At 69.6% G+C, this 45638-nt stretch carries 45 protein-coding genes; 23 read left to right on the top strand and 22 right to left on the bottom strand.

Going from position 1 to position 45638, the window contains the following annotated elements; all coding sequences use genetic code 11:
- Nucleotides 1-248: 248 nt before the first annotated feature.
- The 3 genes from ABZZ79_RS22730 to ABZZ79_RS22740 all read left to right on the top strand — a co-directional run bounded on the left by ABZZ79_RS22730 (nucleotide 249) and on the right by ABZZ79_RS22740 (nucleotide 3494).
- Complete coding sequence (locus ABZZ79_RS22730) at nucleotides 249-1940, top strand: DUF4209 domain-containing protein (protein WP_319656791.1); 1692 nt, start codon at nucleotides 249-251, stop codon at nucleotides 1938-1940.
- A gap of 109 nt (nucleotides 1941-2049) precedes the next feature.
- Nucleotides 2050-2634, top strand: a complete 585-nt coding sequence (locus ABZZ79_RS22735; RefSeq protein WP_319656792.1) for a hypothetical protein — start codon at nucleotides 2050-2052, stop codon at nucleotides 2632-2634.
- Between the two features lie 128 nt (nucleotides 2635-2762).
- On the top strand, nucleotides 2763-3494 hold the full coding sequence (locus ABZZ79_RS22740; RefSeq protein WP_319656793.1) for a phosphotransferase: 732 nt from the start codon (nucleotides 2763-2765) through the stop codon (nucleotides 3492-3494).
- Nucleotides 3495-3811: 317 nt separating this feature from the next.
- On the opposite strand, the gene ABZZ79_RS22745 is transcribed toward ABZZ79_RS22740, so the two are convergent.
- The gene (locus ABZZ79_RS22745; RefSeq protein ID WP_319656794.1) at nucleotides 3812-4174 is read right to left on the bottom strand and encodes a hypothetical protein; all 363 of its coding nucleotides are present in this window, start codon (nucleotides 4172-4174) and stop codon (nucleotides 3812-3814) included.
- 631 nt (nucleotides 4175-4805) lie between these two features.
- On the opposite strand from ABZZ79_RS22745, the gene ABZZ79_RS22750 reads away from it, so the two are divergent.
- The 3 genes from ABZZ79_RS22750 (at nucleotide 4806) to ABZZ79_RS22760 (ending at nucleotide 7825) form a co-directional block, all read left to right on the top strand.
- Complete coding sequence (locus ABZZ79_RS22750) at nucleotides 4806-6869, top strand: hypothetical protein (RefSeq protein WP_319656795.1); 2064 nt, start codon at nucleotides 4806-4808, stop codon at nucleotides 6867-6869.
- A gap of 36 nt (nucleotides 6870-6905) precedes the next feature.
- Nucleotides 6906-7364, top strand: coding sequence for a hypothetical protein (locus ABZZ79_RS22755; RefSeq protein WP_319656796.1), 459 nt, complete (start codon nucleotides 6906-6908; stop codon nucleotides 7362-7364).
- Between the two features lie 263 nt (nucleotides 7365-7627).
- Nucleotides 7628-7825 (top strand): hypothetical protein, encoded by a 198-nt coding sequence (locus ABZZ79_RS22760; RefSeq protein WP_319656797.1) that lies wholly within the window; start codon nucleotides 7628-7630, stop codon nucleotides 7823-7825.
- Between the two features lie 63 nt (nucleotides 7826-7888).
- On the opposite strand, the gene ABZZ79_RS22765 is transcribed toward ABZZ79_RS22760, so the two are convergent.
- The 3 genes from ABZZ79_RS22765 to ABZZ79_RS22775 form a co-directional block, all read right to left on the bottom strand.
- Nucleotides 7889-8506 (bottom strand): hypothetical protein, encoded by a 618-nt coding sequence (locus ABZZ79_RS22765; RefSeq protein WP_319656798.1) that lies wholly within the window; start codon nucleotides 8504-8506, stop codon nucleotides 7889-7891.
- Between the two features lie 301 nt (nucleotides 8507-8807).
- Nucleotides 8808-9446, bottom strand: a complete 639-nt coding sequence (locus ABZZ79_RS22770) for a GNAT family N-acetyltransferase (RefSeq protein WP_319656799.1) — start codon at nucleotides 9444-9446, stop codon at nucleotides 8808-8810.
- A 77-nt stretch (nucleotides 9447-9523) separates the two neighbouring features.
- Entirely contained in the window at nucleotides 9524-9910 is a 387-nt protein-coding gene (locus ABZZ79_RS22775) for a hypothetical protein (RefSeq protein ID WP_319656800.1), read from the bottom strand.
- A 233-nt stretch (nucleotides 9911-10143) separates the two neighbouring features.
- Between ABZZ79_RS22775 and ABZZ79_RS22780 the strand changes: the two genes are divergently transcribed.
- Entirely contained in the window at nucleotides 10144-13992 is a 3849-nt protein-coding gene (locus ABZZ79_RS22780; RefSeq protein WP_356691384.1) for an SNF2-related protein, read from the top strand.
- Nucleotides 13989-15191 carry a hypothetical protein gene (locus tag ABZZ79_RS22785; protein ID WP_356691386.1) on the top strand — a complete coding sequence of 401 codons (1203 nt, stop codon included), beginning with the start codon at nucleotides 13989-13991 and terminating at the stop codon, nucleotides 15189-15191. The genes ABZZ79_RS22780 and ABZZ79_RS22785 overlap by 4 nt, the downstream gene beginning before the upstream one ends.
- A gap of 324 nt (nucleotides 15192-15515) precedes the next feature.
- Here ABZZ79_RS22785 and ABZZ79_RS22790 read toward each other — a convergent pair whose 3' ends face one another.
- From ABZZ79_RS22790 to ABZZ79_RS22800, 3 genes are read right to left on the bottom strand one after another with little or no spacing between them, the layout of a single operon-like run.
- Nucleotides 15516-17594 (bottom strand): hypothetical protein, encoded by a 2079-nt coding sequence (locus ABZZ79_RS22790; protein ID WP_356691388.1) that lies wholly within the window; start codon nucleotides 17592-17594, stop codon nucleotides 15516-15518.
- 41 nt (nucleotides 17595-17635) lie between these two features.
- Nucleotides 17636-19645 carry a hypothetical protein gene (locus tag ABZZ79_RS22795; protein ID WP_356691390.1) on the bottom strand — a complete coding sequence of 670 codons (2010 nt, stop codon included), beginning with the start codon at nucleotides 19643-19645 and terminating at the stop codon, nucleotides 17636-17638.
- The gene (locus ABZZ79_RS22800; protein WP_356691392.1) at nucleotides 19642-20289 is read right to left on the bottom strand and encodes a hypothetical protein; all 648 of its coding nucleotides are present in this window, start codon (nucleotides 20287-20289) and stop codon (nucleotides 19642-19644) included. Before ABZZ79_RS22800 ends, ABZZ79_RS22795 begins: the two co-directional genes overlap by 4 nt.
- A gap of 719 nt (nucleotides 20290-21008) precedes the next feature.
- On the opposite strand from ABZZ79_RS22800, the gene ABZZ79_RS22805 reads away from it, so the two are divergent.
- The 5 genes from ABZZ79_RS22805 to ABZZ79_RS22825 all read left to right on the top strand — a co-directional run bounded on the left by ABZZ79_RS22805 (nucleotide 21009) and on the right by ABZZ79_RS22825 (nucleotide 23483).
- The gene (locus ABZZ79_RS22805; RefSeq protein ID WP_356691394.1) at nucleotides 21009-21545 is read left to right on the top strand and encodes a hypothetical protein; all 537 of its coding nucleotides are present in this window, start codon (nucleotides 21009-21011) and stop codon (nucleotides 21543-21545) included.
- On the top strand, nucleotides 21542-22504 hold the full coding sequence (locus tag ABZZ79_RS22810) for a hypothetical protein (protein ID WP_356691396.1): 963 nt from the start codon (nucleotides 21542-21544) through the stop codon (nucleotides 22502-22504). The genes ABZZ79_RS22805 and ABZZ79_RS22810 overlap by 4 nt, the downstream gene beginning before the upstream one ends.
- Nucleotides 22505-22537: 33 nt before the next feature.
- Complete coding sequence (locus ABZZ79_RS22815; protein WP_356691398.1) at nucleotides 22538-22837, top strand: hypothetical protein; 300 nt, start codon at nucleotides 22538-22540, stop codon at nucleotides 22835-22837.
- Between the two features lie 137 nt (nucleotides 22838-22974).
- Nucleotides 22975-23271, top strand: a complete 297-nt coding sequence (locus ABZZ79_RS22820; RefSeq protein ID WP_356691400.1) for a hypothetical protein — start codon at nucleotides 22975-22977, stop codon at nucleotides 23269-23271.
- Nucleotides 23268-23483 carry a hypothetical protein gene (locus ABZZ79_RS22825; protein WP_356691402.1) on the top strand — a complete coding sequence of 72 codons (216 nt, stop codon included), beginning with the start codon at nucleotides 23268-23270 and terminating at the stop codon, nucleotides 23481-23483. Before ABZZ79_RS22820 ends, ABZZ79_RS22825 begins: the two co-directional genes overlap by 4 nt.
- A gap of 32 nt (nucleotides 23484-23515) precedes the next feature.
- Here ABZZ79_RS22825 and ABZZ79_RS22830 read toward each other — a convergent pair whose 3' ends face one another.
- Both ABZZ79_RS22830 and ABZZ79_RS22835 read right to left on the bottom strand, forming a co-directional pair.
- Nucleotides 23516-23881, bottom strand: a complete 366-nt coding sequence (locus ABZZ79_RS22830) for a hypothetical protein (protein ID WP_145830443.1) — start codon at nucleotides 23879-23881, stop codon at nucleotides 23516-23518.
- Entirely contained in the window at nucleotides 23878-24141 is a 264-nt protein-coding gene (locus tag ABZZ79_RS22835; protein WP_356691404.1) for a hypothetical protein, read from the bottom strand. The genes ABZZ79_RS22830 and ABZZ79_RS22835 overlap by 4 nt, the downstream gene beginning before the upstream one ends.
- 125 nt (nucleotides 24142-24266) lie before the next feature.
- Here ABZZ79_RS22835 and ABZZ79_RS22840 point away from each other — a divergent pair, with 125 nt between their 5' ends.
- The 3 genes from ABZZ79_RS22840 (at nucleotide 24267) to ABZZ79_RS22850 (ending at nucleotide 27355) form a co-directional block, all read left to right on the top strand.
- Complete coding sequence (locus ABZZ79_RS22840; protein WP_356691406.1) at nucleotides 24267-25625, top strand: hypothetical protein; 1359 nt, start codon at nucleotides 24267-24269, stop codon at nucleotides 25623-25625.
- A gap of 495 nt (nucleotides 25626-26120) precedes the next feature.
- The gene (locus ABZZ79_RS22845; RefSeq protein WP_356691408.1) at nucleotides 26121-27143 is read left to right on the top strand and encodes a hypothetical protein; all 1023 of its coding nucleotides are present in this window, start codon (nucleotides 26121-26123) and stop codon (nucleotides 27141-27143) included.
- A 20-nt stretch (nucleotides 27144-27163) separates the two neighbouring features.
- Nucleotides 27164-27355, top strand: a complete 192-nt coding sequence (locus ABZZ79_RS22850) for a hypothetical protein (protein ID WP_356691410.1) — start codon at nucleotides 27164-27166, stop codon at nucleotides 27353-27355.
- Nucleotides 27356-27627: 272 nt separating this feature from the next.
- Here the strand turns inward: ABZZ79_RS22850 and ABZZ79_RS22855 are convergent, their stop codons facing one another.
- Nucleotides 27628-27945 (bottom strand): hypothetical protein, encoded by a 318-nt coding sequence (locus ABZZ79_RS22855; protein WP_356691412.1) that lies wholly within the window; start codon nucleotides 27943-27945, stop codon nucleotides 27628-27630.
- Nucleotides 27946-28318: 373 nt separating this feature from the next.
- Complete coding sequence (gene lexA, locus ABZZ79_RS22860; protein WP_024127334.1) at nucleotides 28319-29008, bottom strand: transcriptional repressor LexA; 690 nt, start codon at nucleotides 29006-29008, stop codon at nucleotides 28319-28321.
- A 385-nt stretch (nucleotides 29009-29393) separates the two neighbouring features.
- On the opposite strand from lexA, the gene ABZZ79_RS22865 reads away from it, so the two are divergent.
- The 4 genes from ABZZ79_RS22865 (at nucleotide 29394) to ABZZ79_RS22880 (ending at nucleotide 32476) form a co-directional block, all read left to right on the top strand.
- Complete coding sequence (locus tag ABZZ79_RS22865; protein ID WP_356691414.1) at nucleotides 29394-30401, top strand: hypothetical protein; 1008 nt, start codon at nucleotides 29394-29396, stop codon at nucleotides 30399-30401.
- 162 nt (nucleotides 30402-30563) lie between these two features.
- Nucleotides 30564-30890: a WhiB family transcriptional regulator gene (locus tag ABZZ79_RS22870; RefSeq protein WP_024127336.1), complete on the top strand. Its 327-nt coding sequence runs from the start codon at nucleotides 30564-30566 to the stop codon at nucleotides 30888-30890.
- Between the two features lie 220 nt (nucleotides 30891-31110).
- On the top strand, nucleotides 31111-31935 hold the full coding sequence (locus ABZZ79_RS22875; protein ID WP_356691417.1) for a hypothetical protein: 825 nt from the start codon (nucleotides 31111-31113) through the stop codon (nucleotides 31933-31935).
- A gap of 43 nt (nucleotides 31936-31978) precedes the next feature.
- Nucleotides 31979-32476, top strand: coding sequence for a DUF6420 family protein (locus ABZZ79_RS22880; protein ID WP_356691419.1), 498 nt, complete (start codon nucleotides 31979-31981; stop codon nucleotides 32474-32476).
- Nucleotides 32477-32677: 201 nt separating this feature from the next.
- Here the strand turns inward: ABZZ79_RS22880 and ABZZ79_RS22885 are convergent, their stop codons facing one another.
- Nucleotides 32678-33247 carry a peptide deformylase gene (locus tag ABZZ79_RS22885; RefSeq protein ID WP_356691421.1) on the bottom strand — a complete coding sequence of 190 codons (570 nt, stop codon included), beginning with the start codon at nucleotides 33245-33247 and terminating at the stop codon, nucleotides 32678-32680.
- Nucleotides 33248-33486: 239 nt separating this feature from the next.
- On the bottom strand, nucleotides 33487-34839 hold the full coding sequence (locus tag ABZZ79_RS22890) for a helix-turn-helix transcriptional regulator (protein ID WP_356691423.1): 1353 nt from the start codon (nucleotides 34837-34839) through the stop codon (nucleotides 33487-33489).
- 169 nt (nucleotides 34840-35008) lie between these two features.
- Between ABZZ79_RS22890 and ABZZ79_RS22895 the strand changes: the two genes are divergently transcribed.
- Together ABZZ79_RS22895 and ABZZ79_RS22900 are read left to right on the top strand one after the other, a co-directional pair.
- Complete coding sequence (locus ABZZ79_RS22895) at nucleotides 35009-35554, top strand: hypothetical protein (protein WP_356691425.1); 546 nt, start codon at nucleotides 35009-35011, stop codon at nucleotides 35552-35554.
- Nucleotides 35555-35638: 84 nt separating this feature from the next.
- Nucleotides 35639-36478, top strand: a complete 840-nt coding sequence (locus ABZZ79_RS22900; RefSeq protein ID WP_356691427.1) for an HNH endonuclease — start codon at nucleotides 35639-35641, stop codon at nucleotides 36476-36478.
- Between the two features lie 211 nt (nucleotides 36479-36689).
- Here the strand turns inward: ABZZ79_RS22900 and ABZZ79_RS22905 are convergent, their stop codons facing one another.
- The 6 genes from ABZZ79_RS22905 to ABZZ79_RS22930 all read right to left on the bottom strand — a co-directional run bounded on the left by ABZZ79_RS22905 (nucleotide 36690) and on the right by ABZZ79_RS22930 (nucleotide 39758).
- Nucleotides 36690-37133: a hypothetical protein gene (locus tag ABZZ79_RS22905; RefSeq protein WP_356691429.1), complete on the bottom strand. Its 444-nt coding sequence runs from the start codon at nucleotides 37131-37133 to the stop codon at nucleotides 36690-36692.
- 45 nt (nucleotides 37134-37178) lie between these two features.
- Nucleotides 37179-38288: a DUF4262 domain-containing protein gene (locus ABZZ79_RS22910; protein WP_356691431.1), complete on the bottom strand. Its 1110-nt coding sequence runs from the start codon at nucleotides 38286-38288 to the stop codon at nucleotides 37179-37181.
- A gap of 162 nt (nucleotides 38289-38450) precedes the next feature.
- The gene (locus tag ABZZ79_RS22915) at nucleotides 38451-38924 is read right to left on the bottom strand and encodes a hypothetical protein (protein ID WP_356691433.1); all 474 of its coding nucleotides are present in this window, start codon (nucleotides 38922-38924) and stop codon (nucleotides 38451-38453) included.
- A gap of 205 nt (nucleotides 38925-39129) precedes the next feature.
- Nucleotides 39130-39330, bottom strand: coding sequence for a hypothetical protein (locus ABZZ79_RS22920; RefSeq protein ID WP_356691435.1), 201 nt, complete (start codon nucleotides 39328-39330; stop codon nucleotides 39130-39132).
- Between the two features lie 36 nt (nucleotides 39331-39366).
- Nucleotides 39367-39579, bottom strand: a complete 213-nt coding sequence (locus ABZZ79_RS22925) for a hypothetical protein (RefSeq protein ID WP_356691437.1) — start codon at nucleotides 39577-39579, stop codon at nucleotides 39367-39369.
- Nucleotides 39579-39758: a hypothetical protein gene (locus ABZZ79_RS22930; RefSeq protein ID WP_356691439.1), complete on the bottom strand. Its 180-nt coding sequence runs from the start codon at nucleotides 39756-39758 to the stop codon at nucleotides 39579-39581. Before ABZZ79_RS22930 ends, ABZZ79_RS22925 begins: the two co-directional genes overlap by 1 nt.
- A gap of 814 nt (nucleotides 39759-40572) precedes the next feature.
- Here ABZZ79_RS22930 and ABZZ79_RS22935 point away from each other — a divergent pair.
- On the top strand, nucleotides 40573-41541 hold the full coding sequence (locus ABZZ79_RS22935; RefSeq protein WP_356691441.1) for a transcriptional regulator: 969 nt from the start codon (nucleotides 40573-40575) through the stop codon (nucleotides 41539-41541).
- 335 nt (nucleotides 41542-41876) lie between these two features.
- Here ABZZ79_RS22935 and ABZZ79_RS22940 read toward each other — a convergent pair whose 3' ends face one another.
- The 3 genes from ABZZ79_RS22940 to ABZZ79_RS22950 all read right to left on the bottom strand — a co-directional run bounded on the left by ABZZ79_RS22940 (nucleotide 41877) and on the right by ABZZ79_RS22950 (nucleotide 44670).
- Nucleotides 41877-42416, bottom strand: coding sequence for a hypothetical protein (locus ABZZ79_RS22940; protein WP_356691443.1), 540 nt, complete (start codon nucleotides 42414-42416; stop codon nucleotides 41877-41879).
- Nucleotides 42413-43630 carry a recombinase family protein gene (locus ABZZ79_RS22945; protein ID WP_356691445.1) on the bottom strand — a complete coding sequence of 406 codons (1218 nt, stop codon included), beginning with the start codon at nucleotides 43628-43630 and terminating at the stop codon, nucleotides 42413-42415. The genes ABZZ79_RS22940 and ABZZ79_RS22945 overlap by 4 nt, the downstream gene beginning before the upstream one ends.
- Before the next feature lie 413 nt (nucleotides 43631-44043).
- Complete coding sequence (locus ABZZ79_RS22950) at nucleotides 44044-44670, bottom strand: hypothetical protein (protein WP_356691447.1); 627 nt, start codon at nucleotides 44668-44670, stop codon at nucleotides 44044-44046.
- Between the last annotated feature and the right edge of the window lie 968 nt (nucleotides 44671-45638).

Below are 45638 nucleotides of genomic sequence, written 5' to 3' on the forward strand. Positions count from 1 at the left end.
GCGGCCGCGGGCCGACACATCGGTCCGCGCCACGGTACGTGAACGCCTTCCGACGCCAGCGGCTGAACCTTGGCGTACTTCACACCGGACCGGTCCCACCGCCCGCGGTGGGGGCCTGGCAGCGAAATGCCCGGGCGCGACCGGCAACGCCCGTGAACAGACGCCCCCCCAGCAGACCCAACCGGAGAAAAGCGGTGGGCCCGGTCCCGAGTCGTGCCGATACTGGCGACGAAGGAAGTGAGGCTCCCGTGCGACAGGGCGAACCGAGTGTTCTCGACGCCCTCATGGAAGCGGCGCAGGACGCCGCTTCCTACGAGGCCATCGCCGTCGTGCTCGCGGCCGTCGACCTCGACACGAACGAGACCGCCGCACAGCAGCGCGATGCGTTGCTCGCCGCGCTGCGACTTCGGCTCTCCGGGACCGGCAAGGCTCAGGACTTCGCTGCGCCGCTCCCCGGCCATCCGCTCAGGGGGTGGCTGGCGAGCCTGTCCGAGGCCACCGACGACCAGTTGGAGATCTGGAGCGCATACGCCGAGGCCGTCAGCCACCCCTTCGTCCGGGGCCGCCTCCATCACCTTCTTCTGCTCGCGGGACACGGCCGCAAGCCCGATCACATCCGGGGCGCAGTTACCGGGTACCTGGACGCGGCACCGCTGCTGCTCGCCACCCCCCGACGCTTCGCTGGCCTGGCGGGCGCGACCGAGTGCCTGCGCTGGGCCGGAGACCTCGCCCGGACCTTCAACCAGATCGACCTGTGCAAGCGCGTCACCGACGAAACGGCTGCCCTGGCCGAACGCGTCCTAGCCGCGCCCGAGGACGACTCGGGGATCGTGGCTGGCCTTCTGGACGGACTGCGCGTGCAGAACTACGACATCACGGACCTCGCGGAACGCGCCGCACATCGCTACGCCCGCGATGTGCTCACCCATGTCGACTTCCTCAAGCTGCTGCGGGAGGAGGCGCCCGAGGACCACTGGCCCGGCATCGACACCGCGATCGTCAACGCCCTCCTCGACGCCGCCGACGCCGACACCGGGTTCCGTCGCCACAACCTGCTGACCCGGGCCGCGACCGTAGCCCGCGACCGAGGTCTGTCCGAATTGAGAGTGCGTGCCGAGATGGCCCTGCAACAGACCGATCCGGACTCCCTGGGCTGGAGCCGACTTGGTCGCCCACTCATCCTTCCGCCGGGACTGATCGCCGGGGCGCGAGCACACATCGACGCCGCCGCCGACCTGACAGACGCGCTGTGGCGAACGACGCTGGATGTCCACCCGGCGATGCGCGAGGATAGCGACGACGCGCACTCACTGGACGGTCTGCTCCGGATCCCGCGCACGCGCATCAACACCGCCGGCCCCATCCAGGTAGCCCCGCCCGTCGAAGCCGACGACGACCACGTCGTCGGACTGCAGGTCCTCGCGATGGACGTTGTTGGGCTGCTCGCCGCCGAGCAGCTCGACCGCATCCACGAGCGATTCGAACCGGACGAGGCCGAGCTGATCGGCGCCCTGGTCCACGAAGCCGTCCTGCCGCCGGCGCGCGCCCGGATCCTGGCCGATGCCTTCGGGTACTTCTGGCTGGGGGAACTCGACGCGGCGGTGTGCATCGCGCTGCCCCAGGTCGAGCAGATCCTCAGACAGCTCCTGCGCCCCCGAGTACCGATCGTGTCTGTGGCCAAGGGCCAGTCCCCCGGGACCGTCGACCAGATGGGCGGGCTCATCCGCAGCATGCCGGCCGCCGGCTATCCCCGGGACTGGAGCCGCGCCCTGGAGCTGCTCCTCGTCGACCCCGATCGCGGCATGAACTTGCGCAACGACGTCTGCCACGGCTTGGTCGACACCCCGCCAAAGCACCGCATCGCGCTCATCTTCCAGGCCGCGCTGTACCTGCTCAGCCACGCCCACGGACATCGAACCACTGCGCCACCCACCCCCTGAATGTCCGTCCAATCAGTACGCGACTCGATCCGCTGCAACCAGACAGCCCGATGGGCTCCTTGACCCGTTTGAGCGTACGCGCGCGCCTCCTCAGGGAAGACACGCCGGTATGACCACCATCTTCGTGTCAGTCGTGGGCGTGCTGGGCACGGTCCTGGGAGCCGCCCTCACCGCCTTCGTTGCAGCCCGTACGGAACAGCGCAGAGAAAGATCACAGAACCGGGCGCAGCTGAATGAACTGTGGGTCGAGCATCAGCGATGGCGCCGTGAACGCCGACAAGCTGCCTACCTTGCCTTCCTCGAAGCGCTGGGGACTGCTGACCGAGATAACCAAACCTTCTTCCGAGAGCTGCAGGCCAGACGCTCTCAGGTCCCGCTCGACGAGACACGGATCGCCGCGATCAGGACGAAGTTCAAGGACGCCGAGAGCGCGGGGCTCGTGGTGACCCTGGAAGGTCCCGAGGCTGTAGCAGAGGCAGCCCAGAACCTCGTCGATCAGCTGTCCTCTCTGGTCCAAGACGTTCGGGAGTACGCGGAAACAGCCGCAGCAGACAGCCCCGGCAACGGGGACAACGCCGTGCACGAGGCGGGAATGGGATTCATAGCGGAGCGAAACGCATTTCTCGGCTTGGCCAGGGACGTGCTTGACGAGGTAGCCGAACGCTTCCAGATGCCCCCCGACCTGGTTCGTTGAGAAGACGGCTTGACTGAGCGAGACAGGACACCAACAAGAGCAGCGGGACGTCATTGCCTTCGTCCTGTGACACCGAATCCTGACCTCACTGAGGACTGGTCGATGGCCCGCGCGTGCAGGATGGAGCCATGGAGAACGAAGTGCCCTTATCCGGTGGACGCATCACTTCAGGTGTGGTCAAGGTCGGCGATACCGTCCGCCGGCCAGTCACCGCGTCGTCCGCGTTCATCGCCGAATTGCTCGGTGACCTTCGACGGCAGGGCTTCACTGGCGCTCCGCGTCACCTCGGGTTCGACGAGGCCGACCGCGAGATCCTCAGCTACCTTCCCGGCTGGGTGCCCGCTCGCTTCCAGCGCTGGACAGACCCTCAGGTGGCTGCCGCCGGCTCCCTGCTCCGCGCCTTTCACGACGCCACCCGCGCGAGCCGCCTGGCCGGTCGGCACCCCGTCATCTGCCACCACGACCCGGGGCCGAACAACACGGTCTTCGCAGACGACGTCCCGGTCGCCTTCATCGACTTCGACACCGCCGCCCCCGGTGATCCGCTGGAAGACCTCGGCTATATGGCATGGACCTGGTGCATTTCCTCCAAGCCTGACGCTCCACCCGCCGCCAGTCAGGCCGCACAGGTACGCATCCTCGCTGGCGCGTACGGGCTCGACGACGCCTCCCGCTCACGTCTCATCGATGCCGCGCTCGACCGCCAGGTGCGCAATGCCCGGTGGTGGCGCCACCACCTCATGCGCCCGTCTCCGCACGTCGCTGCCGACCACGAGATCGCCGAGCGCATCCGGTGGTCCGAACGGGAGCACGCCTACACCTTGGCCAACCGCACGACCTTCGACGCAGCCCTGCACTGACATCCGACACGAGTCCGATCCGCCTGCGCGATCAAGGCTCGCACACACTCCCGCGTCCGCCAGCTCGGTGACACTGGGGAGCCTTCTGTCCTGTGACGCTGAATCTGGACCGATTGCCAGGAAAGTTGGACAACCGCTACGTTCCTGCCAAGTCGCTATCGCTCCTCCACGTCAGCAGCCCGCCGACTGTCCGGTCTGCGGAATCCCGCTTCCCGAACAGAGGTCCCAGAGCCGTCTGACGTGCTCGGCTTCCTGCCGGACGAAGCGCTACCGATCACGGAGGAAGGAACGGCTCGGAATATCGCCTGACCAACCCATCAAGCTTCCATCTTCCGCAGAGCATCGACGATGATTGGGTCGAAGCGATCTGGGCTGCGGACAACATCATCCTCACCTTCGCTGAGAACTTGCGTTTCCACCGCCTGTCCAGGCCGACGCCAAATTCCCCGAATCTCCCAGAATGCCGCTTCGCCGTCTGTCATTACGACAGAAACGGACACCTCTTTCACTTCCTCGCCTTGCTCACCTTCTCTAATTACCCATTCCCTAGCTCCATGGCGGAACGCTCCTGCCACATGCACACCCCAGTTCCCCACCCCATGGTTCTTGACCGCGTGCTCCACGGCCTTCGAGACAGCGCTCTGTACTTCATCGTCCTGTGCCCGATAGAGGAGAGTCATCGCACCTCCCACTCGCTTTGGTGTTGCACGGCTCTAGCGGGCACGCCCTCCGAAAGGAGGAATTCGATCCCCCCGGCCTCGTGGAGCCGCGGTCCGCGAATCACGGGAACCTTTCGCGGATCAATTAGTGCCACGTACTTGCGCAGCTTTTTGGGTTGTGGAAGCTGCAGTAGGCGAGCGGCATCCTCTGGACTGTAGGGGGTGATTGTCGCATAAACTTCACCCTCCATACCCTTCCGAAAGTCCCTCTCCTCGCCCGGGAATAGATAGGTGACAAGTAGGCGCCCCCGCAGAGTCTCGGGATCTAGCGGTGGAATATTCCGCAAGTCTTCCCCCTCGTGTCTTATCGCGTCTCGCAGCATGTACTTGTCCAGCCTCGTTGCGAGATGGCCGCACGACCCCATGACGTTCACATCCTCTCGCCACCTCTTCCATGGTGCGGGGACGGAGAGGCACGCGCCATGCGTAGCGGCTGTCCGACTTCCCTGGCAATCGGTCCAAGTTCGGTGTCAGAGGACACCTTCGCCCGGCGTCCGAACGATCCCGGAAACTCGTCCGCTCTGACTGTCACACCGCGCGCCGTCCGCACACCTGTACCAGGTGACAGCGGACCTCACAGCGGGAGCAGCACGTGACCCACACCGACACCCTCACCCCGTACACGCCCCGGCTACAGCAGGGCCTTCGCGCGACCGACGCGGCCGTCTCCCCGGTCGCCCTGCGCCAGATGGCCACGGGCGAAACCGAAGAGACGGCCCGAGCTGAGCTCGCGGACTTCGAGCACCTCATCTCGACGCCCACGCCCGAACAGGCCCGGGGCGAGGCACGGATCTTCCACGCGCTGATCACCGCCTACGGCCGTCACCGCCCCACCCTCACCGGCGGCCCGTTCGGCATCCGCAGCCTCACCCCCCGCCCCGACGAACTGGTGGTGCGGATCGCGCCCGCCCAGCTGGAGCGGTGGATCGACGCCCTCGGCCACCGGCCGGGCGGGACAGGCGTCGCAGGCCTGCGCTGGGCCGGCCTGCGAGAGGGGATTGCCCTGACGCTGCCCGGGATGAGGATGCTCCTCGCCGGCATCAGCGAGACCGACTGGCGTGCTGCACTCGGCCGCCGGTCCGCCGACCAGAGCAGCCTGATGCCGCACTGGATCCCCCAGTTCCGCCGCGAACCCGAGTACGCAGCCGCCCAGGACGCCGAACTCGCGGGCCTCGCCGACCACCTGTGCGCCACCCTGCGCCGGATCCGGCTCCTCGACACCCTCACCCGTATCAGCGGTCACGTTCACCTGTTCACCACCCGCCACCACGGCGTCCTCCACCTGATCGAGGCATGCGAGGCCACCCCCACCGTCCTGCCGCTGTGGACCTCCCGGTCCGTCCCCCTGGCCCTGTGGCCCGCCGGACCGATTCCTGCCCCGGGCCCGGCCGACCCGCGCACAGCTGTCCTCGACCTCCTCACCGAGATCGAACCCGACCGCGCCCCGTCCGGCACCGTCGATCACCCCGCCGCCCGCGCCCTCTGCCACATCGCCGGCCTCAGTGCGGACCCTGTTCTGGTCCAGGCCGCCGAGCACGCTCTCGACGTCGCCACCCGCGTCCTCGCCGACCCCGCCCACGCCAGCGTGTACGCCGCCGGCGGCTGGGCAGGCAGCTGCCGCACATACCTCGAAGGCACGGTCCACGGAAGCGACCCCTGCCTCCCGCCCGGCGCCGAGGCCGTCACCGACCTCCCCGAGGAAGCCGTCCAGCGCCTCGGCCAGCACTTCTCCAGCCGGCCCTCGGATACCTCCCGCGCCGACCTCGTCGGCGCTGGCCGGGAAGAGCTCGTCCACCTTCTTGACTGGGCGCTCGCCGTCGCGACCCGCCCCGCCAACCGGCCGGACTGGACCCGCGACAGGACCGACGGCACGCTTCAGCACACCCAGCCGCTGCCCGACCACGACGGCACCCTGACCCTGACCGCCACCACCACCGGCGTCTACCGCGTCAGACTGGACCCACTGGGACTGCGCGACCTCGCCGACGAGGACGACACCGTGGAATGGGAGCGCGAGGCCGCGCCCTCGCAGAGCGCCGCCGTCCTGCTCGCCGAACACGCCGCGATCGAGGCCGCGGTCTGCCTGCCCTTCCAGCGCGAACACCGCAAGCAGCGCCTCCTGCTGCCCGCGCCGGTGTCGGCCGAGCCGACGATCCGGTCCGTCATCGCCGGAGCCGACTACGTTCTGGGGTTCTTCACCTTCGCCAGCGTCCTCGGCCGCCTCCACGAGCGCGTGGGCTCCACCCAGGGAGCAGCCGACGGCCACTGGCGAACCGACACCCTCTCCGACACCCCGGCCACCCTCACCGCTCTCATCAGCGACTGGTGCGCGCTGCCCTCACCCCACCACGGCGAAGCCGCCAACACCGCCACCGTCGACAGCCCCGACTACCTCCGCCACCTCGCCGCCCACCGCGCTGCGCTCGACCCGTTCGTCACCCGCTACCTCGCCGCCGCCGACACCCTCGCCGGCGCGCGCACCTTCGAAGAGCGTCACCTCGCCGGCTTCGCAGCCCTGCGCACCACCGACCTGTCCGCCCTGGCCCGCACGGAGGTACGCCCCACCCGCGAACGGCTCCTCCGCCTGGTCAGGTCCATCCCACAGGACCCCGCCCAGCTGACCGCCTGGTACGAACACCACCTCGACCAGGCCTGAACCCCGCCGGTCCTTGGAAGAAGGAGCAACCGCACCATGAGCAATCAACTGCCGGACCCGACAACGTTTATAGGCCCCATCGGACGCGGGAAGGCGCCGCTGCCGGGCGACGCCGACGCCGACCAGTACACAGCCGTACTCAGGCGCGCCCTGCACACCGTCGAATGCCGCGAGCTCGGCCCGGAGGCCGCCGGTCAGAAGTTCGGACCGTTCGCGGACACCGCCGACGGCCGTGTGACCGTGCTCGTGGACGAGGACCAGATCCGGCACCGGCACCCCGGCCACGACGAGCTCAACCACCTGACGCGCGCTGTCCGTGAGCGGGGACCGGCGGTGGACGTCATCATGGTGCCGCCCACCATGCTGTTCATGGACGAGATGGCCCACGTCGCCAGCAAGGCGGCCGAGCCCGCCTCCGCGGCGCTGGCTGGTCCCACCCGATGGGTGTATGAGCCGAGTCGGCCACTGCGACCGGTCCGGTGGTACGAGGGATGAGCGTGAAGCGGCGGACGAGCGGTGACGGTTCGGGCCCGGAGGCGGTGGCCGACGCGTTCGCATCGGCGGACGTGGCACGGGCGAGCGTGCGAGGAGGAGCGGCGGGCGGGCGGGCGCGGTCGGGAGCGAGGGAGGCTTGACATGGGAATGCGGCCCGAAGGAAATCTCCTCGGGCCGCAGTTCGGAATCTGTATACGCTTTCGCAGCCGGCCTGCGCGCCGACTTCCAGCCGGGCTCGGCCCGGGACGAATCAGGGGGACGAGATGACCACCACGAAGACCTCAAGCCCGGCAGTATCAGTGCCCGGCTGTACGGACGCCTCTGTCGCTCTCTTCAGCGACGAGGCGTCCGCGGTGACGAGAGCGGTGCCCGGCGCGGCCAGGAACCTGCCGCGGCCACTGGACACCCTGACCTGGCAGGAGCCCCCCGCCCTGGAGGACGCGGACGACGACGCGCGGTGACCGCATGGCCCGGGGCACGTCGCCTCTCGCCGCTCGGCTGATCAGCCCAGGCGCCCACCGCGGTCAGCGGTCGTGCCAAGCAGAGTGGTCCTCGTTCCACTGCTCCCGGGCCCGGGCCCGCTCCACCTCTGCGTCCAGACGCTCGATGGGTGTTCCGTCCTCGATGTGGACATCGGCGTGCGACGAACCAGCGTGGTACCGGTGGCGCTGGCTGACCACGACCACGGTCCGGGCGATACCCACCTGGTTCGGCATCGCCATCACCGTCGACACGAAGGGCCCTGCCAGCCCGCCCGGCACCGAGATCCAGTCGTCCTCGCCGGCCTGCCAGGGGAAGATCAGGTCTCCTCCCTGGGGGCCGGTGCCGGAGGGAAGACCTGCGGGTGCCGGTTCGAGACCGGCGGTCAGCCTGGCGAGCGCCTCCAGTTCGAAGACGGCCACCTGGAAATTGTCGCCGGGGGCGGCCATCTGCCCGAGCAAGGCGAGTTCTGAGGCCACCCGGCGCCAGTCCTCCGCGCGGTCACCGGTGATGCTCCGGTCCGTGCGCAGTGTGGTGAGGGTGCGGGTGACGAAGGCGTGACGGGCACGTTCTCGGCCTGCGTTGCCTCGCATGGCTGGGGGCAGAGGCGGGAGGCGGTCGGCGAGGCGCTGGGCGCTGAGGCGGGTGTCCGGGGCGGGCATCGGGGTCCTCGAAGTCGAAGGGTGTTCGGGTGAGTTCTGGCCTGCTGCTGCGTGCCGGTCTGGTGCCGTCGCGGATAAGTACGACGGCACCAGACCGGGACGGGGAGGGGACTACTCGCCCCGGGTGCACGTGGCCGTCGAAGCAGCCGTCGGCGCGTAGCCGGTCCCGGCCGTCGGAGACCTTCACCTCGGTCACCTTCGACAGGTCCGCGTGGGGGCGGCTCTGGTGCTGTGGCAACGTGGCACCAGAGGCACCCTTTGCCGAGTTCTGCACGTTCACCGGAGCGGGTCCGGTGGGGCATCAGTCGGACAGCGCGCCGGTGATGGTGGGCATCCCCTGGACCGTGGTGATGGCGGCGGTGGGGGAGAGGATCTTGAAGGCGTGCTTCCAGCCCCGGTCCAGGAGGCTGAGGAGTTCGCCCGTGGGCAGTGTCAGCGACAGGCGGTTGTGGCTGGTGTAGCCGAGCCGCCCGTAGAACCTCGTGAGGCTTCGGTCGTGGCGCAGTGTCAGGACCGTGTATCCGGCATCCCGGAACGTTTCCTCGGCGTGGTGGAGGAGGGTGCGGGCGATTCCCTGGTTCCGGTAGGCGGGGACCACGGCGAGGCCGTGCACGGTGGAGATGTGCTCGACCATCTTGCGCCGCATGATCTTGGGTGACCGGTTCGGGTCGGACATCCACTTGGCAGGGCCACACGTGATGGCTCCAACGGGGACTCCCTCGCTGTTCTCTGCGATCAGGAAGTGGTTCCTGCGGTGCGAGAGCGGTCCGTTGTCGCTGTCGGTGAGGGCGTGCCGCATGGGGTCCAGGGCACCGGGCAGGTCCTCGGCTCGCAGCTGGAGGTCGACGAGCGAGATCAGCTCGACGAGGGTGTCGCCGTCCTCCTGGGTCGCGGTCCGGACACGGATGTCGGTGTCGGTGAGGGCAGTGGGGGCGTGCATGGTCGAGTCCTTGGCGCTGGCAGCCGGACCGTCGTGGCGCGGCTGGAGGGAAGTGGGGGCCGGGGTGGGAGAGCGGGTCAGCCGAGCGGGGTGCTCCAGCCGAAGAAGAGCCAGCTCGGCTCTGGCCCGGTGGTTTCGAGCAGCAGCGCTCCGGCGCCGCCGGATCGGACGCACGGGGCGTCGTCCTCGATCAGGCGGTCGGCCAGCCAGTCGGCGTCGTCCTCGTCGAGAGGGGCGCCGTACGGGACGGGCGACGGAACGGATTCGTTGAAGTAGCCCGCGATGACGGGGCCCAGCGCGGAGCGGTCGCGCACGACGGTGACGCGGCCGACCTTCGTCAGGTCTGCGCGCCGGGTGAACGGGTCAACCGGAAGTTCCCGGTCCTTGGCGGCGTGGTTCGTGAATGCGCTCTGGGCGCTGGGGCCGCTGGCAGTGAAGCGGAAGACCATGGGGTCCAGGTGCATGGCGATCCTCGCAAGAGTGGGCGCCGTACAGCCGTCGGCGCACAGGGCAAGCCGACGCGACGCAGGAGAAGTGAGGGGGTGCCGGAACTCGGCGACATGACCAAACTACATATCGAAATTAAAATAAGCAACATTCTTGGTGTGGGGTGCTCGTGTGTACGGCACTGGCCTGACGCGCACGCAGGTCACAATGGGAGTGGTCTCGACGGCGTCCGGCTACTGGGGGAGTGTCTTTGTCCATCGACCGCCTGCAGCCCATCAGTCCCGCAGCGCTGGCCGCCCGTACACCCCGAGTCCAGATCCCGCCCTCCCGCGCCGGCGCCTCGGCCGAGAGCACAGCCTTGGCCCTGATGGACGCGGACGCCTTCCGCGATGCGCTTCAACGCGCCATCGCCCAGGGCGCATCCGCGGCCGAAGTCGCGTCCGAAGCCACCCGCCGGATCGCCCGGGGCCACCTAGACGTCGCCGCCCTGCGGGCCGTGCTGTTCGAGACGGCCGGAACGGACGTCTGGTCGGTCGTACGGCAAGCCGCCATCACCGCCGTCGCCGCCAGCCCGGCCCTGGCGCCGAGCATCATCTCCATGCACGCCCAACTGCTGCGCACGCCGTCCGCGACCGTCCGGGAAGGACAGGGGGACGACGGCCAGCCGTGCTTCGTCGCGCAGGCCGCCTTCGCTCCCGCCGGCCGCGACATCACCGGCAGCATCCAACAAGCCCGCACCCGCAAGGGCGCCCGGCAGCAGGCCATGACCAGCCTCATCGCCGCGCTCGCCGACCTGCCCGACCCCCTCGCCGATCGCGCGGTGCCCGACTGGAACTGGGACACGCCCGCCGCGCCCCAGGCGCCCGCGCCAGCAGGGGAAGCCAACCCCCTCTCGGTCCTGAACGAGTTCCACCAGGCCGGCCACATCACCAGGCCCGACTACCGGACCCCGACACCGACGCCCGCCGGCTTCACGGCCATGGTCACCGCCGTCCACCGCGGCCAGCAGCTCACCGGCGAAGGAACCGGCCCCAGCAAACGCCAAGCCCGGGCCGAAGCAGCCGGCCGCCTCCTGAAGGCCCTGCAAACCGCCCTCGGCGCCGACGCCGACCCCCCGGCCGCGACCGAACCGGCGGCGGCCGCGCCCGTCCAGCCCGCGCTCCCCATGCCGCCCGCGCCGGCAGACCGCCAGGAGCCGCCGCCCGCCCTCCCCGCCGGCCCGGCCGACCTGTTCGCCGCCCGCAGCGTGCTCGAGCAGGCCCTCGCCGACGGCGCCGCCCTGACCCTGCTGCCCGCACGCCATCCCGGCCGGGCCGCGTGGATGCTTTTCCAGCCCGACGGCACACCCCTGCCCACCCCCAGCCAACTGCCGCCGCCACTGCAGCCGGTCACCCGCGACCTCGTCCTCGCCGGCGCCGGCGGCATCATGCCGCGCCGCGCCACCGTGACCGGCATCGCCGTCCCCGTCGGCCTCGCCCTGCCCGCGCTGCTCACCCCCCGGGAAGGCGAACACCCCTCCGCCACCGGGTGGCGGCCCGCTCTCCGCCTGGCCGTGGCGTGCGTGGCCCAGCAGCGCGTCTACCCCGCCCTGACCACCGACGGCCAAGGCTGCTGGCGCATCGGCCCGGTCACCGACCCACTGCGCGCCGCCGTCACCGAGGCCGCGGCCCGGATGGCCCCCGAGGGCCACTGCCTCCTCGCCGGCCACACCCCCCTGCGGGTCCTCGCACCCGAACACGCCCTTTGGCCCCTGCTCGACGCCGTCGCCGACGCGATGGTCCGCACCCCCAGTGCCGCCCCGCTTCTGGGACCCGGCCCGTTCACCAGCACCCCGGCCCACGAGTCCGAGCCCACACCCGAACTGTGGGCCTGGGCCGACGCGATCGAGGACGCCGCCGACCCCTGTCCCGCTCCCCGCCTCACGCTGCGCATCAAGGAGCCCGACGCCGACGAACAAACCCCGACCGCCCAAGCCGTCCTGCACCTGGCCGCCGACGACCAGGACGAACCCGTGCCGGCGAGCAACATCTGGGACGGACAGCACACCCACCCCGCCCTCACGCCTGCCGCGCTGCCCGGCGTACGCCGCGCGCTGCGCCGCGGCGCCCGCCACTTCCCGCCGCTCGGCGACCTCGCCGCACAAGAACGCCCTCGCCGCCTCACCCTGTCCGCCGAGGACCTGGCCCTCCTCCACGACCACGCCGCCGCCCCGCTCGCCGCGGCCGGCTTCGCCATCCACTGGCCGCCCGCTCTCCTCGGCGCACTCACCGCCACTGCCGTCATCGGCAGCCACGACGGCGCCGACGACTTCACCCACGGCAGCGGCTTCCTGGCCCTGAACCGTCTCGTGGACTGCCGCTGGCACATCAGCCTCGACGGCGACCCGCTGACCGAGGACGAGATGACCGCCCTCGCCGACGCCGCCTGGCCGCTGATCCGCATGCGCGGCCGCTGGCTGCTCATCGACCCCGACACCGCCCGCCGCGCCCGACACCGCGACCTCGCACCGCTGCCCTCCCTCGACGCGCTTGCCGCCGCCCTCTCCGGCACCCTCACCCTCGACGGCGAAACCCTCGACGCACGGCCCGCCGGCACCATGGCCACCCTCGTCGACGCCCTGCGCCAGGCTCCCGACGATCCACGGCCCGTGCCACCGCCGACCGGCCTGAACGCGACCCTGCGCCACTACCAGCAACGGGCCCTGACCTGGCTCGCGCACACCCTCGGCCTGGGCTTCGGCGCGCTCCTCGCCGACGACATGGGCCTGGGCAAGACGCTGACGACCATCGCCTTGCACCTCCACCGCGCCGAAACAGATGGCGCAGCCGCCGGCCCGACCCTCGTAGTCTGCCCGGCCTCCCTCATCACGAACTGGCAGCGCGAGATCGCCCGCTTCGCCCCGGACACCACCGTGGTCCGCTACCACGGCACTACCCGGACCCTCGACACCGAGGCGCTCGACCACACCACGGTCGTCATCACCACCTACGGCACGCTGCGCCGCGACCCCGCCGTCGCCGCCACCCAGTGGGGCCTGGTCGTGGCCGACGAGGCCCAGCACATCAAGAACCCCGCCTCCGCCACCGCCAAGGCGCTCCGCGACGTCCCCGCCCTGGCCCGGCTCGCCGTCACCGGCACCCCCGTCGAGAACACCCTCACCGAGCTATGGGCCATCCTCGACTGGACCAACTCGGGCCTCTTCGGCACCCGCACCGCCTTCCGCGCCCGCTACGGCACTGTCGAGAAGGACCCCCACTCGCCTGCAGCCGCAGGGCTCGCCCGGCTCATCGCCCCGTTCATGCTCCGCCGACGCAAGACCGACCCCGGCATCGCCCCCGAACTGCCCGGCAAGATCCACCACCACCGTGTCGTGGCCCTGACCGACGAGCAGACCGGTCTGTACGAGGCGATCGTCCGCGACACCATGCACAAGATCACGATCAGTAGCGGGATCGAACGCCGCGGCCTGGTCCTGAAGCTGCTCCAGGCCCTGCGCCAGATCTGCAACTCCCCCACCCTCTACCTCAAGGAACCCCTGGACGATGCCGAGCCGGCCGGCCTCGCCCGCCGCTCGGGCAAGCTCGCCGCCCTCGACGACCTCACGGCAACCCTCGCCGACCGGGGCGAAGCCGCCCTCGTCTTCACCGGCTACGTCCAGATGGGCCGCATCCTCGAACATCACCTGCGCGCCCGCGGCCGCTCAGTCCGCTTCCTCCACGGCGGCACCCCGCCGGCCCGCCGCCAAGAACTCGTCGACGCCTTCCAGCACGACCCCGACCCCGCCCCGGTGTTCATCCTGTCCGTCAAGGCGGCCGGCACCGGCCTGACCCTCACCCGGGCCGAGCACGTCATCCACTACGACCGGCCCTGGAACCCGGCGGTCGAGGACCAGGCCACCGACCGCGCCCACCGCATCGGACAGCACCGCACCGTCCAGGTCCACCACCTGATCACCGAGGGCACCGTCGAGGACCACATCAACGAACTCCTCGCGCGTAAACGCGCCCTGACCGACGCCGTCCTCACCTCCGGCGAAGGCGCCCTCACCGAACTCGACGACACCGAACTCGCCGCCCTCGTCACCCTGGGAACCCGATGACCGGCACCGCCCGATCCCTCGCGCCCCTGGCCGGAGCGTGGAAACAGGCCTTCCACCTCGCCACCAACGGCTCGGGCTCCTACGGCAAGGGCCTCAACCTGGCGCGCAACGGCGCTGTCGCCCAGATCCACACCCAGCCCGGCCAGATCAACGCAGCCGTCGCCGCGAAGAAGGCCACCCACCAGGCCGTGATCCACCTCCCCGAGCTCACCACCACCCAGTGGGACACGCTGGCCGCCCGGCTCGCCGACGACCCTCAGGCCGTCGCCGACCTCGTCGCCAACCGGATCCCCGCCACGATCGCTGACTCCGGCCACGCCGGCGGCATCTCCATCACCCCGTCCTCCGACGGCATCACCTTCTCCTGCTCCTGCCCCACCGGCCGGACCCACCGCGTCTGCGACCACAGCGCAGCCCTCGGCCACGCCGTCGCCGAACGCCTCACCAACAGCCCCTCCCTGCTGCTCGGCGCCCGCGGCATGACCGCCCGCGCCCTCGCCGCCCACGTACGCGACCTCGTCGACGGCGCCGACCCCGGCCCCCTCCCCGCAGACACCAACGGCACCGTGCGCGCCGCCCAGCTCTACTCGCTGGCCGCCCACCGCCCCCCTCAGACGGCACCGTCCCTCGACCTCGACACCGTCACCACCCTCACCTACACCGACGCACCCCTCCCCGGGCCCCGAGCCCAGGACCTGGCCCGCATGACCGCCGACGCCGCCGCCCGCGCCCGGACCCTCCTGACCGACACCGTCGCTGCCCCGCACGACGAGCTGGCCGACATCCTCCGGATCCTCGCCAGCCCCGACGGCGCGGACTATCTCGCTGCCGCCCAGCGCGCCACCGGCATCCCCGAAGCCACCCTGCGGGCGATGATGATCGGCTACCGCCACGGCGGCCCGGCTGGCGCCCACGCCACCCTCGCCGCCGCCCCAGCAACCACGGACGTCCTGGAGCAGGCGCGAGAGACCCTCCACTCCTCCCGTGCTGTCGGCCTCGGAACCATCACCATCGACGGCAACGCGCTCACCGACACGACCGCGGGCGTCCAGATCCGTCCGGGCCCCGACGGCCGCTGGTACCCCTTCACCCTCTGGCGCGCCAACGAGTGGCGCCCCGCACCCGGAGCCTGCGACGATCCCGCCGAGGCCTTCCGCGCCGCACGACGCGCCCGCGCCGCACGACCACTCAGGCGATAGCCGCACCGGCGACCTGACCAGAACGTCACCGAGCCCGAAGGACCCACCGCATGCCCTTGGATCCGCAGACCGGCGTACGCGTCCCCCAGTTCATCGTCGACCGGCTTGAGGAGGGCGCCGCGAGCAACACATCCGCCCGCGCTTGCGCGAAGACGGCTCGCCTCGCTGGTGACTCAATGGAAGCCGCCGTTGAGGCCGCGCAGACTGCTTCCCACCGGAAGCTGAACGCGGCCCGTCCCATCCACCAGGGTCTCGCCGCTGAGAGCGAGCCGGTGTGGATGATCAGCCGCTATGCCGGGGCCCGTGAGGCACTCACCGACTCGCTTACCCCGCCGAACGTCGTAGGCGCAGGGAGTGCGGGGTCGGACGTGCGGTCGGGAGGACGCCGGCCACGATCAAGCGGGGGATTTCGGTAGCACTGCGGGCGTGCCTGATGATCCAGATGCTGTCTTCGATGTCGCGGTAGCCGCCGGAGTGGTCGCTGGCGTCGCCGACGAGGAGCAGAGCGAAAGGCGGTCCGGTGGCGGTGTAGTTCGCGGCCTGGGCGAGGTAGTCCCGCTCGACGGTTTGCTGGGTCTTCCACGGTGTGGTGCGCCATTTGATCTCGGCGACGAAGCGGCTGCCGGGTTCCGGCGTGTAGATGACGTCGGCGCGCCCGCTGGCGACGTCCCACTTTTCCCGCTCCACGGTGCCCGGTGGGAAGAGGGGGCTGAGGTGCTGGTGGAAGTCGTCCTGGAGGTTCTTCTCATTCCAGGGGACGGCGTTGCCGTCGGCGTCCTTGCGCGCCGGCCCGAGGTAGGCGGTGCGCTCGCCGTAGAGGTTGGCCTGGGCATCGAAGCGGTCGTAGAGGAAACGTAGGAAGTGCTCCAGCAGGGGGGTGAAGTAGTGGCTGTCGCTCGGCTTCCAGGCCGGGCTGGTCTTCAGGATGTCGAGCAGGGTTTCCAGGTGGGTGTCCACGCGGGCGTTGCCGGTGGGGGTGTAGCCCCTGGCGAGCTGGTGCGCGAGCTGCTCGAGCCGGTCGAGCTTGTGCGGGTCGAGGTCATCGCGCAGGCCGGTGGCGTCAGACTGAAAGAGCGCGGCAAGTGCGGGACGGCCCTCCAGCGCTTTTCCCGGCACCGCCTCCTGCCGTGCCGCTTCACCAGCCGACTTCTGGCGCCGTTGGCGTACAGCGTCGTACAGAGTCTGGGCGTCGGGGTGGTCGGTGAACTGGGCGTCGTGGGCGAGGGCTTGCTCGAGCTGGTGCAGCAGGCCTTGGCTGCGCACGAACGGCGCTTCCACGGCCGGGCTGATCAGTGCGGTGAGGCCCGGGGAGTCATGGGCTGGCGCGTGGATGCTGCGGCTGGCGAGGTAGATCTGGAGGAGGTCGCTCAGGGCGTCGGCGGGGCTGTACCAGCTGGGCTGGTCCAGGTGTGTCTGTGCGGCGTTGAGGGTGGTCACGAGCTTCGACCAGGCGCTTTGGGTCAGGCTGCGGGCGCTGAGCCAGTCGAGCTGGTGCATGCGGCCGGTCCAGGCGGCGAGGTGCGCGGCCGTGGTGTCCAGCTGGTCGGCTGCGTCGGTGAGTCGTTGCCGGGCGCTGTTGTCACCCGTCGGGTTCTGTTCGAGGTCGGCGAAGGCGAGGACGGCTTCGATGGCGGCGGCGTGGGCGCGGGCGTCCAGGCGTGCCTCGTGGGTGCGGTCGAGCTCGGTGAACCGCATCAGGGCTCGCCGCAGTTGTTCATCGGCGGTGTTGCGGTCGGCGGCCTCCAGCGCGGTTCGCTCGTCGGCCAGGGCAAGTTCGAAGCTCGCGTCGGCTCGGGTCGCCGGGTTCAGGTCGGGCTGATTCTCCAGTGCGCTGAGGACGTCGAGGAGGTGGTCGGTTTCGGCGAAGTGGTCGCGGGCGATGCCGATCAGGATCGGCAGGCGTTCGAGGGCGTCGGCAGGCTCGCTGCCGGTGATCTCGGTGAGCAGCGCGAGCAGACGGTGCGGGGAGCCTCCGGCTACCGCCAGGCGCAGCAGGCCGGCGATCGCCGGCTGGGCGAGGGCGGCGTCGCAGTCGCCGGCGAGCGCGTCCTCTGCGAGCGTGGCCAGATCTCGTACGGTTCGGTTGCCCAGGCGGTCGGCCAGTTCCGGCTGGGTGCACACGACGTCGAGGGCGTCGGTGAGGACCCACGCCGAGTGAGGGCGGCGCAGGCCCCGGGCCGCGGCCGAGAGCAGGGGAGCAGCCTGGTCGGCCGGGATGGTGTCGAGGCTGCGGGACAGCGCGGTGAGGAGGTAGGGCAGTTGAGGCCCGGCGGCCAGCGTGTCCGCCTCAGCTGCGACGGCGTCTGCTCCGCCGAGGTCCTCCAGGCGGGGTCCGGCGTTCAGTTCGTCATCGCTCGCCCGGCTGGCCCACGCCTGGAGGGCCTGGTCCACGCTCGGAGCCACTGTCCTCTCCTCTCTGCTGGTCCGCGCCGGAAGCGAGCAGCTTAGAACAGGTGTTCACTATCGCGGGTGATGAGGTGGTCGCCAGGCAGATCGTCGACGAGTTCGGGCTGGGCAGTGGTCAGCACGACCTGCAAGTCCGGCAGGTCCTTGGTGATGGCCTGTAGCTCGGCGATCAGGGTTCGGGCCGGTACTTCGGTGACCTCCTCGGCGGCGACGGAATCAATCAGCAGCAGACCAGGATGGGCGGCCACGCCGCGGTCGGCTCCGACACGCAGCAGCGCGATGACCGTGGCGATCCGCATGCGCAGCCGGTCACCGCGGCTGAGACGTTTGAACGAGGTCTTCACCCCGGCCTTGACGGCGTTCACCCGGCCGGAGCGGTCGAGCCGGACGCTGTCGAGATTCTGCACCCCGAAACGGGTCGCCAGCTCAACGATCTGGGTATTCATCGCCGGGAAAAGCCGCTTAGCGGCCGCGTCGACGGCCTCTCGTACGGCCTCGGTCACGGCCTCCAGGACCTGGGCGGACACGGGAACGGGCGGCTCTTCCGGCCCGGAGCCGGTGGCGGCGAGGCGTCCTTCCAAGCCAGCTGCCTGAAGCTCCAGCTGGCGAAGGCGCTCATGGTTCTGCGACGTCGCCAGCGCCGTCTGCAGCGCGGCCGAGGCCGCCTGCTGCTCGATGACCGCGGCGTTCACCGCGGCCGCGGCGGCATCGCGTTGCCGACTCGCCGCGTCCTCCGCCTCCCGCGCGCTCTCGAGCTGCTGCTCCAAGTCCTGCAACAGCACTTCGGCGGTTTCTTCGTCGACCTCGGGCAGCGTCCGGGTGCACACGGCACAGGAGGCGTCCTCGCGCTCCTGCTGGCGGCGGTCACGATCGAGAGGCTCCTCGCATCGCGGACAGCACACCGGATCGAGCCGGCCCAGCACCCGCCGCGCCTGCCAGGTCTCACGGGCGTCCAGCAGCGCCTGGTCGGCGCGCACCCGCGCCGTGTTCGTCTCGGTCAGGCTCTGTTCGGCCTCATGGAGCACACTCTGCGTGTCCCGAAGCCTTGCTGCCGCCTGGTCGGCGGCCTGGAGCAAGGGGGACACATCCCGGCTCGCCACGTCCTGAAGTTCGGCGATCTGCTGGGAGAGCTGCTCCAGTTGCTCCTGCCACGCGGTGCGCTCGGCCCTGCGGGCGTCGGCGTCTCCTTCCGCACGGCGCTTTCCTTGAGCGAGGGTCTTGCGCTCGCGCTTGTCGGCGACCGACAGCTGAGTGAGCACGGTGCTGTAGGGGATGTCGACGAAGAGCTCCATGAGCCGGGCGGACAGGCCCACGGCGTTGACATCGCCGAGGAGGATCTCGTCGCCCCCAGGGTTGAGGTAGCACGCTCCGAAGTACGAGGCCCACCCGTGGACCTGGGGGGCGCCCTCGCCGTCGGCGCCGCCGCCGGCCTGCCACAGGCTGGTGTGCCCCATCCGCAGCGCGTCGAGGAAGAACGCGCCGATGCTGCGGTCCACCTCGTCGGCTCCGGAAGCCTGCTCCAGCAGCCGCAGACCGTCCCCGCCGTCGTCCGTGGCAAGCAGTTGCTCCACGGTGTCCGCGGTGAGGATCCGCCCGGTCAGCGTTGGATGAGCGCCGGGATCGACATCCAGAACAATCCGGATGGGGCGTCCGGCCACAGCGACGTCCATGCTCAGGTGCCGCACCCAGGATCGGACGTCCAAGGGCAGATCGCGAGGTTCTCCACGAAGCGGCCAGACCAGGAATTCCAGGAGGCTCGTCTTCCCCGCGCTGTTGTCGGGGTGGACGATCGCCCACACGCCGGCCGAGAATTCCCGCTCCATACTGAAGGGATCGCCCGAGTGCTTCACCCCGTGGACTCGAAGGCGCAGCATCCGCAGCCGGCGGTCGGCGGCTGCCGGACTCTTCAGGGTGATGTTGGCCTCCGCGAGCGACCGCTCCACCTGCTCCGGGGTCAGTCCCAGCTTCTCGGCGACACTCTGCAGAATGTCGCCGGCCCGCGGAACCTCGGGGACCTCCGGGGTGGGTGTCTCGGGCGACGCGGTCACGAGGCCTCCTGGGCGACGTCGGACTCCGGCATCTGGGCGGCAGCCTTCAGCTGACGCAACCGTGCGCGGGCCTGCTCGGTGATGGGCGAGATGTACTGCCTCCACGGGGTGTCGGCGTAGTCGCTCAACAGGTATTGCCGGTTCTTGATCTGTGTACCGCCGAGCCCGTCGACCAGGGCCACGACCAGCTGGGTGCGCTTGACGTACCACTCCAGCGCTGGGGCGTCCTGCACCAGCGACCGGGCCACCTCGCGGCCGCGTTCGAGGAGGAAGTAGACGTGCTCGACGACGCGCTTCTGGCCGCTCCGGCCAAGACGTTGCGTTTTGCGGATCAGCCCGCGCTCCACCAGCGGCGCCAGCGCGTCATCCAACTCTTCGAAGGCTCCGAACTTGTGACGCAGCATCGGAAAGCGCCTCAAGTCCGGCTCCTCCGAGTCCAGGATGTCCGAGGCGAGGCTGAGCAGTCCCTCTTCGTCCGGCGCCGTCTCGTACTCATTCATGAGCTCGAAGGCCAGATAGTCCGGGTAGCGCACCCAGAAGTCCAGCTTCTGCAGGCGAACCTGTGTGTGGACCACGCCCGCCGTTGCTGCGGGCACATCCTCGTCCTGGGCCGGCGGCTTGGCGGCCGCGTCGATCAGCAGCAACAGCCGGACAGAGTCCTGCCAGCGACTTGCCCTGCGTACCGCTAAGGGTGCGACCATCGTGCTCCTTCACACCAGCCGTCCGCTCCGTCACCAGGTGTCATCCTGGCAGGTGGACGGCCCGGCAGACCAGATGCCGTCAAGGGAATTCACCGTCGCCCGCCGCCCTATGTCGGCCCAGAGTGTCCTCCCGCACACATAGACCCACCCCAGCGGGCCGAGCCCGCACCTACTGACGTCTACCGTGGGGCCGGCGCGCAGACAAGCACGATCACCCGAAGGTGTACCAGTACCTCGGCGAACCGCGCTGCGCCTGCCCCTGCCACAGCCGGGAAGCGACAGTGTCTAAAACCGACTGCACCGAGTCCGCTCCCGGGCTCCGATACAACCCGAGAACCTTCGGGGCCGTGAACATCGCCTGAACCGCAGCGCTGCCCGCCGCGTGCTCTGCCCCCGCTCACAGCCGACACGGTCGCCGACACCGACGTTCGTGCTCCACCACCCACCGTGACCAGCGGCCATCCGCCCGGCGGGCGGACGGCACGCGAGCGCGGCCAGCCGCAGACAGCAGTTCACCAGCCCTTTACGGCAAAGATCACGCCAGCCTGGCCCAACGCTGAATGCCATGACCCCGCGGGGGCGATACTCGGTCTGCCGCCTGACCACACATGATCGCGGCATGAGCGGCGGAGATACCGCGCTGGATAAAGAGGGGGGATCCAGTGGCCGCGACGGAACGCGACCTGCACGAGCAACACCGGGCCATGACCTCGGACCTGGCCGCGCGGCACGCTCGCGTCAAAGAACTCGATTTCGACGACGCGGAGTTCGACGGCCAGTACACCGCCATGGTGCAAAGAGCCGAGGAACTCCTCGCGTTCGAGCAGACGCTGCCGACCCGGCTGGCCGAGCCGCAGCGGCTGCGGAGCGCGAAGATCGTGCGCTGGTCGTGGCGGGCGCAGACCGTAGTGTCCATCACGCTCATCACCGCCGTCCTCGTCCTCGACCGCACTGCCTGGTGGCTTCTGCTGCTCATACCCCACGTGCTGGCCACGCTGCTGGGGTGGTCGATCAAGGTGACGGTCCAGCAGCACAAGCAGCAACGCGGGATCGCCTTCGCTCTGCACGCCCTGTGCGTTCTCGTGATCCTTGTCGCCCTGGGAGTGCTATCCGCCTGGTGGATCATCGCCGTCCTCATCGGCTGGGCCTTGATCGGCGGAGCCTATGCAGATGCTCCGCAGCAGGGGGCGAAGAAGTGACCGAGGACCTCGACCGCCGCCTTCGGGACACCGACCGCCGCCTCCGCGATCTAGACCACCGAATCGACGACCTCGACAGCGAACACCAGAGCCTGAAGAGCAAGTTCGGCTATACCGAGGACCTCGACTACGAGCTACGCGACCTCCGCAGCGACATCTCCGAGTGCGACGACAAGATCGACAAGGTTGAAGAGGAGCTGGGCGACCGCATCGGAGACACAGAGCAGGCCATCAAACGCCTCACGCAGCACGTGCGGCTGCTCGACGGCCAGCTCAAGGTCTCTGGAGGAGTGCCCGCCGCGGACCTGGACACCTACACCAAAGACCAGCACGCCCTCGCCCGCACCATGGTGAAGGGCTGGAACGCCCGTAGCCTGCTCCTGGGCGACCACGACCGCCACACCCACCAGGTGCGCGTCCGGCACCACCGGGAAACAGCCGACAGGCACCGGACAGCGCTCGCAGCAGTCGTCGAGGCTATCGGCGCAGTCACAGCCAGCCGCTACGGCACCACCGGTCATTCCGAGGCTGCGGGTCGGCTCCGCGCCGCAATCGCCGACGAGGCAAGACTTCGCCAGGACCTTGCCCGGCAGGCCCCACATGCAGAGGCGTCCGCGACCGCCCTGGCGGACGACTCCTCGACCCGCGCGGACAAACAGCCGGCGATGTCGGCTGGCGACCGCGCTGAAAAGCGCCTCACGATGGCTTTGCGCAGCCGCCTGGCCGACGCCGTCAGCAGCCGCGCGCTGCTGCCCGCCTGGTTCGTTACCGTCCTCGGAGCAGCACCACCCGCCCGAGCAACGGACCAGTGGCTGGAGACCGCCACCCGCGTCCTGCTCTACCGCCTCACCTACGACATCACCGACCAGGTTGTCGCCCTCGGCCCCGAGCCCTCCGGCGCCGACCGGCATCGCCGCAGCTGGTACGAACAGCTACGCAAAGACCTACGGCGCTGGTGAACAGTTCCTGCCCCCACGCCCCGAAGGGCGACCATGCTCCGCGACGCCACCCATTCCCAGCTCTCCGGCCACTTCGACCGCTGGATTGGCCCGCTGTGCGGCGTTTGGCCCGATGGCCACGACGACTGGTGCACCCTCCTCGGCACTGCGCAAGATCGCCTGCAGCCGGTTCTGCGACCCTTCGAGGCCGACCCCTGCCGACGTGCTGCGCACCTGCTTGCGCGAGCGTCCGCACGCAACGGAGATTCGAAGAATGCCGACTCCGCCCTGGAAACCCTGGGTGCCGCGGAGGCGATCGCCGACCAGGCCCGTATCACGGCCGGCCAGGAGTGACTCGTCGGTCTCCGTTCGGCCAACGCGGCTGCTGGCAGCGAAACCGGTTACGTCGGCTGGCGGTTGGAAGGTGCGATGCCAGGCGTAGAGGAGAATGGGCAAGGCACGGACCGCTCGCGGCGCCGGTGAGGAGAAGAATGTTGGATCTGCAGGCCGGTGTAGGCGTCTACCAGTTCGTTCGCGACCGACAGGACGATCTCCGGGACGAACAACACCCGGATGGCCACGACGCGTACGTCCAGTCCTGGCGCGACGCCCACGAACTCAGCCAGGAGTTCGCTACTGCGGTTCACGCGGGCAACACCGACGAGGCCCGCCGCCTTCTCAACGCGCTCATGGCCATGGCCGACCAGTGGAAGAGCCACCCTGACTTCCCCGCCGCAACCCGCGCCGTCCGCGCTGTGCACGACGCGGACACCCCAGCGGAACGGTGATCATGAAGGGCTCATGGTTTCTCATGTCGGGCGCGGTCGTCGTCATGCTGCTCCTCACGCCCCTTGTGATCCGCCTTCGTATCACTTCGTGGACTGTGGGGTGGCTGGCCATCCTGCTGGGCTCCATCGCCGTGATGGCCCTGCTGGGTCTGACGGCACGCCTCACCGATACGGATGGCCGGCCGACGCTCGTTGATGACCTGGATCCCTGACTCGATACGGACCGCGTGAAGAGCCTGCTCGATCAGCTCGTCCAGGTCTTGATCTGAGCGGCGACCTCCCGCACCGGTAGACCGTCCCGGGCGGCGCGGGCCAGCGGGAGAACGGTGTCCAGGCCAGGGCCCACCGGCATCCCGCACGCAGACAGGTAGGCCGCGGTCACCGTGGCCGCGAACAGCAGATTCCGCATCTCCAGGCTCGGGTTTCTCGCCAGCTCGCACAGCAGCGCCGCAGCCTTGTGATGAGGCTCGGGGTAGACCTCGCGGTCAAGGATCTCCGCCCGGTGACGTGCCTCCGCCGCGACGGGGACGCCGTAGTCGACAACCTGCGGATCCCCCGGAATCTGCTGCGCCACTGCCAGGATCCACGCGAGGTCGATGCGGAGGTTCACGCGGCGTCCCTCGGTGCCGTCTCCGCCGGAGTGTCCGGGAGGCCGGGGTACCGGTCCTCACCGACTTCCGCATCGAACACCTCCGTGTACGCGGCCAGGAACGATGCGGCGCCGGCCATGAAGGCCGCGCGGGACTGATTCACGTCCGCCTCGATCAGGTCGGCCACGTACCCCTGCAAGCTCAGGCCCCGGCGCTTGGCCCGGTCCTCGGCGGCTGCTTTGACCTCTTCATCCAGGCGGATGTTCGTCTGCTTTCCCATGCCAGCAACTGTAGCTATGTGCTGGTACCAGTGCATAGCAAATGGGAACGTCGGCCCGGGACCGGAGCGGTGGTGAGATCATTCCGGGGGGGGGGCAAGTGGGACGGGCGCGCCGGAGGGGCAACATGATCGACCTTGAAGAGCGCGTGAACCGCGTGTTCAATCCGGACCTGCGTCCCCTCGTCAGCGAGGCGTACCGGTGCTACGTCTCCGGCTCGGCCCGCGGCGCGATCGTCCTGACCTGGACAGCTGTCTGCGCCGACCTCATCGCCAAGGCCCAGATCCTCCATGAGGAGGGCGAGAGCCACGCGAAGGACCTGGTTGCCGATGTAGAGCGAGCGCAGGGCAGTGCGGAGTCCGAAGCGATTCCGATCATGCTCGCCCTGGAGAAGACTCTGCTCGACACGGCGGAGAAGCTCGAGCTGATCGACTTCACCCAGCGCAAGCAGCTGGAGCGGATCCGCGACGACCGCCACCTGTGTGCACATCCGTCCATCCGTCCCCTCGGCGAGCTCTACGAGCCGACGATGGAGTACGCCCGCGCCCACCTCGTGGCCGCGCTGGAGGCCGTTCTCATCCATCCTCCGAGCCGGGGCCGCAAGATCGTCGGCAGCTTCCTCAAGCACGTCGTAGACCCCGGTTTCGTCTACGACACTGAGTACCTCACTCACACCTTTTTCGACCGCGTTCGTCCCAGCGCCAGGTCCAAGGTCGTCGAGGCCGCGGCCAAGTTCGCTGTCCTCGCGATCGAAGACCCCGCGATCAAAATCAAACCGGAGAAGTTCGCCGACCGGATGGCCAAGTGCCTGCGCAGCTTCGCCGAACGCGATGCCGACCTCGTCAAGAAGGCCGTCGCCAAGCAAATGGCCCGCCTTGAGACGGCCGAACCCTCCATCCAACTTCAGGCACTCGGTCGGCTCGGCGACCTCCCCGCCTTCTGGGCCTCCCTGGGCACTCCCGTGCGCAATCTCCTGAACGCGAAGATCGAGACGATCGGGAACCGGGCGCCGTACAAAGAGATCACCACCGCCGAGGCCCAGGCCCTGGCCCTGGTCGCCCACCCCGAGCTCCGGGCGACGCTCCCCGCGCTCATCGAAGCGTTCTCCAAGCTCTGGTACATCCCCCGCGCAGACATCATCGCGCAGCGCCCCGACCCCTACTTCACGCCGTTCCTCCCGGCCCTCCTCAAGGACGTGGGCTCCTTTGACCGCGGGCAGGAAGTTGCGGAGAAGGCCGTCCTTCCGTGCGCAGGCTTCCTGACCTTGCCGGAGTTGGAGCAAGTCCTTACGGAGTGGAACGACAACGACCAGTGCTGGGGGCGTGCCATGCCCGGCTACCTCGTCGAGCTCTACACCCTCACGAGTCACCTCGGCGAGGGGCGTAGGCGCCTGTGGACCCCGATTCTGGAAGACGTCCGAGGAGACGAGCGGGTCTTCAACCTCATCGCCTCCGGCATCGGATCGACCGAGGCCTCCAGCACCTGACGGCTGGTCGTGCCGTGCCGGGGGCATGATGATCCCCATGACTGACGAAGACCTCCCTGCGCTGCCCTGACGTCGCGCGCAGTCAGCTATCCGCCGGGCCCGGTGGTCAGCGCTCGCCTGGCCCGTGCTCGCTCTCGCCCTGATGCCGCTTCTCCTGTGATGGCTCGTCGAGATCGGCGCCGGCGACCCGAGCAGAGCAGGGCAGAGTGGGCAGCTGGAGCGCTGCCAGCCGTCGCCGTCGTGGCCTGCCTCGTCTGGCGGCTGCGCCGTGAGTCCGCACGGAGCAGCGGACGGTCGCCGACCGCATGGCCAGTCGTCGAGCCGCCGTCCAAGGCCTTGGAGATGAGGCGCATGTGACGTTTTGGGCAGCGATTCGAGTCCGTGCGCTGCCACGGTCGGCAGGACCCTCAGAAACTCAGGTGCTGGCCGTGTTGCCCGCTCACTACGGTGATGAGTCCTCGGCCGCGAGCCGGGTGGAAAGCGGAAGGCAGGCCGATGAAACGCCTCGAACTGGTAGTCGTGCAATTCGAAGAGGTCAAGCGCCTCATCGAGGTCGGACGGGTCCCACAGCTGCGGCTGGCCCACATCCTGCTCGACAGCGCCGTCGAACTGATCATGCACCGCATGGCCGAAGCCGAACTCGACGGCGAGCGCTACCACTTCGATCAGCTTGAGAACCTCCGTCGGATCGAAGCGATGCGCAAGAGCGACAACCCCCTGCACCGCCGGTTCGCCAGAGGGCCGAGCGACGATCAGCTCAGCTCAGAGATCAAGAAGCTCGAAGCGATGGTGACCTCGAAAAGGAAACGCAAGAAGATCAACGACAACTTCGGAGACAAGATCGACTTCCTCGTCGAGCGGACGAGGCTACCTGGCAGCATCGCGCCGGTGCTGAAGAAGCTGCACGACTACCGGAACGAGACCTACCACCGCGACCAGCACCGCGTTGAAGTGATCCGTCCGGCAGTCCTGATCTACTTCGATGCGGCATGCACCGTGCTCGACCTGTACGAACCGGGAGTGCTGATCGGTGACGGCGCCCTGGGCCCTGAGCTGGCACGCTTCCAGGACACCCGCCCCGGCCACCATGACCCCTTCGAGGTGTCCCACCGGGCAGCGAAACAGCTAAGGGAGGAAGTTGGCCTTGACCTGGTAGCGGTGAGGACAGCGCTGGTCGACCATCTTCTTGGACGCCTCGACGATCTTGAGTCGGGACTCGCCTACGTGGAGGAGAACAGCGTCAATGGCGCGGCCCCGGGCGACGCGATTCGAATCATGCAGATCGAAGACGGAGACATCGAAGCGATCTTCAACAACGAGGTGCTGCGGAGCCGGAAGTATCCCCTCACGATGAAGGACGTGAAGTCCTGGATCGAGCGGGCCACAGCGATGGAAGACATGGACGACAAGCACATGCTCTTCGCCGAGCTCGCGGCACTTGAGGACGAGTTCGAGGATCTCGAATCGAAGGTCCGCGAGGCGGTCTGGCGCATCGACGAGGCAGCGAACATGCGCTGAGCGCCCGCGGCCGGACCGCCGTGGCCGACATGTGGCGCGAGGACCTGGACCGCGAGCGCGCTCACTCCTTCCTGCCCCGCGTCTGGGTGACCACGCGCGGGCTGCGTACCCACCCTCCGCTGCGCCTTCCGATCCCGTGTGTCGAACACGGCCCGTTGTCCGAGAAGCTCGGACAGACCGTGCACTCGCTGCACACTGCGGCCGCGAGCTGACCCGCCCTCCCGCCGGCCAGACGGTACGAGCCCGCGCTGCGCCCGATGCGTGATCTGATTCCCCGATATATGCGATAGGAGGTCGGATGGCGCGGTACGTTGGCGGACAGTCCCCCTGGACGCCGCGTCCCCCGTGCGCTGCGGCCGGGGGGCACACATCACACCGGACCTGGCGTGATCGCGGGCGACGGCCCGAATGACCACAGCGACCCGTAGCCGGACGCGCTCAGACGATGCTGATGCCGTTCGCTCAAGGGGGCCACCCGCCCGGCTTACTCGTCGCGCTGCTGCTGGGGCTCTTCGAAGGCTCGGAGCGCGGCCTGGAGAGCCTGCTCAATGCGACCAGGATCCCGCGGCGTCTGCTCATCCTCGGCCAGCGCGCCGCCCTCAGCCGCCGCCATCATGACGCCGAAGGCCTTCCGTTGCGCATCCTCGTTCAGCGACCGCCGGCCACGCAGTGCCCCGATCGTCATCAAAGTCAGCACGTCATCGCTCGTGGTGGGCCGCATCCGCCCCTCGACCAGGTCGTCCAGCCGCCAGCTGTCCGCGACCTCTTCCCACGTCACGTCAGGCATCGCCTCGTCGCTCACGCGTTCTCCCATGAGACAGGAGTCAACCACGGCACCCGGGGGCACCCCCAGCCGCCAAGCCGGACCTCACGGACACCGGAAAGGAGGCCCTGTCTCACATTCGGTGGTGACAGAAAGTCATTGCCTCGGCGGACAAACCATCGGTCGTGAAGCGGCAGGCCCACGCGCTGTGGCGGTCGCTATCCGGATCGACGGCTGTTCGTCTGGGTCCGGAGCAACAGGGGCGACCGCCCCGACACGCAGGCGACCGCTCCCGAAACCGCAGTTCAGAGCACCAATCGCACTCTCGGTGAAGCTGGGAGGTTCAATGGCCACGATCCGTCACCACCGAATGTGAGACAGGGCCGGAAAGGAGATACTTACATCGGCGTGCTCACAAGCTCCGCATGACAGTGACGACCTTCCCGAGGATGGAGGCCGACTCGCCGGGGATGGGGTCGAAAGCGTCGTTCTCCGGCACCAGCCACACAGCTGCGCCCTCCCGCCTGAGCCGCTTGACCGTCGCCTCCCCGTCAATCATGGCCGCGACGATCTCGCCGTTCTCGGCGTTCGGCTGGGCGCGGACGGCGACTGTGTCGCCGTCCATGATGTGCGCTTTGATCATCGAATTCCCCCTCACAGTGAGCGCGAACACCGTCCCGCTGCCGACGAGTTGCTTCGGCAGCGCCAGCACGTCCTCGACGTGCTCGTCGGCGGTGATCGGAACGCCGGCGGCGATGCGCCCGACGAGCGGGGTATGGACCACCGAGGCGTCGGACGCATCGGGGTTCGCTTCCACGGCAAAGTCGACCTCGGGACCGGCGGTCGCGGTGGGAACGTAAGCGCGGGGACGCTTCGGGTCCTGCCGCAGGACGCCCTTCTTCACCAGGGCGCCGATCTGATGCGCGACGGACGAGGTGCTGGCGAGCCCCGCAGCCTGACCGAGCTCCCGCATCGACGGCGGGTAGCCGCGCTCACTGATGCTGGCCCGGATCGCGTCGACGATGCGGCGTTGCCGGTCGGTCAGCCCGTCCTCCCGGGTCACGATGCCCGGCGGACGCCCGACGTACCGAGTGGCCTCCATAGTGTCCCCCTCCGCGCTCGTACAGGTTCGAACCGTAACCCGAGATTCCAGAAAGGGGCACAGACCTGCGACTTAAATTCCCTGGTCAACGACGGCTGCCTCCGACGTGCCACCAGCGGAATCAGGGAAGGTACAGCGCGCCACCGGCAAGCGCCGATGGGGGCGCGGCGTGGCGCGCTGCCAGCACGGCGCCTCGCCACTACTGTGACACCCTGCGGCATCGGTCTGCTGCTCCTCACGCGAACCTCGGCCCAACGGGTTCAAAGGCGGAGGCGAAGAAGCTCGGCTTCGACCAGTTCCGTCTCATCGACCGCAACGCCGCACCCCAGTACCTGTTCCTCATGCTCCGAGGGCCGACGGAGCGGAGCGAAAGGTGCTTGAAGCCATGTCGGCCACCCAGACCAGCAGCCGCGCCCGGACGTACGCCCTCTACACCGGCACCCCCCGCCAGGTCGCCTGCGACGCCGTCGCTGCCGTGCAGCCCGATGCGCCCCTCATCCCGGCACCGGCCCAGCACGCGCAACTCCTGCTTGAGTCGGAGGTGTTCTACTGGGTCCTCAACACCCAGCGGCACTTCTTCGAGTACCCCTTCGGAATCCGCTACGTACAGCCCACCTCAGAAGGCGTCCGGCTCCACCTAGAGAGCAACACCAGCCTCGACAGCCTGCTGAGCGGACTGCTGCCCTGCCGCTCACCGATGCGCGTAGGACGAGACGAGATCTACGGGCTCAACGGTGTCCGGATCTGCGCACGCACCGATCGCGGCATCGAGCTCCGTCGGCTCGGACAGCCGACCAGGATCCAGCTCACCGGCCCCTCGCGACGAGCCTTCCAGAAGGCCGAGGCAGCCCTTGCGCAGCAGATCCAGAGCAACGGGGGAGAGGCCTGCTGGCTGGCCGGCGACACCTGGACTCCCTACGAGAAGCAGTGGGACACCGAACGGCAGCCGCTCATCTACGAGAAGATCTGGCGGGACGCCGCCTGGCTCCCCAGCGGGCTGCTGCGCCGCCTCGGACTCCTCCACACCGTCGCCGTCCCCCAGGTCGTCACCGGCCACGAGTCGCGGCTGGGGGAGTGGTGGATCCTGCAGCTCGAGCACGATTCCGAGACGGCCCTGCGCCGCGCCGAGCTGGTCCAGGCCCTGACCGACCCGGAGCATGGTCTGCCACTGGAGCTGTGCGGTCACCGCGACCTGACGCCCGGGGGCAGCCTCGGCCTGGTCCTGTTGAAGTCTCCAGATCGCAGCGCCGCTCTCCAACTGCGCTACGACCGGATCGACTACCCGATCAGGAAGCACCGCGCCGAGATGTTCGCGGCGATCCGCCGGCGCACCAGTGCCCTGACGGGCGAGGCATCGTTGCCCGTGATGCCCGGTTGCTCGGGCACCGGCTGAGGGGGGTCACGAGGCGTAGGGGCCTTGGTCAAGGCCCCTACACCCGAAGGGATTCCCGCAATGCGGCGATGGCCCATGCCGTAGGCGTTTGCCGTACCGTTCTCGGACTGCGCCTGCCCAGGGGAGTGCGGCGGGCCGGACCGGGGAGAGGACGGCGTCGGGGTGAACGGGGAAGACCAGGAGAACTGGGGTAAGCGAGCGGTCTGCCGAACCGCTGATCCGGACGAGCTCTTCGTGGACGGCGCGGCCCAGAACAGGGCCAAGGCCCTCTGCACCGGCTGCCCGGTGCGCACCGAGTGCCTGGCCTATGCCCTCGACCATCGCATCGAGCACGGAATCTGGGGCGGTATGACCGAGCGTGAGCGGCGGGCTCTCCTGCGACGGCGCCCCCTGGTCACGTCATGGAGACGCCTGCTCGAAGCCGCCCGATCGGAACACCAACGACTTGCAAGCCCGGACGAAGGACAGGCCTGGGACGTCGCAGGATGAAAGCACGCCGGCCCCCGGACCCCCGCTCCCCGCGGTACCGCCCGGCGCGGACAGGAGGTGTTGGGCCGGGGCCGTGCGCGCCGGACGGCACCGCGGCCTGAGTGGCTGGCCCCGGGCCCGTCAGGGCCTGCGGGCTGGAGCCCGCGGCCGGGGGAAATTGGCGGTGATGCGGCCGCCCGCCCGGCAGAATCGGGTGATCGACACGCCCTTTGGGGGAGCTATGCAGGAACTCCGCTTCGACGACGATATCCGGTTCACCGTGGAAGTCAGCAGCGACCAGACGTGGCTGCACCGCGCACTGGGAGCCCACGAGCTGAGCGTCCAGCTCGCCGTCGGGGTGTCGCCCTTCACCGAGGCCGGGAAGATCCTCGCCCTGGAGGCGGACCTGTTCGGCTTCGAGGCGACGGGGCAGCGCTCCCGGCTCGCCCGGACCACGGCGAACCTGGCGTACACCCCGAAGATCACCGTCCACCGCGTGAACCTGTCGTTCCCGCTGACCTCGTTGCAGGTCCATGCCATCGAGGAGGGCCGCACCGGCGACGTCCGCTTCGAGATCGACCTCAACGCAACCCTGCCGCAGGCACCCGGGTATCCGGGGAGCACCCAGGACACGGCGCACGTCACCATCGCCAAGAGCCGGTGGGAACAGCAGCTCGCGCAGCTGGGGCCGTCCGCGGCCTTCGAGATGGCCGTGCCGTACCCGCTCGGCGACCCGGAACGGGACGAGGTCGGCCGGACGCTGCGGGAGGCACAGCGGTTGCTGACCGCGAACGAGGTGCGGGCGTCGATCCTGGAGGTCAGGCGGGCGCTGGAGTGGGTCCGGGAGAACGTCACCTGGGACAACCCCGGATCGAGGAAGCAGGCCAACCAGTGCAACCAGACCGAGCGGTGGTGGCGGATCCAGGACGCCCTCTACAGCCAGACCTGCGGCGCCCTGCACAACGACGCGGTCACCAAGACCTTCAAGTACGACCGGGCCGAGGCGGAGACGCTCCTGGCGATGACCTCCGCACTGCTGCGGAACGTGCCCACCACCAGCGCGTGACGGGACGGCCCGGCGCCCGCCCCGCGACCGAAACGAGGACCGCATGGCAATCGAGCACAACGGCATTGCAGGCCCCTACTTCGAGTACGACGGACTGCCCGCCCAGCACGTGGTGGACAAGGATCTGCCGCGGATCCATCCGTACGGCCCGGTGACGCCCGGCCGCTACCTCACGCCCGGCGGCGGACGGCTCACCATCCGCCCGGCCGAGAAGCGCGCCCACACCCGGATCACGCTGGACCACCTGGGCTGTCCCGCCCAGGTCACCGACGAGAAGAACGCCGCCTTCAAGCGGCTCGCCCAGGCTGCCGAGGGGTACTGCGTGCAGGCCAGGTGCCGACACCACGCCGCGTACTCGGGCGGGGTATTGCGCATCTTCGAGGTACGCAAGGGGAGCATCGAGCTCACCGCGTTCGTGCGCGCCGCGCTCGCGGTCGAGCTGGGGGACTTCGGTCCCACGGACCGGCTCTTCCAGGAGACCGAAGCACTGGTCGGGCCTGTCCGCCGGGACGGCGAGGGGGACCAGGCCAGCGGCGGCTAGACGCCCGATGTCCGCCTGTCGCGGCGGTACCGGCGGGCCCATGAAAGCGGGGAGGTGCGGCGCCACGGGGGGAGCGCCGCACCTGCAACCAGCGTAGCGATCCACCGCCCGGCCCGGGCTCATTTGCGCGACCGGCACCGGAGAAGGCCCCGGACCTCGGTCCGGGGCCGTCGTCGTGGAAGACCGTCAGCCTGTCCCCGGCTAGGAGTCGTAGGCCCACGACCGGCCGGTCTGCCGGTACTGCTCGACCGGGATCGGCTCGACGCCGGGCCGCATCCGGCTCACGTACAGCATCCCGTTGAGGTGGTCGATCTCGTGGGCGACGAGCCGGGCAAGACCCCGCTCGTACACCGTGGTGACGGTGGCGCCCTCCAGCGTCGTGGTCTCGACGGTGATGCGCAGCGGGCGGGGGACCATCCCGCGGACGTCGAAGAACGACAGGCATCCCTCGTACTGCTCGTCGGCGTCGCCGGAGGCCTCCGTGACCCTGGGGTTGAGCAGGACGATGGCGCCGGCGCCATCGTCGGGCGGCTGGACGGCGGCGGCCGCGCGGCCGATGCCGATCTGCGGGGCCGCCAGTCCCATGCCCTTGGCGAAGGGGTGCACCCGGCCGATCCGCTCCATGGCGGCGAACAGCGCGTCCACGGCCTGCTCGGCGGCATGCTGCTCGGCGGGCAGGTCGAACGGTCGGGCCGTCTCGGTCAGGACCGGGGCGCCGCGCTGGACGACCCCGAGGTCGCGCATCTGCTGACTGGGCCGGACCTCGGTCACTTGAACTCCCCTTGCATCACGTCCTGTTCGGGCCGGGCCCGGAACCTCCATTCCAGAGGAACTGGCCCGGCTGTGCCCCGCCCGCCACGGCGCCTACGGCCGGATCTGCGCCAGCATGGCCGATCACAAGCCTGACCTTCACCTGGGCCGGGCACAGGACGGCGCGTGGATCGCCTGGCTGACGACGGCGGACGTCTCCTGACCGCTCAACCGGTGCGGCCAAGGGGGTTCGTCGGCGCTCAGAACTCGTCGGCGCGCAGGGGGACGAGTTCGGCGACCTCGAACTGGGTCGTATCCGGGTGTAGTTCGAGGAAGCGGGCGATGACCTGGGCGTGCGCCTGACCGGTAAACAGGTCCAGCGCCACGGGGTCGAGGGGACCGTCGTCCAACTGCAGGTACGTCATTGCCAGATGGGCGCCGTGGTGCAGAGCGTCTTTCTCGGTGGGGTAGGTCCAGGTGCTCAGGTAGCGTTCCGGCTCGCTGCGGTGCAGCAGAACCCACGGGCCACCGGCCGCCCCCTTGGGCGCGTCGACCAGGGCCCGGCACGTGCGGCACCACGTCGCGTTCGCGGCAAGCCGCTCCGCCACACCGGCACCCCACACCGGCGTCGGCACGATGACGGGCGTGACATCCGGCCGTACGGGCAGGGCCTGCGGCTCCCGGGTGAGCAGTTCGGGGACCGGGTAGGCGGTGCGGGCGCGGCCCTTCTTGCCGGCCGGAGGCTGCCACAGTGCCCTCGGCCACGGCTCGTCGAGCGTCACCGAGGGGCTGCGGCGGAGGGGATGGCCGAGGTCGACCAGGTCCCCGCCGGACGGTGTCGGCTCCTCCCCGGGAGGCAGCGGCAGCAGCCACCCGGCCGCGTCCTTCACCCATGCCTGCCCGCAGCCGCCGCACCAGTGCACGGCGGCATCCTGCTCGGCGGGGCTGTCGTACCAGTCCGGCTCCTCCCGGCCCAGCCCGAGGCGCGCCATGGCGGTCGGCTTCTCGCACGGGCAGGATGCGAACCGGTAGAACTGCACATCGGGCTGCTCGTCGCGCGCAGCGTGCAGCCACGCCGGATGGACACCCAGCGCCCCCGCCAGTGCCGCCCGCTCTCCATCCCCGGGCCGGGAGCGGCCCGCCGCCCAGTGTCCGATCTGGTGCGCGCCAACGCCGACCTCGCCGCCCAGGCCGGCCGCGGTCTTCGCAGACGCCTCCTGCCACAGCCGCAGACGCCGCGCCAGGGGGGACAGCTCCAGCACCGCCCATACCGGGTGGTCACCCTGCGGCTCGACGTGATCCGGGTCGTCCTCCCACACCTCGTGAAGCTCGTTGTAGGAAAAGGCGTGCTCGGCCAGCGTCTCGGTCACCCACCGGCGCACCGCGGCGTCGTCCGCCCACTGCTCATCGGTGGCCTCCCGAGCCGCGGCGTCCGCGTTCTCCGCCAACACCAGCTCTTCGTGCAGCGGGAACAGCAGCTCCTCGACGGCCAGCAGCGCCCGGGAGGCGACGACACGGCGAGCCGGCTCCGGCGCCGCGCCGCTGAGCACACCCGACAGCACGTCGACGGCCCGCACCACCAGCCGGTCCTCCTGCTTCCCCCACCTGCTCACTTCGATCCCCTCCCACGACCGCCGCAGCCCTGCACGTGCCACATCATCCCGGCCACGACACGGACGCGGGCGACAACGCCCGAAGTTCACTCACACCAGAAGCCAGCCAGCAGCGCCCGGCATCAAACCCAGCACAACCGCCAACTACGCGGCCACCTACGCTGGGCCGATGCCCGTCGTACCCCCGCTCTTCAGCAATGCCGAGACCGACCATCCCGCCATCGCCCAGTGGTGCTCCACCATCCTGGCCGGCGATACCGCCCGCCTGCTTCTCCTGGGGCCGCACTGGTCCGGCAAGTCCCACGCCGCCTACGCCGGGGTGCGCCGTCTCCTCGCCGCCGGCTACCGCGAGGAGAACATCACCGTCCACCGGGCCCACGATCTCGGGCGCAGCTACGAGCCCAGCGTGATCGAGAACACCACGGCCGTCACGGTCATCGACGACGTAACCCTCTCCGTCGACCTGGTGCGCGAGGCCACTGTGCCGCTGAAGCCGGACTCCGCCGACGTCCAGGCCATGATGGCCCTGGAGGCGGGAGCACTCGCGGATGCCGTCGCCCGCCTGAGCCTGCTGCCGCGGCGCTCGTGGCTCCTGATCGCCTCGAACCTCGACTGCCTCGCCGAGGCGGTCGGCCAGGAGACCGCCGACCGCCTGGTCGCCGTCGCCGAGCAGGCCGAACTCACCCCCCGCCCCCGTCCGACCCTGCGCTGGTAGCAGCCGGACAACAAGCACGCCCGCCCCACCTCAACCAGCTGGACTACGCTGCGCGTTGTCGTGAGGGCGAAGGAAGGGCGGGCTGTGGCCAAGCGGACGAACGGCTCCGGGAAGAACCGCAAGGAGCCGCTGTCCGGCGTCGCGCGCCGGCTGTGGGCGTTCTCCGGCAACGAATGCGCCTGGGGCGACCCGCACTGCTCAACGCGGCTGGTCACAGAGGAGGGTGCCTGGGTCGGCAAGATCGCCCACATCATCGGCGCTGAGCCCGGCAGCGCCCGGCACGAGGCGTGGGACGGCAAGGACGTCGACCAGCTGCGGGACTTCGACAACCTGATGCTGCTGTGCGGGGTTCACCATGACCTGATCGACAGCGGCGTCACCCGGGACGACTACACCGTCGAGTACCTGCGGGCAGTCAAACAGAAGCACGAGGCCAGGTACCGGTATACGGTCGATGACATCGAGGCCGAGTTCCGGGACACGGTCAACGGCTCCCGGGTCCGGCCCGCCACCACCATGCTCCGCTTCTTCGCCTGGGAGAACGCCACCCAGGATCCGGAGGACGAACAGGACCTCCTCGAGCTGGTCAACCGCTTCGCGGGGCGCGTCGGCGGTCTCACGCGGATGGCCCGACAGGTCCTCGCCCTCGTGGTGCACGAGGAGACCACAGACTTCGAACTGGTGCTGAGGCGCTTCTCGGCGGACCGTACGACGCTGCTCAGCGTCGTACGCGAACTCCAGAAGGCGGAGATGGTCTACCTCCACGCCGAGGAGTACGACGAGGACCGCGGACGACTGTCTCTTCTCGGTGGCGCTCTGGAGGGCGTCCCCGAAATGTGGGACGAGCTTCGAGGCTTCTGCCGCGACGAGAAGGTGGACCTCACCGAGATCCTGGTGGATCTCGACTTCTCACGCTTGGACTGAGCCGCCGACGGGCGTACGACCTGTGACCGGGGGTGGCGGCCCCGGCCGTACTGCGTCCCGTCACGGGGACCGGGGCCTGTCCCGCACGCTCCATTCCGGCACGGGCCACGGCGAGCCTAACGGGTGATCCGAGAGCCATTGCACGGATTTCCACCGGCCTGGGGGGCGCGGCACCGAGGACCAGCGCTTCGAGGAGACTGCCGCAAGGCACTCACGCCGTCGGCTTCCGCATAGGACAGGCACCGCGAGCGGCGGCACCGACGGCACCGTCCTGAACGCGCTCCATGTCAACCTCGGCGGGGTCGGCCGCAACACCGTAGAAGCCGCCGAAGGCCTCGACCCCGCGCATGCCCTCCAGTTGGGCGAGCAGCGCCGCGGCTGCCACGCCGCGAGCAAGTTCACTCGCGGTCCGGACCACACGATTCCGTGCGCGCCCCGACCGAGGACGACCATCGCTGAACTGCAGCACGTCGCCGTTCTCGCCCAAGCTGCCGCCAGCGCGCTCGGCCTCCCCACGCAGCCAGTTCTTGGCCTGCTCACGAGAATGGCCCCATTGTCGGAGCTTGTACGCAATTTCAGCACCGCACAGTGGAACGGCGAAATCCAGGAAGAGCCGCAGCTCGTCAACAGCATTCAATGGTTCAGGCTGGCGCATAGAAATGTCTCCTAGAACGCAAAGAGTCGGAAGCCCGAGATAGGGCTAAAGAAGTGGCTGGGTTCCAGGGGAAAGCGAGCAAGAGGCGTCGGTCGGAAAGATGCCGTCCCGGTCGGGCCACACGGTCTGCCAGTACGGCACGGTGACCTCCCTGCCGTACACCGCCCTTAGCATCGCGAAAGGCTCCAAGGTCTCCACGGGGCGCATGAGCAGCTGAAATCCGTTCGCAAGGAGCCCGTCCAGAACCTCACCGGCAACCGGACCAGACGATCCGGCGAACCGCTCGACGACGGAATGGAGCACGCCCTGCATCACCCTGACGTCCAGCCCGGCCATCACGAACTCATGCCCCAGAGACTCGTGCAGACCGACGGTGTAGCAATAGGCAGCGGAACTCTCATCTGCAAGAACCGACTGGACGGCGAATCCGTGCTCCGCAATCACGTCCCGGAGTCGAGCAACGTACTCCGTCATGAAATCGGGCGGGCATACGGGGCAATCCGCTTCCCCGCAAGAATCGTGAGGACGGCCCTTCGGCAAGGCATTGGCCGCGACGTCGGGCGTGAAATCCAGATCGCGAGCGACCAGTTGTGAAAGATCACCGTCCGGACGGCACGACTCCAGAGCCGGAAGATCGATAAGACCCCACCGGCCCTGCGACAGGTCACCGCCCAGGCACGACCACCCGTAAGCCTGGCCGCTCGCGTCGTCGACCTCAACGACGTACCACTGGCCCCAGGCCGAGGAGTACCGGAGGCCAACCACCCTGTGCTCATGCGGCTGCAAGGCCGTTGCCCACAGAGCCGGCATCTCGGCCAGCACATCCGGAGCCGGGTAGAAGCCGTGGCCGCGCTCCTCGCGCCACAGCTCGGGCGGCCGTGTCCCGACCGGAGCGCCCCCCTGCGCAGAGCCCTCGGGGTCGGGCTGGGCGCGGAAGATGGCCTGCTCCACATCCGGGTGATAGATCGAGACCTCCTCGCCGTCCCAGCGCACGGTGTACGCCTCCAGGTCACCGGGCAAAGCGAGTAGTTCGGGGACGGTCTCCATCGCCCTGAGGAAGAGGGCGATGAACAGCTCTTCGCGTCCTCCGGCATCGGCAGCGACGGTGGTTCGCTCCCAGGGGTGCCCGAGGACGCGCATGCGGATGTCCGCCATGATCAGTTCTCCAGTGAATCGTGGGGTGGGGAGGCCGGCGAGGGCCTGGCCGAGGGCGTGCGTCGCCGCTCAGGCGATCGCGGAGCGGCGACGCTGCGTCTCCGCGCGCATCACGGGCCAGCCGGCGCCGACGGAGTGAGAAGAGGGAGGAGCGAGCCCGGATCAGGAGGCTGACGACTGCTGTGCCCGGTACTTGCCCACCACGGCGAGCACGGCGATGCCGAGCAGGTCGGCCCCCTCAACCGCCATCCAGTCGCCGAGTGTCGCTTCCGGGCTGCTGCTGAGCCGCTGGATGAGCTCGTGCACGCCGACATGGGGAACGCCCTCGGCATCGCAACCAGCCTCGAAGTGCCCGAAGTCGGGGGCGTACGCGTGGTAGTGCCCGTCGGCGCTCCAGTGAGGGTCCTGCCACAGCTCGAACACGGCGTTCGGGGCGTCCTCCTCCAGCCGCGCGGCGACTTCCTCGCAGAGGCCCAGTGCGGCGTCCCGGGCGCGGTAGACCTGCCCCAGCGTGAGGGCCTCGGAGGGACCAGGCTCATACTCGCCGCGAAGTTTGTGCTCCCGCATGAGGTCGAGAAGCGCGACGATCTCGCCAGCGGGAATCGAATGGATGCGGAGCTGCAGATCAGCAGACACGATTCTTCCTAGGATCGAGCGCCACGACGGGCGCGCATGAAGAGGGGCAGCACCGCGGGCGTTGTCGGCAGCGGTGAAGTAGAGGGGCTTCGGTCACTCGGCCGGCGCCCTCGCACCTGCGGGGGAGTGGGACCTGTCGGCGTTTGGTGTGTGGGTGGCTCTTCGGCCGTCCGGCGTTAGTCGAAGGCCTGGTTGGGGGCAGCCGTCAGAGCCGCGAGGCCTCACGCCGCCAGCTGCGCGTCTCGGCGCGGCGAACCAGACGGCGGAACCAGGGCCCCTTTTCGCCCTCATCGCTGTACCGGCCCGGCAGGATCTTGCTCCCCACGGAGCCGGTCCGCGCGTTCTTGACCTTGGGACGCCTCGCGGGACGCTTCTTCGCCCCGGTTCCCGGGACGGGGGTGCTCATGTTGAGATCAACTCCGCATCTGTTTGCCCCGATGCCTTACGCGGCGTCGTTTTCGGCGCAGTTGGGGCAGTCGTCGGGACAGCGGTCTTGGGTGCCGTAGGTGTGAACCTCACAGCGGACACAGGGGTCGACGGAGGCGACGTAGTCGCCGTCTTCGGTACGGGTTTCTCCGGCCCAGTCGTCCGCCGGGATCCCAGTAGGTTCGTTGCAGTGGCCGCAGTTGACCTCGCCGGGACGGTAGATGGCCATCAGCCCTCACCGACCATCACCGGCACGCCTGACGTCCGGCACTCCTGGCCGCGCACGAAGTGGCGATCCAGTCGGCCGGCGATCAGATCGACAACCGCACCGCACCCGGCGGCCGGGCAGCGGACGGCCATGCCCCGGCCCTCGTCGTCAAGGAGGGGCATTTCGGATGCGATGGCCATCGCGGTCTGCTCGCCCTTCAGGCGTACGGAGAAGGCCACCGCGCCGCCGGCCTCTACGTCATCGAGACACGACTGGCACAGGGGTCGCCTACGCGCTCGGGCCGTGGCCTCCGGCGACGGAGCCACACGGTGACCGTCGGGAGAGATGCCGGGCGGCAGGCCCGTCTCGGGGTCGATCAAGAGGCTCGGGGCGGTGTGTCGTTCCAGTTCGTGAAACATCGTCGAGTGGCCGCAACAGGGGCACATCATCAGATAGAACACGCGAGCTCTCACGATCGTCGGAGTGGTGTAAGTAGGCGCGGACGGCCCCATGGGGAAAGACCGCCTTTGTGGGGCTGCTGCAGGAGATCCAGCCGGTGACCTCGGGCGCTTCGTCTTCCTCGACGAGGCCGCGGGCGGTGGTCTGCTGGGCGGGTGGTTTTCGGCCGGTTCGTCGGCCGGCCTTACGAGAACAACAATACACACTGAAAATGGAATACGCAACAGATTCCGGCATCCATGCACGACGCGGCGCGGTCCGGCCGCCAGCCCGTACGAGAACGAGGACCGTCTGCTTCGGTGCCCCGGGCCAGGTGCCGGAAGGCGCGAGAGGCCCATCCGATCGCCGCCGTCCCTGGACCGCGCTGTCCCCCGGCCGCCGCCGCACAGCCGTCTGCCCGCCCTCGTCCCCGGTCCCGGCGCGCCAGGGCAGAAGGGGGCGCGCGGAGCCGACCGGGTGTGCGCCCTGCCCGAGGCACGGCCGGACCCGTACCGTCGCAAGATCGGGCCGAACCCCGGGGGCGCCCGGGACGCAGCGGCAGGGGAGGACGGTGGCGTGGTTGTGGAGCGCAGGAGGTTACTGGGCACCGGGCTCTGCGCGGCGGTGCTATGGACGGGCGGCACGACACCGGTGCTGGCCGGCGGGCGCGGCCAGCACCTGACCGAGGGGGATCTGTCGGCCGCGCGCAGGCTGTTCGCCGCCGGCAGGTACGACCGGCTCCACCAGGTGCTCCCTGGGATGGTGGCCCGCGCGAGCGAGAGCGAGCGAACGGGCCCGGTCGGCGCCGGCCGGGCGGCGGGGGTATGGGTGATCGTCTCTCAACTGGCGGCGAAGGAAGGCGAGATGGACATGGCGGCCGCCTTCGCGGTCCGGGCTGGGACGGCGGCCCGGCGCTCGGGCCGACCGGTACTCCTCGCGGCCGCCGCGCGCGCGGCCGCGACACCGCTGCGCCGTACGGGCCGCGCAGACACGGCCCTGCAACTGCTCGAGGAAGCGCACGATGCGCTGGACACCGCTCCCCGGCAGTCCCCGGCCGTCCTGGACGCGTCCGGCATGGTGGCCCTGACCGCGGCATACACCGCCGCCCAGGCCCAAATGCCCTCCGCCGCAGAGCAGTTCGCATCTCTGGCCGAACACACCGCGGCCCGCCTCCTCCGCGACCGCGGACGGCTACCGACGGGCGGGGAGTTGTCACCAGCGCAGTGCCTGCTGTACCGGGTCGGGATCCACCAGAAGCTCGGCGACGTCGACCGCGCCCTGGCGTACGCCGCGGCCCTGGAACCGGCCGCGCTGCCCACACCGGAGCGCAGGGCTCGCGCTGCAACCGACACCGCCCGCGCCCTGCTGGCCGCCGGAGACCTGCCGACCGCGTTCCTCCAGCTACAAAACGTCGAGCGAGCCGCGCCGCAGGAGGCCCGCCGCCCCTCCGTACGCGCGCTGACGGCCGACCTCGCCGCGCGTCAGCCAGGCCTGCCCGGAGTTACCGCCTTCGCCCGCCGCACCGTCCCGCGCCCAGCAACCTAACCCCCGCCGGCCGAAACGCGGCCCGGCCACGACATCCCTCCGTGCCGGTGCTGCCGCGCGCCACCACCGTGGCCGTTTGCTGCCCGCCCCGTGTCATGCCGCCGCGCCCCTTATTCTTCCGCGCCCAGGACCCGCTGCCCCAACCACGGGGTTCGCGGGCGTTGCCCACACCCGACGGCTGGCCGGGCCAGGCGGCGCTGGTCCGGCGGCCGTGCGTCAGCCGGGCAGGATCTGCGGGGCGGCGGTGTTCTGGTCGCGTTCGGCGCGCTTGAGCCGCTGCCTTTTCGACCGGCTCGTCCCCTCGGGCTGGTCCCATTCCGTCACGGAGGCCCCGTTCAGCAGCCGCCCGGGGCATCCGAGTGCTCGGGGCACGGCCCGTCGCCGCCCAGACGGCCAGATGCGGCTGGGTGGACGTGCCGCTGCCCGGAAAAGGAGCCGTCCGAGGCGGGGCTTTCGCCGGAGCTGACGTCGCATGTGCGCTCGTCGTTGCCCGGTTCCGCTTCGGAGGCGGAGGCCCCGTCAGCGTCCTTCGTCCACGCTGCCTTGAGAGAGGCAAGGAGCGCCTTGACGTGGGACATCGGGGCGTCGGTGACGGTGGCGATGTCGCGCATCGACGCCCGTCGCAGGGCCAATGCCTCCACTGCCTCGGCCAGTGCCTCCGCGCGGGCGCGGTCTGCCGCGCGCAGCTTTTCCAGCTCCGGCATCACTGGAACGATCGTCACCTCGGCAAAGACCCCGATGACAGCAAGCCCCTCCTCCAGGTTCGCCTTCGCCATCTTGAGCGTGCGGCCGTGCCCGTACACGCCGTGCTCGGGGGAGCTGACCGACCAGGAACGGCCGCGCCTGGTCGCCGGGCACTCGATCGGCTCGTTCACGCCTTGCTCCTCAAGTCCTCGATGATCTGCTGAGCTACGACGTCCGGGATCGGGTGGGGCAGCACGAGCCGCTGCGCTCCGACCCGGTAGGTGGCGTGGTTCGCGTGGGTCTCGACGAGAGTGACCGTGAGCCCCAGCCGGTGGGCCTCGGCGCGGATCCGCTTCAACGGGCCACCAGCGTCCGTGCTGGCACGCAGGCCGTCGGTGATCTCCTGCGTCTCCTTCCAGTGCTCGAGGCTGACGACGGCCTCGTGCACGGGCTGCGGCGACCACACCCACATCGAGATGGGGTTCCACCGGGAGTATCCCGTCCGCCCGGTCCGGGATGCCTTCCGGTTGTACACCTGGTAGCCAGTGAGCTTCGGGTTCGCGAGCAGCCCTTCGACGCGGTTGTGCGTCCACCCGCCCTCGATCGGGTACCGGTCCGGCTCGGCCGACAGAATCGCGATGATGTCGGCCGCTTTGAGATGCTCCTCGCGCCGCAGACGGTGCAGCTCCCGGGCCGCGTCAAAGCGCCGTTCGTCCGGGTGGCGGACCAGCTTCTTCTTTGGCCGCGCCTCTCCGAACCGTCCCCGGGCCGCGGGCGGCGCGTTCTCGTCGACGACCGCGATGTAGGGGTACGGCGGGTAGCCGTGGTTCCAGCCGCCGATGGCGTGTTGAACCTGGCCGCCCATGGACATCTCCAGCATGACGGTGCGGTAGACCTCCGCCTCGACCTGGCCGTAGCGGCGGGTGCGCAGCCGGCCGGATTCGGTGCCGCCGACGGGTTCGTTGGCGTACACCACCTCCACGCCGAGACTCTGGAGCTGGTGCTCCACGGTGAGACTGGTCAGCATGGCCCGCGCGACGCGGTCGGAGCGCTCGGCCAGAACGTGTGTGATGCCCATCAACTCGGCCCGGTCCAGGAGGTCCTGGAGGCCGCCGTCCCGGTGCGTCGGGACGCCCAGCGCGTCGTACATCTCCTGCGGGCCGAGGCCCCGGGACTCTGGCGGGAGCATCCCGGACTCGACGTCCCAGAAGTACCCGACGAACTCCTCGCCGGCTTCGAGGCGCTGGGCGGACAGAGCCACTTGACGGGGGATGGAGCTGCTCGGGTTCTGGTTGTCCTTGGTGGAGACCCTGCCCACGAAGGCGGTCCGACGCGGGCGCGTGTCCGCCTGCGTGAAATTCGACAGACCGCTGAGGTCGATGGGGGGCCCAAAGGGCGTATTCATCGTCTTCCTTCTGACGGGGCCCGGTGGCTGGTCAGCGCCGGGCCGGAGATCTGGATGTCGAGGCGCCCCCTGGCCCTCAGACCGGGAGACACCAGACGAGCGGCGGCGGCCGGGGTCGGTGATGGGTGGCCCGGCCCGGGGCCCCTTGGGCGGAGGGGGATGGTGGGGCCGGGCCGGTGGGTGGGCGCGAACGGGCCCTGGGGGATCCGTCCGCCCTACCCTGGTCTGGGTGTTCCGCCCCTGCGGCGCGGGCGCGGTGCTTGGGGACCGGGGCCCCGTTCCCGGGGGAGGCCGGCCCCCGCCCGGGGCCGCGTTACAGGCTCTTGGGGGCTTCTGGGGGTGTTGGTGTGGGGTGTGGGGGTCCGGCGGCCCCTTGTGGGGGGTTGGGGGGCCGCCGGGCCCGGTTCTGGGGGTTACGCGGTCTTGTAGCCGTTGAGCTTTTCGACCAGCTCGGCGCGGATGAAGGCGAGTGCCTGCGCCTTGTCGTCGAGCTTGTTGATCTCGGCCTGGACGGCTTCGGCGCGCTGGCCGTTGAGGAACGTGGTGTACGTGGCCTCGCGCTCGGGGGTGGCCTTGTCGGCCTGGTAGGTCTTGACCAGGCCGGTGACGAGGTCGCGGACCTTCTCGAAGGTGTCCTGGCTCGCGTTCTCGGCCGGGGAGTTGGTCTCGAAGGCCGAACCGAGCATCCGCTTGCGGAACTTCAGCAGCGGCGCGGCCCCGTTGTCCGTCTCGGCGGTCAGGTCGGCCGGGTTGACCAGGTGGCTGCCGACCACGTACGGCAGCTCCATGTCGCCCAGCTTCGGGGCGTCGGTCCGCTCGTGGCGGTCGGTGGCGCTGCCCTTGCCGAACTGGACGTTCAGCAGACCCTCGGTCTTCGGGAACAGCTCCCAGTTCGGGTGGACCACGACCGTGCCGACCGGGAACACCCCGTCCTGGAGGACGCGGGACAGGTCGTAGACCGCCTCGCCGTTCTCGCCCGTCTCGACCGAGTACGAGTAGGTGGCACCGGCCGGGGTGGTGAACGTCTGGGTACCGGACATGAAGATCCCCTCCAACAGGGTCAGTAGGTGGTTTCTCGGCCGGTTCTTCGTTCCCCCGACCTCGTGATAACTACAGTACACACCGAATCATGAATACGCAACACCGGAACGGGATCACCCCCACACGCTCAACCAAACCCACCACCAACTAGGAACCTCACCCCACCTACCCCACCCCGACGACCACCCGCACCCCCGCCCGAGCCCACACCGCCACCCCACCCCGAACCCGCCGAAGCCACCCGGCCCCACCCCCACGCAACCCCGGATCTAACACCCCACCCGACCCCCCGCACGCGAATCTAACGCCACCCGGAAACGCCAAACGGACCCAACCCGCGAATCTAACGTCCGCCCCTCGTGCGACGATTGGAGCGGCCCCGGATCTAACACCCGCGATCCGCTGAATCTAACAGCCCGCCAATTCCCGAACCGCGAATCTAACGCCACCCCCACACGCGCCCCGGATCGCCACACACGGCCCCTTGGAGCCTCGCCCCCGCTATCCCCTTCCCGGACGGCCCAGACCTCTGTAGGCTGCCGCTAGAGCCGTACAGGGGCCGCCCGGCCGGACCGGAGCGAACCCCCCGGACCGGAGTAACGGAAACCCCGTCAATTCCCGCCGCACAACTTGAATTCCGGGGCCCCGAACCTCTAGAATGATCAGACCGCACGGAGAACCAGGATCACCCGCAGAGAAACACCACCGGGACAACCTGAAAACCCGTTAGAAACCACCGGAAAGGCCCGCCCGGAACCGCGAGGGAACCCCCTCCCACCTAGCCAGCCATTCTCTGACCACAACCCCCAGAAAGAGGAACGGAATTCGAGGCCGGACCGCCCGCCGGCCTCTGGCCCGCCCCGCGGGCCAGCTCCACGGCCGGCCCCTCGGCCGGCCGGTCAGCGCTCTGCGCTGACGGTCTTTCAGAGGGCGCTCTGCGCCCTCTGTACCCGCGGAGCGGGTACAG

The sequence above is a fragment of the Streptomyces sp. NPDC006458 genome (genome assembly GCF_040612135.1).
Taxonomy (GTDB): domain Bacteria; phylum Actinomycetota; class Actinomycetes; order Streptomycetales; family Streptomycetaceae; genus Streptomyces.

Bases quoted from the DNA above. Each gene is read 5' to 3' on its own strand.
- ABZZ79_RS22735 (WP_319656792.1), top strand. From the start codon at position 2,050: ATGACCACCATCTTCGTGTCAGTCGTGGGCGTGCTGGGCACGGTCCTG.
- ABZZ79_RS22740 (WP_319656793.1), top strand. From the start codon at position 2,763: ATGGAGAACGAAGTGCCCTTATCCGGTGGACGCATCACTTCAGGTGTG.
- ABZZ79_RS22745 (WP_319656794.1), bottom strand. From the start codon at position 4,174: ATGACTCTCCTCTATCGGGCACAGGACGATGAAGTACAGAGCGCTGTC.
- ABZZ79_RS22755 (WP_319656796.1), top strand. From the start codon at position 6,906: ATGAGCAATCAACTGCCGGACCCGACAACGTTTATAGGCCCCATCGGA.
- ABZZ79_RS22760 (WP_319656797.1), top strand. From the start codon at position 7,628: ATGACCACCACGAAGACCTCAAGCCCGGCAGTATCAGTGCCCGGCTGT.
- ABZZ79_RS22765 (WP_319656798.1), bottom strand. From the start codon at position 8,506: ATGCCCGCCCCGGACACCCGCCTCAGCGCCCAGCGCCTCGCCGACCGC.
- ABZZ79_RS22770 (WP_319656799.1), bottom strand. From the start codon at position 9,446: ATGCACGCCCCCACTGCCCTCACCGACACCGACATCCGTGTCCGGACC.
- ABZZ79_RS22775 (WP_319656800.1), bottom strand. From the start codon at position 9,910: ATGCACCTGGACCCCATGGTCTTCCGCTTCACTGCCAGCGGCCCCAGC.
- ABZZ79_RS22785 (WP_356691386.1), top strand. From the start codon at position 13,989: ATGACCGGCACCGCCCGATCCCTCGCGCCCCTGGCCGGAGCGTGGAAA.
- ABZZ79_RS22815 (WP_356691398.1), top strand. From the start codon at position 22,538: ATGCTCCGCGACGCCACCCATTCCCAGCTCTCCGGCCACTTCGACCGC.
- ABZZ79_RS22820 (WP_356691400.1), top strand. From the start codon at position 22,975: ATGTTGGATCTGCAGGCCGGTGTAGGCGTCTACCAGTTCGTTCGCGAC.
- ABZZ79_RS22835 (WP_356691404.1), bottom strand. From the start codon at position 24,141: ATGGGAAAGCAGACGAACATCCGCCTGGATGAAGAGGTCAAAGCAGCC.
- ABZZ79_RS22840 (WP_356691406.1), top strand. From the start codon at position 24,267: ATGATCGACCTTGAAGAGCGCGTGAACCGCGTGTTCAATCCGGACCTG.
- ABZZ79_RS22845 (WP_356691408.1), top strand. From the start codon at position 26,121: ATGAAACGCCTCGAACTGGTAGTCGTGCAATTCGAAGAGGTCAAGCGC.
- lexA (WP_024127334.1), bottom strand. From the start codon at position 29,008: ATGGAGGCCACTCGGTACGTCGGGCGTCCGCCGGGCATCGTGACCCGG.
- ABZZ79_RS22865 (WP_356691414.1), top strand. From the start codon at position 29,394: ATGTCGGCCACCCAGACCAGCAGCCGCGCCCGGACGTACGCCCTCTAC.
- ABZZ79_RS22875 (WP_356691417.1), top strand. From the start codon at position 31,111: ATGCAGGAACTCCGCTTCGACGACGATATCCGGTTCACCGTGGAAGTC.
- ABZZ79_RS22880 (WP_356691419.1), top strand. From the start codon at position 31,979: ATGGCAATCGAGCACAACGGCATTGCAGGCCCCTACTTCGAGTACGAC.
- ABZZ79_RS22895 (WP_356691425.1), top strand. From the start codon at position 35,009: ATGCCCGTCGTACCCCCGCTCTTCAGCAATGCCGAGACCGACCATCCC.
- ABZZ79_RS22905 (WP_356691429.1), bottom strand. From the start codon at position 37,133: ATGCGCCAGCCTGAACCATTGAATGCTGTTGACGAGCTGCGGCTCTTC.
- ABZZ79_RS22910 (WP_356691431.1), bottom strand. From the start codon at position 38,288: ATGGCGGACATCCGCATGCGCGTCCTCGGGCACCCCTGGGAGCGAACC.
- ABZZ79_RS22920 (WP_356691435.1), bottom strand. From the start codon at position 39,330: ATGAGCACCCCCGTCCCGGGAACCGGGGCGAAGAAGCGTCCCGCGAGG.
- ABZZ79_RS22925 (WP_356691437.1), bottom strand. From the start codon at position 39,579: ATGGCCATCTACCGTCCCGGCGAGGTCAACTGCGGCCACTGCAACGAA.
- ABZZ79_RS22930 (WP_356691439.1), bottom strand. From the start codon at position 39,758: ATGGCCATCGCATCCGAAATGCCCCTCCTTGACGACGAGGGCCGGGGC.
- ABZZ79_RS22945 (WP_356691445.1), bottom strand. From the start codon at position 43,630: ATGAATACGCCCTTTGGGCCCCCCATCGACCTCAGCGGTCTGTCGAAT.
- ABZZ79_RS22950 (WP_356691447.1), bottom strand. From the start codon at position 44,670: ATGTCCGGTACCCAGACGTTCACCACCCCGGCCGGTGCCACCTACTCG.